The sequence below is a fragment of the Pedococcus sp. P2_A3 genome (assembly GCF_056405035.1).
Genome location: NZ_JBFUCW010000028.1, coordinates 1 through 46,512, shown reverse-complemented (window position 1 = coordinate 46,512; position 46,512 = coordinate 1). Strand labels below are relative to the sequence as shown.

The window sequence follows — 46,512 nt, the reverse complement described above, 5'->3', positions numbered from 1 at the left end:
GCGCAGCCCTCGCCCTCGGCGCAGCCCTCGCCCACGACGCAGCCCACGACGCAGCCCTCGACCTCGACGCAGCCCTCGACCTCGGCGCAGCCCTCGCCCACGACGCAGCCCACGACGCAGCCCTCAACCTCGGCGCAGCCCTCGACCCCGACCTCGACCGGGCTGGGGGCGTCGGCGGCATACGGCGTCTCGCCCCAGCCCGCGCGGACCCTGGTCGTCGTCGGCGACCTCCCGGAGCCCGACCAGTTCGAGCGGGCAGTCCAGTGGGCCACGGCCAGGGGGTGGCCGGTGCTGGCTGAACCGTTCGGCACCCACCCCCGAGGCGACGTCCTGCCGCACGGTCCGCTGGTCCTGTCCGATGCGTCATGGCTGGACGAGCACGCCCCCGCCCGGGTGATCGCGGTCGGACGACTGACCCTCTCGCGCCCGGTGGCAGCGCTCCTGCGGCGGCCCGGGGTCAGGGTCGAGGCCGTGGGCGCGCACGCCTGGATCGTGTCGCGCCCGCAGGTCCACACCGTCCACCCGGCCGCGGTCCTCGACGCGCCGGTGGGTCCAGAGGACGCCGTGGGCGCAGACGGCGACGGCGACTGGGCGCAGGTCTGGCGTGCCGCGGGCGAGCGGGTGGGCCGTGCCATGGCGCAGGAGTCACCGCCCTGGCCCAGCGGCGCGGCCGTGGCTGGCGCGGTGCTGGCAGGGGTGCCGGCCGGCGCCACGCTCTTCCTCGGCTCGTCGAACTCGGCCCGTGACGTCGACCTCGCGAGTCCTCGGTCCGAGCGGCTGCGGGTGGTGGCCAGCCGTGGCCTGGCGGGCATCGACGGCTGCGTGTCGACCGCGACCGGACTGGCCCTGGCGGACTCGACCCCGACCTACGCGCTGATGGGTGACCTGACCTTCCTCCACGACTCCAACGGGCTGCTCGTCGGGCCCCTGGAGCGGCGTCCCGACCTCACGGTCGTCGTGACCAACGACGACGGGGGTGGGATCTTCACGCTCCTCGAGCCGGGCGAGCCGCAGCGGGCGGCCGACTTCGAGCGGCTCTTCGGCACGCCGACCGGCACCGACCTGGGCGCGCTGTGCGCGGCCCACCACGTCCGGCACCAGCTGGTCGCGACCCGTGACGAGCTCGTGGCCGCCCTCGCGGAGCGGCCTTCCGGCCTGGCCGTCCTCGAGGTGCCGGTCGACCGCGGCACCCACCGAGGTCTCCACGCCCACCTGCGCGAGCGCGCCGCAGCCGCCCTCCGGTCCTGACCCTGCCGCGACCCGGAGTCTTTGAGCGATCCGACGGGTCCTGGTCCGCCGGATCGCTCAAAGACTCCGGGCTGGGGTGGTGCCTCAGGGGTGGCGGCGCAGCGGCATACCGCGGGCGAGGAGGTCCTCGCGCAGGTGGTCGGGACCGGTGAAGTGCACCGCGTCCAGACCGGTCTCGGCGGCGGCCACGACGTTGGCGGGGCTGTCGTCGATGAAGATGCAGTCGTCGAGCCCCGCGCGGTGGCTGACCCGCTCCTCGAGCACCTCGAAGATCTCGGGGTCGGGTTTGGCCACGCCCTCCTCGCCGGAGACGATGATGTCCTCGAAGAGGTCGAGGAAGTCGAACCGGTCGAGGGCCACCGGGAAGAGGTCGGCTGACCAGTTGGTCAGGGCGAACAGCGGCACCTCGGCCTCGTGYAGCTCCCGCAGGATCTCGACGCTCCCCGCGATCTCGCCGACGAGCGAGGTGCCGAAGTGCTCGCGGTAGGCGACGATCTCCTCGGCGTAGTGCGGGTGCGACTCGAGGGCGACTCGCTCGGCCTCGTCGAGACCGCGGCCGGCGTCGTTGGCGCGGTTCCACGCGGCGAAGTCGAAGTCGGGGTCCGCCACGAAGGCCCGTGCCCGTTCTGGACCGACCGCGACGGCGACGGCTTCGACCGGGTCCCAGGTGATGAGGACGTTCCCGAGGTCGAAGACCACCGCGTCAGCGGGACGCGGCCCAGGGCTCCCGGACACGCGTCAACCAGCCGTCAGGGCGTCGCGCATCGGCACGAGCTTCGCGTCGGACTCGGCGACCTCCGAGTCGGGGTCCGACCCGGCGACGATCCCGCACCCGGCGAACAGTCGCATCGCAGACGGGTCGGAGGGCTCGAAAGCCCCGCACCGCAACGCGATTCCCCACTCGCCGTCTCCGCTGGCGTCCATCCAGCCCACCGGCCCGGCATAGCGCCCACGGTCCATGTCCTCCAGCTCGCTGATCAGCTCGTCGGCCACGGCGGACGGAGTCCCGCACACGGCGGCGCTGGGGTGGAGCGAGGCGGCGAGCCCGAGCGACGTGGTCCGGTCGGCCAGCACCCCGGCGACGTCGGTGGCCAGGTGCATGACGTTGGACAGGTGCAGCACGAACGGCGCCTCGGGGACGTTGGTCGACGAGCAGTGCGGGCGGAGGGCGTCGGCCACCGAACRCACGGCGTACTCGTGCTCCTCGAGGTCCTTGCTCGACCGCGCGAGCGAGGCGGCCAGCGCGAGGTCGTGCTCGTCGTCGCCGGTGCGTCGGATGGTGCCGGCCAGGACGCGGGAGGTGACCAGGCCCTTCTCGAGCCGCACCAGCATCTCGGGGGTCGCGCCCACGAGGCCGTCGACGGCGAAGACCCACGTGGTGTCGTAGCGCTCGGCGAGCCGGGCGAGCAGCCAGCGCGGGTCGATCGGCGCCTCGGCGCTGACCTGCAGGTCACGGGCGAGCACCACCTTGTCGAGGCTGCCACCGGTGATCCGCTCGACCGCGCGCCCGACCGCCCCCGCCCACTCGGCCGGCGCGAGCGCTCCGTCGGCGAAGCGCACGCCTGCGGGCTCGCGCGGCTCGGACTGCTGGGGCACCACGGGCGTGGGCAGCTCCGCGCCGGTGCCGATGGTGGTCACCCACCACTGGCCGTCCCGCGACCCGACCACCACCTCCGGTACGACGAGGGTCGCCCCGGCAGGGGAGTCCGCGGCATACGAGATCGAGCCGAAGGCGACCGGCCCGGTCCCGGGGAGGTTGACGTCGTTGCGCACCACGGCGCGGTCGACGACGTCGCGCCACCACTCCTCGGCCCGCTCGAAGCGGTCGGGTCCGTGGGCGGTGAACTCCAGCGCCCGTCCCCACCCGACCAGGCCCTCACCACGGCGCACCCAGCTGAACAGCTCCGTGGGGTCGGCGCGGTCCGGCAGCAGGCCCAGCAGCGTGCCGGGGTCGTGCAGGGCCACGGTGCGGGCGACCACGGGCGAACCCTGCGGTCGGCCCGCCTGTTGGGGCGTGGGGAGGCTGGTCATGTCGGGGGAAAGCCTACGGCGCGACCCCCGGGCAGCCGCGGGAGGTGGCCGCGGGGTCGGATGGGAGGATGACGCCATGACCCGCGCCAGCCTCGACAAGGACCCCCGTGACGTCGCCGCGATGTTCGACGACGTGGCCGGGAAGTACGACCTGACGAACGACGTCCTGTCGCTGGGCCAGGACCGCCTCTGGCGGCGGGCTGTCCTCAAGGCGGTCGACGCGCAACGCGGCGAGACCGTGCTCGACATCGCCGCCGGCACCGGCACGAGCAGCGAGCCGTTCGCCGCCCACGGCGTCAACGTGGTGCCGGCCGACTTCTCGCTCGGGATGCTCCGGGTCGGCAACCGTCGTCGTCCCGACCTGGGGTTCACGGCGGCCGACGCGATGCGCTTGCCCTTCGCGGACAACAGCTTCGACGCCGTGACCATGTCGTTCGGCCTGCGCAACGTCGCGAGCGTCGAGCAGGCGCTCGGCGAGTTCCTCCGCGTCACCCGGCCGGGTGGACGGCTCGTGGTGTGCGAGTTCAGCCAGCCGGTCAACGGCGCCTTCCGCAAGGTCTACTCCGAGTACCTCATGCGCTCGCTGCCCCCGATCGCGCGCAAGGTCAGCAGCAACCCCGAGTCGTACGTCTACCTCGCCGAGTCGATCCAGGCGTGGCCGGCGCAGCGTGAGCTGGGGGAGCGGATCGCCGCCGCCGGGTGGGGTGAGGTGGGCTGGCGCAACCTGACGGGTGGCATCGTGGCCCTGCACCGGGCGACCAAACCCTGAGTCGTGTGGGCCAGCACGCGCCCGGCCGCGGGCTGGCACCCACGACCCGTCGCTGGGGTAAGGCTCGCCTTACTGGTGACCCGGCGGCCGGTCGGGAATAGACTCCCCCGAGGTAGTTCGTGAAGACGTTCACAAGCGTGTGAGGCAGGCGTGACAGACACCATCAGCGAGGCCACCGGAGCCCCCGGCGCCGGCGCACCCACGGAGACCGCCGACGTGATCGTCGTCGGTGCCGGTCCTGCGGGGTCGGCCACCGCGGCGTACCTCGCCATGGCGGGGCTGGACGTCATGGTCCTCGAGAAGACGGCCTTCCCCCGCGAGAAGGTCTGCGGCGACGGGCTCACCCCGCGCGCGGTCAAGGAGCTCATCACCCTCGGCATCCCCACGCCCGAGGAGGACGGCTGGATCAAGAACCACGGTCTGCGGATCATCGGCGGTGGCATGCGGCTGTCCCTGCCGTGGCCCGACCTCGCGAGCTTCCCGCCGTACGGCCTGGTGCGCACCCGCCAGGACTTCGACGACATCCTGGCCAAGCACGCGGTGAAGCACGGCGCGCGCCTGCGCGAGTCCACCAACGTGACCGGCCCGATCCTCGACGCCAAGGGCTCGATCGTCGGCGTCACCGCCAAGGCGGTGGACGACAAGGGCCGTTCGACCGGCCCCGAGCTCCGGTATGCCGCGCCGCTGGTCGTCGCCGCGGACGGCAACTCCTCGAGGCTGTCGCTGTCGATGGGCCGCGAGAAGCGTGAGGACCGCCCGATGGGCGTGGCCGTGCGCACCTACTACACGAGCCCCCGCCACGACGACGACTACCTCGAGTCCTGGCTCGAGCTGTGGTCCACCGACGACAACGGCAAGAAGGTCCTCCTGCCCGGTTACGGCTGGATCTTCGGTGTCGGCGACGGCACCTCCAACGTCGGCCTCGGCATCCTCAACACCTCCAGCGCCTTCGGCAAGACCGACTACAAGGACGTCATGCGTCGCTGGGTCGCGACGATGCCCGAGGACTGGACCTACAACGAGGAGACGATGGTCGGCCCGATCCGCGGGGCCGCCCTGCCGATGGGCTTCAACCGGCAGCCGCACTACGACAACGGCCTCCTCCTCGTCGGTGACGCGGGCGGCATGGTCAACCCGTTCAACGGCGAAGGCATCGCCTACGCCATGGAGTCCGGGCGCCTCGCCGCCGAGGTGATCGCGCAGGCGTTCGCCCGCGGCACCGACGCGCAGCGCGAGCGGGTCCTGCAGTCCTACCCGAAGGTCATGGCCGACGCCCTCGGTGGCTACTACACCTTGGGGCGCTACTTCGCGAAGATGATCGGCAACCCCGAGGTCATGCGGCTGGCGACCAAGTACGGCCTGCCAAGGACCACCTTGATGAAGTTCCTCCTGAAGGTGATGGCCAACCTCGCCGAGCCCCACGGTGGCGACGCGTCGGACCGCCTCATCACCGCGCTGTCGAAGATGGCGCCGGACGCATGACCCGGCGTGCATTCTGTGGCGGCGCCCCTAGGATTGGGCCGCACCGCCAGCATGTGACCGGCGACACACCTCACAACCGCAGCGACGACAGAAAGGGAGTGGCACGGCGATGAGCAACCCCTACGTCCCGTTGCTTTTCCTCTTGGCCATCGGTGGCGGGTTCGCCGTCTTCTCGGTCGGCGCCGCAGCGGTCTCCGGCCCCAAGCGCTACAACCGCGCCAAGCTCGACGCCTACGAGTGCGGCATCGAGCCCACGCCGCAGGCTGCGGGCGGTGGTCGCGTGCCGATCAAGTACTACCTGACCGCCATGCTCTTCATCATCTTCGACATCGAGTCGGTGTTCCTCTATCCCTTCGCGGTGGCCTTCAACCAGCTCGGCCTGTTCGCGCTCGTGGAGATGGTGCTGTTCATCCTGACCGTGTTCGTGGCCTACGCCTACGTGTGGCGCCGCGGCGGCCTCGAGTGGGACTGACGAGGGACTAGGAACCAAATGGGAATCGAAGAGAAGCTGCCTGCGGGCTTCCTGCTGACCACGGTCGAGCAGGTCGCCGGCTACATGCGCAAGAGCTCGGTCTGGCCGGCGACGTTCGGCCTCGCCTGCTGTGCCATCGAGATGATGGCCGTCGGCACGCCCGACTACGACATCGCCCGGTTCGGGATGGAGCGGTTCTCCGCGACCCCGCGCCAGGCCGACCTCATGATCGTGGCCGGTCGGGTCAGCCAGAAGATGGCGCCGGTCGTCCGTCAGGTGTACGACCAGATGCCCGAGCCCAAGTGGGTCATCTCGATGGGTGTCTGCGCCAGCTCCGGCGGCATGTTCAACAACTACGCGATCGTCCAGGGGGTCGACCACATCATCCCGGTCGACGTCTACCTGCCCGGCTGTCCGCCCCGTCCCGAGATGCTGCTCAACGCGATCATCACGCTGCACGAGCAGATCCAGAACTCCAAGCTGGGCGTCAACCGCGTCGCCGCCGCGCGCGCTGCCGAGGCCGCCGCCCTGGCCGCCACGCCCACGCACCAGATGACCGGACTGCTCGCCCAGGGTGCCGGCAGCGGCCACACCCACGCGCACGGCCACCTCCACGGCACCGATGTGGCCCACGGTGGTGTGGCATGAGCGAAGCGACCAACGGGGCAGCCGAAGCGAGCAACGGCGCAGCCGAAGCGACCAACGGGGCAGCCGACGAGACCAAGGACGCACCCGCCGAGGACCCGAAGAAGGCCACGGCCAACAGCAACATCGACGGCACCAAGACCGACGACGCCGCTGCCGACAAGGGCGACGGCCCCGAGCAGCCGGCACCGGTGGCCGCTGCGTCGACCGTCGGCGTGCAGCCCGGTGAGGTCGTCGACCGCGACACCGACGACCGGCTCCCAGCCGCCCCCGGCACCGCCCCCGACCCGGTGGTCGTGGGGGAGCGGCACGGCATGTTCGGCGCCGCCGACACCGGTGACACATCGGGTTATGGCGGCATCGTCAGCCCGATCCTGTTCCCCGGCGCGGCAGTCCGCCCCTACGGCGGTTACTTCGACGAGGTCGCCGACCAGCTCGAGCGCGGGCTCGTCGGCGGCTCCGCCTCCTACGCCGAGGCCGTCGAGCGCGTGGTGGTCGACCGTGGCGAGATGACGCTCTTCGTGCGTCGCGAGCACCTGCCCGCCGTGGCGCGGGCGCTGCGTGACAACCCGGCGCTGCGCTTCGAGATGTGCACCGGTGTCTCCGGCGTCCACTACCCGCACGAGGCCGGCCGCGAGCTCCATGCGGTCTACCACTTCCTGTCGATCACCCACGGCGGCCGTCGGGTCCGGGTCGAGGTCACCGCACCCGACTCCGACTCGCACATCCCGTCGATCGTCGAGATCTACCCGGCGAACGACTGGCACGAGCGCGAGACGTGGGACATGTTCGGCATCGAGTTCGACGGCCACCCGTCGCTCACCCGCATCCTCATGCCCGACGACTGGCCGGGCCACCCGCAGCGGAAGGACTACCCGCTCGGCGGCATCCCCGTCGAGTACAAGGGCGCCACCGTCCCACCGCCGGACCAGCGGAGGTCTTACAGCTGATGACGACCAACTCGACCACCACGGACATCTACGCCACGTCGGGCGCCGACTCGTCGGCCGCCGAGGGCGCCCACGTCTTCAACGCCACCGGCGGCGACTGGGACCAGCTCGTCGACGAGGCCGCCGCCCTCCACGAGGAGCGGATCGTCGTCAACATGGGTCCGCAGCACCCGTCGACGCACGGCGTGCTGCGACTGATCCTCGAGCTCGACGGCGAGACGGTGACCGAGACCCGCGCGGGCATCGGCTACCTCCACACCGGCATCGAGAAGAACATGGAGTTCCGCACCTGGACCCAGGGCGTGACCTTCTGCACGCGGATGGACTACCTCACGCCGTTCTTCAACGAGGCCGCCTTCTGCCTCTCGGTCGAGAAGCTGCTCGGCATCACCGACCAGATCCCCGAGCGCGCGAGCACGATCCGCGTGCTGATGATGGAGCTCAACCGGATCACCTCCCACCTCGTCGCCCTCGCGACCGGTGGCATGGAGATGGGCGCGACCACCGTCATGACGGTCGGCTTCCGTGAGCGCGAGCGCATCCTGGCGATCTTCGAGATGGTCACCGGCCTGCGCATGAACAACGCCTTCATCCGCCCCGGTGGTGTCGCCCAGGACCTGCCGCCCGGTGCGATCGACAAGGTCCGCGACACGATTCCGTTGGTGCGCAAGGGACTCGGCGAGCTCGAGCTCCTCCTCAACGAGAACCCCATCCTCAAGGGACGCACCGTCGACGTCGGCTACCTCGACCTGTCGGGCTGCATGGCGCTGGGCATCACCGGCCCCATGCTGCGCTCGACCGGCCTGCCCCACGACCTGCGCAAGCTCGACCCGTACTGCGGCTACGAGACCTACGACTTCGACGTCATCACCCGCACCGAGTCCGACGCCTACGCCCGCCTGCGCATCCGCATCGACGAGATGTACGAGTCGCTGAAGATCGCCGAGCAGTGCATCGACCGCCTGCAGGCCAACCCCGGCCCGGTCATGGTCGAGGACAAGAAGATCGCGTGGCCGGCGCAGCTCGCCATCGGTGGCGACGGCATGGGCAACAGCCTCGACCACATCCGCGAGATCATGGGCACCTCGATGGAGTCGCTGATCCACCACTTCAAGCTGGTCACCGAAGGCTTCCGGGTGCCTCCGGGCCAGGCGTATGCCGCGGTGGAGAGCCCCAAGGGCGAGCTCGGCTGCCACGCGGTGTCCGACGGCGGCACGCGCCCCTACCGCGCGCACTTCCGCGACCCGTCGTTCAACAACCTGCAGGCCACGGCCGTGATGTGCGAAGGCAGCCAGATCGCCGACGTCATCGTCGCGGTGGCTTCCATCGACCCTGTGATGGGGGGAGTCGACCGGTGAGCGGCGACAACTACGGAATTCAAACCGCGGCAGGGCACCTGACCGTCGCTGCGGAGTCCAAGGAGCCGTATGCCGCGGACGTCCTGGCGTCGTTGCACGAGGACGCCGCGCAGGTCGTCGCGAGGTACCCGCAGAAGCGGTCCGCGCTGCTGCCGCTGCTGCACCTCGTGCAGTCGGTGGACGGCTACGTCACCGGTCGCGGCATCGACTTCTGCGCCGAGGTCCTCGACCTGACGACCGCCGAGGTCTCCGGGGTCGCGACGTTCTACACGCAGTACAAGCGCCACCCCAACGGTGAGTACACCGTCGGCGTCTGCACCAACACGCTCTGCGCCATCATGGGCGGCGACCAGATCTGGGACGAGGTCTCCGAGCACCTGGGCATCGGCCACGACGAGACCACTCCTGACGGCAAGGTGACGCTCGAGCGCGTCGAGTGCAACGCCGCCTGCGACTTCGCCCCCGTCGTGATGGCCAACTGGGAGTTCTTCGACAACCAGACGCCCGACTCGACCAAGCAGCTCGTCGACGACCTGCGGGCGGGCAAGGACGTCCGTCCCAGCCGGGGCCCGTCGAAGGTGTGCACCTTCAAGCAGGTCTCGCGCGTGCTGGCCGGTTTCCACGACGGCCTGGCCGACGAGGGTGTCGGTGCCGGTCACGCGAGCCTGGAGGGCCTGCGCCTGGCCAACGACCGCGGGTGGACCGCCCCCGACGGCAAGGCCGGTGAGAAGGCCACGGCCGACCAGCAGCCCACGGCGACGTCCGACGAGAAGGCGGCTGGGCGGCATACCTCCACCGACAGCGCGGCCAACGCGCCCGGTGAGGCGGTCGACGACAAGCCGGCGACCCTCTTCGACGAGAAGGACGGCAAATGAGCACCACGCTGACCCCGATCCTCACGAAGTTCTGGGACGACCCCCAGTCGTGGACGCTCGAGACGTACGAGCGCCACGAGGGCTACCAGGCGCTGAAGAAGGCCCTGGCGATGGCCCCCGCCGACCTCGTGCAGATGACCAAGGACTCCGGCCTGCGCGGTCGTGGTGGGGCAGGCTTCCCGACCGGCATGAAGTGGGGCTTCCTGCCCCCGCCGGACGGCGGCCCCCGCTACCTCGTCGTCAACGCCGACGAGTCCGAGCCGGGCACCTGCAAGGACATCCCGCTGATGATGGCGGCGCCGCAGTTCCTCATCGAGGGCTGCGTCATCACCTCTTTCGCGATCGGGTGCAACCACGCGTTCATCTACCTGCGTGGTGAGGTCGTGCACGTCTACCGCCGCCTGTTGCGGGCGGTGGAGGAGGCGTATGCCGCGGGCCACCTCGGCAAGAACATCCACGGCTCGGGCTTCGACCTCGACATCACCGTGCACGCCGGCGCCGGCGCCTACATCTGTGGCGAGGAGACCGCGCTGCTCGACAGCCTCGAGGGCCGCCGCGGCCAACCGCGCCTCAAGCCGCCGTTCCCCGCGGTCGCCGGGCTCTACGCCCGCCCGACCGTCGTGAACAACGTCGAGTCGATCGCCTCGGTCCCGCCGATCCTGCTGCACGGTGCCGACTGGTTCTCCGGCATGGGCACCGAGAAGTCGCAGGGCTTCGGCATCTTCAGCCTCTCGGGTCACGTCAAGCGGCCCGGCCAGTACGAAGCGCCGCTCGGCATCACGCTGCGCGAGCTCCTCGACATGGCTGGCGGCATGCGCGACCCCAACAAGAAGCTCAAGTTCTGGACCCCGGGTGGCTCGTCCACGCCGCTGTTCACCGACGCGCACCTCGACACCCCGCTCGACTTCGAGTCGGTCGCGGCCGCGGGCTCGATGCTCGGCACCCGGGCGCTGCAGATCTTCGACGAGACCACCTGTGTCGTGCGCGCCGTCGACCGCTGGACCGACTTCTACAAGCACGAGTCCTGCGGCAAGTGCACGCCGTGTCGCGAGGGCACCTGGTGGTTGAAGCAGATCCTCGGCCGGCTCGAGCACGGCCAGGGGTCCGAGGAGGACCTCGAGAAGCTCCTCGACATCTGTGACAACATCCTGGGCCGCAGCTTCTGCGCGCTCGGGGACGGTGCGACCAGCCCGATCACCAGCAGCATCCAGTACTTCCGACAGGAGTTCCTGGACCACCTGACCCATGGCGGCTGCCCGTTCGACGCCCGGGAGTCGACGCTCTTCCACAAGGATCGCGTGACCGCATGACTGTGACCCAGGCCAAGAACGACGCAGGCCAGAAGGACGCCCAGGCGCCCGTCGACCTGGTGACCCTCACCATCGACGGCGTGCCCGTGGCCGTCCCCAAGAACACGCTGGTGATCCGCGCCGCCGAAGAGGTCGGCGTGCAGATCCCGCGGTTCTGCGACCACCCGCTGCTCGAGCCGGTCGGCGCCTGCCGCCAGTGCCTCGTGGACATCGCGATGCCCGGCCCCGACGGGCAGCTGCGGCCGATGCCGAAGCCGCAGGCCTCCTGCACCATCACCGTCTCGGAGGGCATGGAGGTCAAGACGCAGGAGACCTCCAAGGTCGCCGACAAGGCGCAGCAGGGTGTGATGGAGCTGCTGCTCATCAACCACCCCCTCGACTGCCCCGTCTGCGACAAGGGTGGCGAGTGCCCCCTCCAGAACCAGGCCATGAGCAACGGTCGGGCCAAGTCGCGCTTCGAGGACATCAAGCGCACCTACCCCAAGCCGATCAACATCTCCTCGCAGGTGCTGCTCGACCGTGAGCGCTGCGTGCTGTGTGCCCGGTGCACCCGGTTCTCCGACCAGATCGCCGGTGACCCGTTCATCGCTCTGGTCGAGCGTGGCGCCCTCCAGCAGGTCGGCATCTACGAGCAGCAGCCGTTCGAGTCCTACTTCTCCGGCAACACCGTGCAGATCTGCCCGGTGGGCGCGCTCACCGGTGCGGCCTACCGCTTCCGCAGCCGCCCGTTCGACCTCAGGTCGACCCAGAGCGTCTGCGAGCACTGCGCGTCGGGCTGCTCGATCCGCACCGACCACCGCCGCGGCGCCGTGCTGCGGCGGATGGCCGTCAACGACCCGGTGGTCAACGAGGAGTGGAACTGCGACAAGGGCCGCTGGGCCTTCCAGTACGCCTCCACCGGTGACCGGTTCGAGTTCCCGATGGTGCGCGACGAGCAGGGCGAGCTCCAGGTCGCCTCGTGGCCCGAGGCCCTGGAGGTCGCGGCCCGCGGCCTCACGGCGGCCAAGGGCGTCGGCGTCCTCACCGGCGGGCGGGTGTCCGTCGAGGACGCCTACGCCTACGGCAAGTTCGCCCGTGCGGTGCTGGCCACCAACGACATCGACTTCCGCGCGCGCCCGCACTCCGCCGAGGAGGCCGACTTCCTGGCGGCTGCCGTGGTCGCCACCGGTCCTTCGGTCGACGGGGCACAGGGTGGCGCAGTCACCTATGCCGACCTCGAGAAGGCCGCGACCGTCGTCCTCGTGGGCTTCGAGCCCGAGGAGGAGAGCCCGATCGTCTTCCTGCGGCTGCGCAAGTCCGCGCGTCGCGGCAAGACGGCCGTGTATGCCGTGGCGCCCTTCGCGACGCGCGGCCTCACCAAGCTGAACGGCACACTCATCCCGTCCGCCCCCGGCACCGAGGCCGAGGTGCTCCGCGCCCTCGCCGACGGCGTCACGGGTGACGGTGCGGCCGCCAGGGCCGCGCAGGCGCTGGAGACCCCGGGGGCCATCGTGCTCGTGGGTGAGCGCCTCGCCACCGTGCCCGGCGCGCTGTCCGCAGCCGCTGCCCTCGCCGCGTCGGCCGGAGCCCGGGTCGCCTGGGTGCCGCGTCGCGCTGGTGAGCGGGGGGCCCTCGAGGCCGGCGCACTGTCGTCGATGCTGCCCGGCGGCCGTCCGGTCGCCGACGCTGCCGCGCGCCAGCAGGTCGCCGAGGCCTGGGATGTCGTGGGCCTGCCGGACGTGCCGGGCCGCGACGGTGCCGGCATCATCCGGGCGGCCACGACCGGGTCGGTCAACGCCCTGGTCGTCGGTGGCGTGGACGCCGCCGACCTCGCCGACCCTCGCGCCGAGGAGGCTCTCGCCAAGACCTTCGTCGTGTCGCTGGACTTCCGTCCCTCGTCGGTGACGGCGGTCGCCGACGTCGTGCTGCCGGTGGCCCCGCACGCCGAGAAGGGTGGCACCTTCGTCGACTGGGAGGGGCGTCCGCGCGCCTTCGAGGCGGCCCTCGACACGGCGGCGCTGTCCGACTACCGCGTCCTCGACATGCTGGCCAACGAGATGGGCGCCTTCCTCGGCACCCGCACGCTGGCCGAGATCCGTCGCGAGATGACCGCCCTCGGGCCGTGGGCCGGCGAGCGTCCTGCCGCCCCCGCGGTCCCCGTGGCCGAGCTCCCGAGTGCCGGTGACGGCCAGCTGGTGCTGGCCACCTGGCACCACCTGCTCGACCGGGGCTCGCTCCAGGACGGTGAGCCGTTCCTGGCCGGCACCGCGGCCAAGGCCCGCGCACGGGTGTCCGCCGCCACGGCCGAGGCCTTCGGCCTCGTCGACGGCGACACCGTCACGGTCGCGAACACCCGTGGCTCGGTGTCCGCCCGCGTGGCCGTCACCGAGGGCATGGTCGACCACGTCGTCTGGCTCCCGACCAACTCCGACGGCTCCACCGTCCGCGCCTCGCTGGGGGCGGTCTCCGGTGACGTCGTGACGGTCACGAAGGGAGGCGCCCAGTGAGCGCCCTGACGTATGCCGCGCAGGCCGTCACCGGCATACCGCACCTCGGTGCGGGGCTGGGGGCGCAGGCGCCGTTCGCCGACAACCCGAGCACGGACTTCACCGACACCCCGTGGTGGCTGCACCTCGTCAAGGCGCTGTTCGTCTTCGTCTTCCTGCTCGTCAACACGCTCATCGTGATCTGGTTCGAGCGTCGCGTCATCGGTCGGATGCAGCAGCGTCCCGGCCCCAACCGCACCGGCCCGTTCGGCCTCCTGCAGACCCTCGCCGACGGCATCAAGCTGGCGCTCAAGGAGGACCTCACGCCGAAGAACGCCGACAAGGTGGTCTTCGCGCTGGCGCCCGCCATCGCCGGTGCCATGGCGTTCGTGTCGTTCGCGATCATCCCGCTCGGGCCGACCGTCTCGATGTTCGGCCACCGGACGCCGTTGCAGCTCACCGACCTCCCCGTCGCCGTCCTGCTCGTGCTCGCGGTCGCCGGCGTCGGTGTCTACGGCATCGTCCTGGCCGGGTGGTCCTCGGGTTCGACCTACCCACTGCTCGGCGGGCTGCGCTCGACCGCCCAGGTGATCTCCTACGAGATCGCCATGGGTCTGTCGCTGGTCGCGGTGTTCCTCTACTCAGGGTCGATGTCGACCTCGCAGATCGTGGGCGCCCAGAAGGACCTCTGGTACGTCCTGCCGCTGATCCCGAGCTTCCTCGTCTACGTCGTGACCATGGTGGGCGAGACCAACCGCCTGCCCTTCGACCTCGCCGAGGGCGAGGGTGAGCTGACCGGTGGGTTCCACACGGAGTACTCCTCGTTGAAGTTCGCGATGTTCTTCCTCGGTGAGTACGTCAACATGTTCACCGTCTCGGCCCTGGCCACCACCATGTTCCTCGGTGGCTGGATGGCCCCTCCCGGGATCGCGCACATCAACGACGGCATGTTCAACCACGGCTGGTGGGGCCTGCTCTGGTTCGTCATCAAGCTCTGGCTGTTCATGTTCTTCTTCGTGTGGCTGCGTGGCTCGCTGCCGCGCGTCCGCTACGACCAGTTCATGCGCTTCGGCTGGAAGTTCCTCATTCCCGCCACGCTCACCTGGGTGGTCATCGCGGCGTTCATGAAGGCGAGCCAGCTCGGCTTCATCCAAGGACCCAAGATCACCGTCCGCGGACGCGACTACCCGGTCCTCAGCATCGTCTTCATCGTCGTGCTCGCCGCTGCCGTGTTGATCGGGACGTGGATGCGCGACACCCGCAAGAACGACAAGGCCGCGATCCGCAGCATGCCCCCGCCGGAGGAGATCGACCCGTTCGCCGGCGGCTACCCGGTGCCACCGCTGCCCGGCCAACGGCTCAAAGAGCCTTCCCTGGCGATCAGTGCCACCGACACCGCAACGGACAAGGAGCCCACTCGTGGCTGACGACCAGAAGAAGCCCGGCTTCTTCGCCGACCTGTTCGCTCCCGTCGGCGGGTTCGGCGTCACCTTCGCCACCATGTTCCGCAAGCTGGAGACCGAGGAGTACCCCGAGGAGAAGCGGCCCACCCAGCCGCGCTTCCACGGGCGGCACCAGCTCAACCGGCACCCCGACGGACTCGAGAAGTGCGTCGGCTGCGAGCTCTGCGCGTGGGCCTGCCCGGCCGACGCCATCCTCGTCGAGGGGGCGTCCAACGACGACTCCGAGGGCGGCACCGGCCGGTTCTCGCCCGGTGAGCGCTACGGCCGCGTCTACCAGATCAACTACCTGCGCTGCATCTTCTGCGGGCTGTGCATCGAGGCCTGCCCGACGCGCGCCCTCACGATGACGAACTTCTACGAGCTGGCCGACAACAACCGCGCCGACCTCATCTTCACCAAGGAGCAGCTGCTCGCGCCGCTGTCGGAGGGGATGCTGCCCGCGCCGCACCCGATGGTCGACGGCCTCGAGGAGCGTGACTACTACCAGGGCAAGGTGGCCCGGGCCACGCCCGAGCAGGAGGCCTGGGTGAAGGAGCACGACGCCCAGCCCGAGGACGGTCTGGCACCCAGTGGCGACCCCGTCGAAGGAGTGGACACCGTGACCACGCGACAGGCCGGCCGCGATACGACCGAGGCGGTGCGCCGATGACCGGCACGGGTGAGCAGGTCATGTTCTGGATCCTCGCGCCGATCAGCGTGCTCGGTGCGCTCGGCCTGATCTTCGCCAAGAAGGCGGTGCACGCCGCCCTGGGCATGGCCCTGGTGATGATCAACCTGGGGATCTTCTACATCGCGCAGGAAGCCGACTTCCTCGGCATCATCCAGATCTTCGTCTACACCGGCGCGGTCATGATGCTGTTCCTCTTCGTCCTCATGCTCGTCGGTGTCGACTCGTCCGACTCGCTGGTCGAGACGCTCAAGGGCCAGAAGTGGGCCAGCGCGCTGCTCGCCCTCGGCCTGGCCGCGCTGCTGTTCACCGCGATCGGCCGCGCTCAGTTCGGCCCGATGAAGGGGCTGAGCGGCGTCAACGCGAGCACCGGCAACGTCTCCGGAGTCGCCAACCTCATCTTCGGCAAGTACGTCTGGACCTTCGAGATCACCTCGGCGCTGCTCATCACCGCCGCGCTCGGCGCGATGGTGCTGGCGCACCGCGAGCGGATCGGCGTCCGGCCGAGCCAGCGCGCCTGGTCCGAGCGGCGGGTCCTCGAGAACCGCAACGTGGCCGGCCTGCCGGCCCCCGGTGTCTACGCCCGCAGCAACGCGGTCGACACCCCGGCCCTGCTGCCCGACGGCACCCCGAGCGAGCTGTCCGTCTCGCGGGTGCTCACCGCCCGTGAGCAGAACGTCGCGCCGAATCGCCACATCGAGTCCGAGCACGACATCGAGCACGAGATCGAGGAGGGGTCGCAGCGATGAACCTCGTCAACTACATCTACCTCGCGACCCTGCTGTTCGCGATCGGTGGGGCGACCGTCCTCATGCGCCGCAACGCCATCATCGTGTTCATGGGTGTCGAGCTGATGCTCAACGCGACCAACCTGATGTTCGTGACGTTCTCCCGGATGCGCGGCAACCTCGACGGCCAGGTGATCGCCCTGTTCGTCATGGTGGTCGCCGCGGCCGAGGTCGTCGTGGGACTGGCCATCATCATGGCCATCTTCCGTGCCCGCCGGTCGGCCTCGGTCGACGACGCCAACCTGCTGAAGCTGTAGAAGGAGCCACCAGGTGACTTCCCTCGCCCACCTCGCCACCGCCGCCACCACGTCGGGAACCGCGGCCACCGCGGCCACCGGCGTCACGGCATACGCGTGGCTGCTCGTGGCTCTGCCGCTGCTCGGTGCCGCCGTGCTGCTGCTCGGCGGACGCGCCACCGACAAGTGGGGGCCGCTGTTCGCCACCGCCATGTCGTGGGCCGCCTTCGTCGTCGGCTTCGTCGTCTGGATGGCCATGCTCGGCCGCGGCGGCGAGGACCGCGCCGCCCACCTGCACCTGTTCAACTGGGTGCCTGCCGGGTCGTTCAACCTCGACGCCGGGATGCTCGTCGACCAGCTGTCGGTGACGTTCGTGCTGCTGGTGACCTTCGTGGGGTCGCTCATCCACGTCTACTCGATCGGCTACATGGAGCACGACCCCGACAAGCGGCGGTTCTTCGCGTACCTCAACCTGTTCGTCGCGGCGATGCTCCTGCTGGTGCTGGCCGACTCCTACCTGCTGCTGTACGTCGGCTGGGAGGGGGTCGGTCTCGCGTCCTACCTGCTCATCGGGTTCTGGAACCACAACCCCGCCTACGCCACCGCCGCCAACAAGGCGTTCGTCGTCAACCGGGTCGGTGACTTCGGCCTGTCCGTCGGCATCATGATCATGTTCGCGGCGTTCGGCACGGTCACCTTCGCCGGCGTCCAGCAGGCTGCCGAGGGCGGTGCGGGCGAGGGTGTGCTGACCGCCATCGGCCTGATGCTCCTGCTCGGCGCCTGCGGCAAGTCGGCGCAGTTCCCGCTGCAGAGCTGGCTCGGCGACGCCATGGCCGGCCCGACCCCGGTGTCTGCGCTCATCCACGCGGCGACCATGGTCACCGCCGGCGTCTACCTCGTGGTGCGGAGCAGCTTCGTCTTCGACCACGCGCCCAACGCCCAGCTGTGCGTCGTCATCGTCGGTGCCATCACGCTGGTCTTCGGGGCGATCGTCGGCTGTGCCAAGGACGACATCAAGAAGGCGCTGGCCGCCTCGACGATGTCGCAGATCGGCTACATGATGCTCGCGGCCGGGCTCGGCCCGGTCGGCTACGCCTTCGCGATCTTCCACCTGCTGACCCACGGTTTCTTCAAGGCCGGGATGTTCCTCGGTGCCGGGTCGGTGATGCACGGCATGGACGACCAGGTCGACATGCGTCGCTTCGGTGGGCTGTCGGGTGCCATGAAGATCACCTGGATCACCTTCGGCCTGGGCTGGCTGGCGATCCTCGGCGTCCCGCCGTTCTCCGGCTTCTGGTCCAAGGACAAGATCATCGAGGCCGCCTTCATCGGTGAGGGCTGGCGCCCCTGGGTCTTCGGCGGTGCGGCGCTGATCGGCGCCGGCATCACGGCCTTCTACATGTCGCGCCTGTTCTTCATGACCTTCCACGGCAAGAAGCGCTGGACCGAGGACGTGCACCCGCACGAGTCACCGCGCACCATGACCATCCCGATGATGGTGCTGGCAGTCGGCTCCGGTCTGCTTGGCCTCGTGCTGTCCATCGGTGGCACCTTCACGCACTGGCTGGAGCCGGTCGTCGGTGGCCACGAGGAGGGCGAGACCCCGGTGCTGCCGGTGTGGCTGCTCATGACGCTGACGCTGCTGCTGGTCGYCGGCGGTGTCTTGCTCGCGTGGATGCGCTACTGGCGCGACGAGGTGCCGCAGGTGCAGCCCACGGGCTCGCTGGCCACCCGCGCCGCACGCCGTGACCTCTACCAGGACGACGTCAACGAGGGAGTCTTCATGCGGCCAGGTCTCCACCTGACCCGAGCACTGGTGTTCGCCGACAACCGTGGCGTCGACGGCGCGGTCGGCGGCCTCGCCGCCCTCGTCGGTGGCACGTCGAGCCGACTGCGTCGCCTCCAGAACGGCTTCGCCCGCTCGTACGCCCTGACGATGCTCGCCGGCGTCGTCGCGATCCTCGGTGCCATGTGGGTGATCCAGTGATGACGAACTTCCCCTGGCTGACCGTGATCGGGGTCATCCCGCTCGTCGGTGCCGCCGTCGTCGCGGGCCTGCCGGCCGGCCTGACCGACCGCGCCAAGCACGTCGCCCTCGGGTTCTCGCTGGTGACGCTCGTCTTCGGCATCGCCGCGGCCCTGCAGTTCGAGAACTCGTCCGGGCAGCAGTTCCAGCTCACCGAGCAGCACGAGTGGATCCCGCAGTTCGGGGTCTCCTACGCGCTGGGTGTCGACGGCATCGCGCTCGTCATGATCCTCATGGCCCTCGCGCTCACGCCGGTCTGCATCCTCGCCGCGTGGCGTGACGTCCCCGAGGGCGGCCCGCGCGAGAAGTACTACTTCGCGCTGATGCTCGTGCTGGTCACGTTCATGGTGGGCGTGTTCGCGGCCACCGACGTGTTCCTGTTCTACGTCTTCTTCGAGGCCATGCTCATCCCGGTCTACTTCCTGATCGGCTCCTTCGGCGGACCGCGCAGGCAGTATGCCGCGGTGAAGTTCCTGCTCTTCTCGCTCGCGGGTGGGCTGGTCATGCTCGTCGGCGTGATCGCGCTCTACCACTACGGCCCCGGCGGGAACGACGGCTTCCTCGTCGCCAAGCTGACCGGGCTCGACCTGGGTGCGACGCCCGAGCGGCTGATGTTCGTCGCGTTCTTCTTCGCCTTCGCGGTGAAGGCGCCGATGTGGCCCGTGCACACCTGGCTCCCCGACGCCGCCACCGAGGCGCGTCCGGCGACTGCGGTGCTGCTCGTCGGCGTGCTCGACAAGGTCGGCACCTACGGGATGATCCGGTTCTGCCTCCAGCTCTTCCCGGAGGCCTCGAAGTGGGCCACGCCGGTGGTGCTGGTGCTCGCCGTCATCTCGATCCTCTACGGCGCGCTGCTCGCCATCGGCCAGACCGACATCATGCGCCTGATCGCCTACACCTCGGTGAGCCACTTCGGCTTCATCGTGCTCGGCATCTTCGCCCTGACGAGGACCGGCGGTGCGGGCTCGACCCTCTACATGCTCAACCACGGCTTCTCGACAGCGGCGCTGTTCCTCATCGGGGCCATGCTCGTCGCGCGGCGGGGGAGCAAGCGCATCCCCGACTTCGGGGGCTGGCAACGGGTGACCCCCGGGCTGGCCGGCGTGTTCCTCGTGGCGGGTCTGTCAGGTCTGGCGCTGCCCGGACTCAGCTCGTTCATCTCCGAGATCATGGTCCTGGTGGGCACGTTCCAGCGCTACCCGGCGGCGGCGGTCATCGCCACGGCCGGCATCGTCCTGGCCGCCCTCTACATCCTGCTGATGTACAAGCGGATGATGACCGGGCCCAAGCCCGAGCTGACGACCCCGGTGCGCGACATCACGCGGCGCGAGAAGCTCGTCGTCGCCCCGCTGATCGCGGCGTTCCTGGTGCTCGGGTTCTACCCCAAGCCCGCCCTGGACATGCTCAACCCGGCCGTGGCCAAGACGTTGCAGTACGTCGGCGTCACCGACCCGGCCCCCACCTCCGCTGCTGACGGGAGCACGAAGTAATGCCCGCCATGACGGTTCTGTCCCCGCCGGCGCTCGCCACCGCGTTCAAGGCAGCCGACGTCGACTACGGCGCGATCGCCCCGATGCTGATCGTCATCGCTGGTGCGCTCATCGGCGTGCTGGTCGAGGCGTTCGCGCCGCGTCGCGTGCGGCACAGCATCCAGGTCGCGCTCGCACTGGTGTCGCTCGTCGCCGCATTCGTGGTCCTCGTGACGGTCTCCGCCGACGAAGGGCACCGTGGCGGGACGCTCGCCCAGGCCGTCATCATCGACGGCCCGGCCCTCTTCCTGCAGGGCGCGATCCTGCTGATGGCCGCGCTCGGCGTGCTGACCATGGCCGAGAAGTTCGGCGGACAGGGTGCGGACGCCTTCACCCCCATGGGTGCTGCGGTCCCCGGTTCGCCGCACGAGGCGGCCGCGCTGCGGGCCGGAATGGCGACCAGCGAGGTCTTCCCGCTGACGCTGTTCTCGGTGGTGGGCATGCTGCTGTTCCCCGCTGCCGGTGACCTGCTGACGATGTTCGTGGCGCTCGAGGTGCTGTCGCTGCCGCTCTACCTGCTGTGCGGGCTCGCCCGTCGTCGTCGCCTGCTCTCGCAGGAGGCGTCGCTCAAGTACTTCCTGCTCGGGGCGTTCAGCTCGGCGTTCTTCCTGTTCGGCGCGGCCCTGCTCTACGGCTACGCGGGTTCGCTCTACATCGCCGACATCGCGACGGCCATCAAGACGGCCAGCGGCGCCCTCGAGGGCCTACTGCTCCCCGGCGTGGTGATGGTGCTCGTCGGCCTGCTGTTCAAGGTCGGTGCGGTGCCCTTCCACTCCTGGACGCCTGACGTCTACCAGGGCGCTCCCACCCCGGTGACCGGGTTCATGGCCGCCTGCACGAAGGTCGCCGCGTTCGGTGCGATCCTGCGCGTCGTCTACGTCGGCGTCGAGGCCAACCGCTGGGACTGGCGTGGTGGCGTCATCGCCGTCGCGGCCCTGACCATGGTGGTCGGCGCGGTCCTGTCGGTCACCCAGACCGACGTCAAGCGCCTGCTGGCCTACTCGTCCATCGCGCACGCCGGGTTCATCCTCGTCGCGGTGCTCTCGTTCGACCGCACCGGCGTCTCAGGCACGATGTTCTACCTCGTCGCCTACGGCTTCACGACGATCGCCGGCTTCGCCGTGGTGTCGCTCGTGCGCCAGGGCGGGTCCGAGGCCTCCCACCTGTCCCAGTGGGCCGGGTTGGGGCGCAACCACCCTGTCGTGGCGGGCGTCTTCGCCTTCCTGCTGCTCGCCTTCGCGGGCATCCCGCTGACGTCCGGCTTCGCCGCGAAGTATGCCGCGTTCGCGCCGGCGATCTCGTTCGGCGGCCGCTCGGGGGTGGCCCTGGTCATCATCGGCGTGCTCTGCAGCGTCATCACGGCGTTCGTCTACGTCCGCCTGCTGGTGCTCATGTACTTCACCGACCCGCCCGCCGGTGAGGTCGTCGTGGCCGAGACGGCGTCGCCGTTCACCACGATCGCCATCACCATCGGCACGCTGGTGACGCTGGTCCTCGGCATCCTCCCGACCCAGGTCCTCGACCTGGCGGAGCGGTCGTCACAGTTCCTCGTCAAGTGACGCGCCTGGCGCGATGACCCAGGTACCCCAGGTGAGCACGACTCCGCCGGTCCTCGCCCTGCCTGACGTCTCGGACGAGCTCTCCGACCGTCTGCAGGAAGGCCTCGAAGCGGTCGACGCCCTGCTGCGGCGGGAGGTCGACCACGACGACGCGTTCATCGCCGAGGCCAACACCCACCTCATCGCGGCTGGCGGCAAGCGCTTCCGGCCGCTGCTGACCCTGTTGGCCTCCGAGCTGGGCACGGGCGTCAACAGCGACGTCGTGGCGGCGGCCGCGGGGGTCGAGCTGACCCACGTCGCGTCGCTGTGCCACGACGACGTCATGGACGAGGCCGACGTGCGGCGTGGGGCGCCCAGCGCCAACGCGAAGTACGGCAACTCCACCGCGATCCTGGTCGGCGACATGCTCTTCGGCACGGCATCGTCGATCATCGCCGACCTCGGGGCCGAGGCCGTGAAGATCCAGGCGGAGACGTTCGTGCGCCTCTGCGCCGGGCAGATCCGCGACGACCGGCCGAGCCCGAGCGGGGAGGACCCGGTCGACTACTACCTCCAGGTGCTGGCCGACAAGACCGGCGTGCTGATCGCGACGGCGGCCCGCTATGGCGCGATGTTCTCCGGCTGCGACGCCGCGACGGTGGACATCATGCGCGAGTACGGCGAACGGCTCGGCATGGCGTTCCAGCTCGCCGACGACCTCATCGATGTCTCCTCCGACGCCGACGACCTCGGCAAGACCCCGGGCACCGACCTGCGGGAGGGCAAGCGCACCCTGCCCGTGCTCTATGCCCTGGCCTCCACCGACCCTGCGGACGCACGCCTGCGCGAGCTCCTGCAGGGCGAGCTGCGCGATCAGGCGCTCCTCGACGAGGCGTTGCGACTGCTGCGGGGCCACCCGGCCATGGAACGCGCCCGCGAGCACACCTCGACGGTCGCCACCGCAGCCCAGGACGTGCTCGACCCGCTTCCCGACAGCGAGGCCAAGACGGCGCTGCGTGCCCTGGCGACGAGCGTCGTCACTCGCGTCGGCTGACCGACCCTCCCGCACTTCTGGCCACGCACGCCGGGTGTGGGGGCCTCCTGAGGCCCGGCAGGCGGCATACGTGGCCAGAAGTCGTGGACCGGTCAGGCGCGGCGGATCTGGATGACCGCCGGGCGGGGCTGGCCGCCGCCGAGGTACGGGAACTGGCTCATCGGGGCGGCGGGGGAGGCGCCGGTCGTCTCGCCGGGGTGCTGGACCGCGGCGAGCACCGTCTGCTGGTCCCAGGTGACGAGGGGGCCGCAGCACTCGGCGTAGGCGGGCACCGACAGGAACTGCTGCAGGTGGCCCCGGTGCGGCCCCGACAGCGGGAAGAGGTACATGCCGTCGCAGGCGCCGAGGGCGTTGCCGTCCGTGGCGATCCACATGTTGCCGTCGGCGTCGAAGGCGATGTTGTCGGGGCAGGAGATCGGCGAGACCTCGGAGCGGTCGTAGCCGTTGAAGTAGGTCGTCGGGTCGGTCGGGTCTCCCGCGATGAGGACGATCTTCCACGTGAAGCTCGTCGCCGTGTCGTCGCCCTGCGCGGGCGTGATCTCGATGATGTGCCCGTGCTTGTTGTTGGCGCGCGGGTTCGCCTCGTCGATCTGCGACGGCTGGCGGTTGGTGTTGTTGGTGCACACGACGTAGGTGCGGCCGTTGACGAGGTTGGGCTCGACGTCCTCCGGTCGGTCCATCTTGGTGGGGCCGACCTTGTCGGCGGCCAGGCGCGTCCAGATCAGCACCTCCTCGACGGTGAACCCGGGCACCCGGCTCGCGTTGTCGACCACCAGCGGAAGCCACTGCCCGGAGCCGTCGCTGATGCCGTCCTCGAACCCGTCGCCGGTGAACTTCGCGACGTAGAGGTCGCCCGACGACAGCAGCGTCAGGTTGTGCGCTCGCGCCTTGGCGGAGCTGCCGGGACGGAAGCGGCCGTGCGAGACGAACTTGTAGAGGTAGTCGAACCGCTCGTCGTCGCCGAGGTAGGCGACGACGCGCCCGTCGGTGGCCACGGTGACGTTCGCACCCTCGTGCTTGAGCCTGCCGAGCGCCGTGTGCTTGACCGGGGTCGAGGACGGGTCGGAGGGGTCCAGCTCGACGATCCAGCCGAACCTGTTGACCTCATTGGGTTCCTGCGTCGCGTCGAAGCGGCTGGCGACGCGCTCCCACCCCCGGCCCTTGGACCCGGTGAGGCCGTAGCGCTTGTAGGCGTCGGCCTGGTCGGCAGGCGCGGTGGCGGCCGAGAAGTAGCCGTTGAAGTTCTCCTCGCCCGACAGGACGGTGCCCCACGGGGTGAGGCCGCCCGAGCAGTTGCCGAAGGTGCCGAGCACGCGCGTGCCGGAGGGGTCGGCGCTGGTGCGCAGCAGCCGGTGACCCGCAGCGGGTCCGTCGATCGCGAAGGGGGTCGTGGCCGTGACCCGGCGGTTCGCGGGGGCGCCCTGGACGTAGCTCCACGGGGCGGTCGCGTCCTTGCGTCGGAGCTCGACGACCGACATTCCGTGGGCGGCCATCGTGACCCGGATCTGCTCGGGGGTGAGCGACGCCGAGCCGGTGTAGCCGCGGAACATCAGCTCGTCGTTGGTGTACTCGTTGTTGCACACCAGCGTCGCGTGCCGCTCGTCGCGGCCCCGGACGAGCGTCGTGTAGTCGTTGTTGTAGCCGAACTGACCCTCCTGCGCCGCCGGGGTCTGGTGCTCGAAGTCGAAGGCGGGTGCGTCGGCGAGGATCGGGTCGCCCCACGCGATGATCGTCGACCACTCGAACCCGTCGGGGATCACGACCTTGTCGGTGCCCGCGGGCTGGGGCGTGATGGGCGTGAAGCCGAAGGGCGACCGGTTGCCGCCGGGGCTGGCCGGTGCGGCCGGCGTCGCAGGCGCGGCGGCGGCGGACTGCACCCCGGTCAGGGTGCCGAGGCCGACGACGGCTGCGACCAGGCCGCTCCCCTTGAGGACGGCGCGCCGGGACGCCCCGGCCGCGACCAGGTCGCCGAAGGAGCCGTGGCCGGTCTCGTTCGGGATCGGCTTGCTGCATGCGTCGTCGCACTTGAAGTGACAGGTCATCGCACTCCGACCGCCTTGGTGGACGGTGAGGAGGGGCAGGGTGGTGCGCTCGGGCGAGGCTGTGGTCATTGAACTTCCTCCAGGTCTGGGGCCGCGCGTGCGGAGGCGCGGTCAGCCTCCAACCTAGGAAGTGCAGGTCGTCCTGACAGCGCCCCTCAGGTGAACGTCGGGTGACTTCCGGCCAACAGGAGGTATGGCGTGGGTAGGGTCGGGCGGGTGACCCTCCTCTGGGACGCGGCGACCAGCGCCGTGCAACCTCCGCTCGCGGTCGTCGACCTCGATGCCTTCGACGCCAACGCCGCCGACCTCGTGCGTCGAGCCTCGGGCAAGCCGATCCGGGTGGCCTCCAAGTCCGTCCGGTGCCGCACCCTCCTGGCGCGAGCCCTGTCCCAGCCCGGCTTCGCCGGCGTGATGGCGTATGCCGTGCCGGAGGCCCGCTGGCTCGTCGCCAACGGTGTCGAGGACGTCTACGTCGCCTACCCGAGCGTCGACCGGGCCGCGTTGACGGCGCTGGCCCTCGACGCCGTGGAGTCGGCCCGGGTGACGCTCACCATCGACTCGCCCGAGCACGTCGACTTCCTCGCCCGGCTCGACCGGCCGCACGGGTTGCGCGTGGCCCTCGACATCGATGCCTCCCTGCGGGTGGGGCCCCTGCACCTCGGTGTCCGGCGGTCGCCGCTGCGGTCCCCGGCGGATGCGGTGGCGCTCGCGCGGGCTGCCGAGGCGGCGGGGCTGTCGGTCGTTGGCCTGATGTTCTACGACGCCCAGATCGCGGGACTGCCCGACTCGTCACCCGCGGTGCGGCTGATGAAGAAGCGCTCGGCCGAGTCGCTGGCAGAGCGTCGCGGGCAGGTCGCCGGGGCGGTGCGTGCGGTCGCCGAGCTGGAGTTCGTGAACGGTGGCGGCACCGGCTCGCTGCACGTGACCGGCCCCGACCCTGCGGTGACCGAGCTGGCGGCCGGCTCAGGCCTCTACGGGCCCACGCTGTTCGACGGCTACGACGACTTCACCCCGCGTCCGGCGGCAGCCTTCGCGCTCCCCGTCGTGCGACACCCCGGCCCCGGCTTCGTCACGGCGTTCGGCGGCGGGTACGTCGCGTCCGGCCCACCCGGCTGGTCGCGGGTGCCGGCTCCCTTCGGCCGGGGGGGCGTCAAGCTGGTCCGGTCGGAGGGCGTGGGTGAGGTGCAGACTCCCCTGCAGGGCAAGGGAGTCCGCGACCTGGGGCTGGGCGACAAGGTGTGGTTCCGCCACGCCAAGGCGGGGGAGATGTGCGAGCGGTTCGACACCCTGCACCTGGTCAGCGGCGACCGCTTGGTCGACACGGTCCCGACCTACCGGGGTGAGGGGAAGAACTTCGGATGACGACGTGGACCAACTGGGCCGGCAACCAGACGAGCCATCCCGTGGAGGTCGCCAGCCCGCGGCGTCCCGACGAGGTCTCGGCGGCGATCCTGCGAGCGGGGGCTCGCGGCATACCGGTCAAGGCGGTGGGCGCGGGGCACTCCTTCACGGCGGTCGCGGCCACCGACGGGCTCCAGCTGCGCCTCGACGAGCTGACCGGCATCACCCACGTCGACCGCGAACGCGGTCGGGTGCGAGTGCTCGCCGGCACCCCGCTGCACGTGCTGAACCCCGCCCTGCAGGCCCTCGGCCTCGCGCTGCCCAACCTCGGCGACATCGACCKGCAGTCGCTGGCCGGCGCGATCTCGACCGGCACCCACGGCACGGGCCTGCGCCTGCAGGGCATCGCCGGCGCCGTCTGCGGCCTGGTGCTCGCCCTGGCAGACGGGACCCTCCTGGAGTGCTCTGCCGAGGTCGAGCCGCGGGTCTTCCAGGCGGCGCGCGTGGGACTCGGCGCGCTGGGCGTCATCACCGAGGTGGAGCTGCAGTGTGTGCCGGCTTTCCGGTTGCACGCCAAGGAGTTCAGCGCAGACCTGCACGCCGTGCTCGAGCGGGTGCAGGAGGACGTGGAGGCGCACGACCACGTCGACATGCACTGGTTCCCGCTCACCGACCGGGTGCTCGTCAAGCACAACGACCGCGTGGACGGCGACCACCGCGGCGAGCCGCTGCCGCGCTGGCGTGCACTGCTCGACGACGAGCTGCTGTCCAACCGGCTGTTCGAGGTGACCAACCGGGCCGCGACCGCCGTTCCTGCGATCGTGCCACGGCTCAACGCCGTCAGCGCGCGACTGCTGGGAGCGCGCGAGTACACCGACGACTCGTGGCGGGTCTTCGTCGCCGAGCGCAAGGTCCGCTTCCGCGAGAGCGAGTATGCCGTGCCGCGGGCTGCGGTCGGCGACGTCGTGATGGAGGTGCGCAGCTGGCTGGTGCAACACCGCGCGCCCCTGACCTTCCCGCTGGAGATCCGGTTCACCGGTGCGGACGACATCTGGCTGTCCACCGCCCACGAGCGGGAGAACGCGTACATCGCGATCCACCAGTACCACCGGATGGACGACTACGGCGCCTTCGCGGCGTTCGAGGCGATCGTGGCCGAGCACTCCGGGCGCCCGCACTGGGGGAAGCTGCACACCCTCGGTGCCGAGCAGCTGCGCGAGCTCTACCCACGGTTCGACGACTTCCTCGAGGTGCGACACCAGCTCGACCCGGGGCGTCGGTTCGCCAACCACTACCTCGACCACGTCCTGGGGCGGTGACCGCGCGGCATACCAGGGATCGAAACGGGGCAAGGGCGACTAAGGGGAAACCCCGAGGTGGGCGTCTCGGGGCGCGCGTAGCGTTGCCCCATGACGGGCCACCGCGTCCTCCTCGTCGACGACCACGCCCAGTTCCGGGCGTCGGCGAGTGCGTGGCTGAGTCGTGAGGGCTTCACCGTGGTCGGCGCTGTCGCGAGCAGTGCCGAGGCGCTCGACCAGGCCCGTGAGCTCGACCCGGAACTGGTGCTGCTCGACCTCAACCTGCCCGACTCCGAGGACGGCCTGAAGCTCGCGGAGGACCTCGCTGGGGCCAACCCCCACAGCACCCTCATCATCATCTCGAGCGACGCGGATGCCGCCTCCGACCCGCGGGTCGTGGCAGCGCCAGTGGCGGGGTTCATCGCCAAGCAGGACCTCGCATGCGACGCGATCACGGCCTTGCTGCGCTGACCGCACCGCTCGTCGTGAGCGGGGCGGCGGGCCTGGTCGCCGTGGCGGGGTGGCTGGCCCCGGGAGCCGCCGCCGCACCACAGCCGCTCCTTGGTGACCGCTTCGCGGGGTGGGCCCTGCTCGCCGCCGGAGTGGGGGCTGCGTGGCGTGGCCGGATGCGGGTGGGGCTGGCGCTGCTGGTTGCCGGGGTCGGGTGGGTCGTCGTCGGCCTCGCGGGACTGCTTCCCACGCCCCTCGAGGCGCCCGTCCTGCGCCTCGGGCTCCTGCCCGGTGCCCTCGTCGTCCTGGCCGCTCTCCTCGGGCTGTGGACCCCACCCGGGGCCACGGGTGCGAGCGCACCCTCGCCCCCCGGCTGGGCGCGGTGGGGGCTGGGGCTGGTGGTGCTGCCGGCCTGCGTGGGGGCCCTGGGCTACGGCCGATGGGCGTATGCCGCCACCGGGGCGACGGGGGTCGCCTACGTCGTGGTCGTGCTCCGTCACCGCGCGCTGGTGGCTCGGGCTGGTCGCGAGGCGCTCCAGGGGACCGGGGTCATCGCGGCGGGGGTCGCTGGTGCGCTTGCCCTGGCGGGCCTGGTGACGGCAGGGGTCGGTGGTGCGGCCGCGACGACCGCCAGCTCCCTGCTCGAGGGGGTGCTGGGGCTCGGAGCGCTCGTCGTGGCCGCCGGCCCGGGGCCGAGGGAGTGGCGTCCGGGGCGCGAGGCAGAAGCACCACGGGGTCTGGAGGAGGCCCTGGCGAGGACGCTGGGGTGGAACCAGGTCCAGGTGGCCTTCCCGCTGGCCGGTTCCTTCGTCGACTCCGGGGGGTCGGCGACGACACCTCCCGCCGAGGGCGAGGACGTGGTGGACCAGGACGGTCGGCTGGTGGCGGTGCTCGCCCCCGGACTCGGCCGGGACCCGGGAGTCGCGGAGTCGGTGCGCGAGGTGCTGCGGCTCGCCCGACGGGGCGCCCTCCTGCAGGCAGAGCTCAGGGACCGTGCTGACGAGCTCGCGGCCTCGAGGGAGCGGTTGGTCCGCGCGGCCGAGGCGGAACGTGAGCGGTTCCTGGCCAGCCTCGCTCGGGGGCCGGTGGCGCGGATGGACCAGGTGGTCACGGCCCTGGAGTCGTGTGGGAGCGCTCGACCCGGGGTCCCGGGAGCCGTGGCCGGGCTGTCGGCACGAGCTCTCAGTGCGCGCGACGAGCTGTTGCAGGTCGCGCACGGCGTCGATCCGGTGGGCGCCACCAGCCTGCGGGACGCGCTGGCGGGGCTGGTCGCGCGGAGCGGTACGGGCGCGCGGCTGGACTGCCAGCTGCCCGAGGGATGGCGGCCGCGACCCTCCGTCTCGCGAGCGGCGTGGTTCACCTGCGCCGAAGGGCTGGCGAACGCCACCAAGCACGCCCCGGGTGCCGAGGTCGTCATCAGCGTCCGGCTCAGCGCGGGCGAGCTCCGGCTGGTGGTCCGCGACGACGGCCCCGGTGGCGTCGACGTGACGGGTCACGGGCTGGGCGGCCTGGTGGAGCGGGCGACCGCCCTGGGTGGCACGCTGACCGCACGGTCGCGAGCCACTGGTGGCGCAGAGCTCGAGCTGAGGCTCCCGGTGACCTCGCCGGGGCCGCGGCCGCGTGCGCGCGACTGGCAGTCCGACGACGGGCACCCGGCTGACGCGGTGTCGCCGCTCGCTGACGAGAGGACGTCCGGGAGTAGGGGCGGGACCACCGGGTCAGGCGTGCAGGCCGGTGTCGTCGCGCTGATCGGCCTGTGTCTCGCGCTGGTGCTGGCGGCCTGTGCCGGACCGCCCTCCCGCAGCGGGCGGGCCGCCGACCCGGTGCTGTTGCGGACCATGTACGGCAACGGACCCGGCGGCATCGGCGCCGATGTGCTCGAGGAACTCGTCCGGGCCTCGGGGGGCACCTCGGTGGTGCTCGGCGCGGCGACCCAGCTGCCGACGGCCAGCCAGTCGGAGGACGAGGAAGGCGACACGCTGGCCGCGCTGCGGTCGGGACGGGCGGACCTCAGCGTGATCCGGGCCGACCGTCTGGTCGGGGCCGGCGTGGTGTCGTTGACCCCGCTCCAGCTGCCGCTCCTCATCGAGGCCCCCGAACACGCGGCCCGCGTGGCCGCCGACCCGGTGGCGGCGGCCCTGATGGCAGACCTCGACCGGGCCGGCCTCGTCGGCCTGGCCTTGGTGCCCGGCGGCGCACGACACCCGTTCACCTACGGCGCCAAGGCGTTCGAGACCCCGACGGACTACCGGGGAGAGGTCGTGAACACCCGCGTCGGGCCGGGGGTGGCGGCAATCGTCGCTGCTCTGGGGGCGACGTCCGACCACAGTGTGGGGGAGGCCCGGACCCGGAAGGTGGAGCGGCACGAGGTCGCAGCGATCGAGACGTCGTTCCAGCAGCTGGGTGCCGTGACGCTCCCCGCGGTGGCCGCGTCCAACCTCACGCTCTACACCAAGTTCGACGTGGTGGTCATGCGCCGCAGCGCGCATGCTGCCCTCTCCGTCGAGCAGCGGCGACGGCTCGACGCGATCGTGCGCGACGGCATACGGGCTGGGGTGGCGCGACGCGACACGGAGTCCCGGGGCCTGCAGCGCTGGTGCTCGTCGCCGTCCGCGGCGTCGGTGCAGCTGACACCGGCCCAGCTCGCGGCGTTCGGTGACGCGTTGGCTCCCGTCGTCGCGGCGGCCCGCCGGGAGCCCGAGGTCGCTGGACTCTTCGACCGTGTCGCGGCCCTGAGGGGGTCGGAACCCCCGCCCGCTGGAGCGACCTGCGACAACCTGCACGCGGCCCCCACAGACGTGTACTCCCTTGCGCCGCAAGGGCCGCAGACCGTTCTCGACGGCACCTGGCGGGTCGACGCCGACCTGGCGAAACTCCGGGCGGCCGGGGTGTCGGACGCGGATGCGGTCAGCAACGCCGGCGTGTGGACCTTCGTGGTGAGGGGCGGTGAGGTGGCAGTCGACCCACCGCGCGGTGCGGACTGCACGGCGCTGTTCGTCACCGCCGGTGACAGGGTGACCCTGCGCTTCGGCGTGGACGGCAACACCGAGTGCTGGGGCCTGATGGCCGGCACGTTCCACCGCGAGGGCGATGTCGTGTCGTTCACGTGGCAGGCCGAGAGGTACTACGACGTCGCGCTGGACCGGGCGTTCTTCGCCGGGGGGATGCACCGTGTCGCCCCCTAGTGCACTCGCCCGCGTGTCGTCCCGGGGCAGCCGGACTGGCCTGCTGGCCGTGGCGTTCCTGGCGGTGCTGGTCGTCGCGGGCTGCGCGGGCCCACCGTCCCGGGTCGGGGCGACGCCCGACCGCGTGGTGTTGCGCACGTTCACCGTCGGGGCCCCGGGCAGCCCCGCCGACCTGGTGCGCGAGCTCGTCCTCGCCACGGCGGCCGCGCCGGTGAGTGTCCGAGGGAACGTCGCGGCGGGGGCCTCCGCCGACGACGACGCCGTGGTCCTGAAGGCGCTGCGCGACGGCGTCGTCGACGTGGCCGTGGTGCGGGCCGACGCCCTCGTCGCGGCCGGGGCGCACTCGCTGTCGCCCCTGCAGCTGCCCCTGGTCCACTCCCGGGAGGCGGCCGAGGGTATCGCGAGGTCCCCGGTCGCCGGAGCGCTCATGGCTGATCTCACTCAGGCGGGTCTCGTCGGGATGGCGTTGGCGCCCAACGGTTTGCGCCATCCGGTCGGGTTCGGTTCCGGCCCGTTGCTCGCCCCCTCGGACTACGTCGGTTTGACCGTCAACACCCGTCCGGGCCCGGGCGTGGAGGCGATCGTCCAGGCGCTCGGCGCACGGGCGGACCACTCGTTCGGGGAGGAACGCTCCCGGCAGGTGTGGGGTGGCGCCCTGCGCGCCATCGACGTGTCGTCGCAGCTCGTGGGTGCCCTCGACGGTCCCGCCGTGATCACCTCGAACGTCACCTTGTACGTGCGGTTCGACGTCGTGGTCCTGCGCCGCGCCGCGTATGCCGCACTGACGGCCGCGCAGCGCGGGTTCCTCACGGCCGCAGTCCAGTCCGCGGTCGCACGCACTGGCAGTGTCGCCGAGAGCGAGGAGCAGGTGTTGCGTCGGTGGTGTGACGGAGGTCGTCCCGTCTGGCAGGCGAGTCCCCAGCAGGTGGCGGCGTTCCAGAAGGCGCTCGAGCCGCTCGTGCAGCGGGCCGAGGCCGACCCGACGCTGCGACCGCTCGTCGAGTCGGTGGCCGCGATCGACGCGCGCTCCGCGCCGGAGCCCGGACTGACCTGCCGACCGGAGGTGGGACCTCGCGGGTTCGCGCCCCAGGGCGACCAGCGCGTGCTCGATGGCGTCTGGCGTCTCGAGCTGCGGGCGCAGGCACTGCTCGACGCACGGCTGCCGATCGACCAGAACGTCGGCGTCTGGACCTTCACCATCCGGCGCGGACTGGCGACGGTCAAGCAGCCCAGTGGTCCGGACTGCCTCAGCCAGTTCACCTTCGACGGTGACCGGGTGGCGTTGGACTGGTCGGTCGACGGCAGCGGCAACTGCGAAGGCTTCCTCGTCGGCACCTACCACCGGTCCGGGGACACCGTCCACGTCAGCTGGCAGGGCGACCCGTCGAACGCCGACACCCGCTTCGACGCGGCCATGTGGTCTGGCGGCCTGCACAGGATCGGCGATGGCTGACTTCGCGGTGAGCGTGGGGCTGGGTGTGGCCGTCGTGGTGGCCGTCGCCCTCGGCCTGGTGGTCGGTCGACAGCGGCGCCGGTATGCCGCCCTCGTCCTGGGTGGCGTGGCCCTGGTGACGCTGTCGGCGGCCGACGACCCGACGTCGGTCCTGCAGGCGCGCGACCTCGGCATCGCGGTCGGCCCGATGGCGTGCCTCCTGGGCGCGACCGCCGTGCTCCTGCCGCGTCGCGGCGCGTGGCTCGCCCTGCTCGGGGCGGTGCTCGCCGGACCGGTTCGCGCGCTGGTGTACGACCCCTTCCTGCAGCTGCGGTGTGTCGACTGCCGCCCGAGCGGGCTCGTCCTCGCCGCGCACCCCGGCCTGGCCGCGTGGCTGGCGGCGGTGGGACCGGTGCTGGGCCTCGTGGCGCTGGCGGCCCAGGCGGTGCGGACGGGCGTCGCCGGGGGTTCGGTGCTCGTCGCTGCCGGCCTGGTCATCGCCCTCGTCAACGTCGAGCTCGGCGGCGCGCTCGCCCTCGTGGCAGCCACCGTGGTGGTCGCCGTCGAGGACTACCGCGCCGCGGTCGCCCAGCGCCGGCTGAGGGGTCTGGTCGAGACCCTCCGCTCGGGGCGTCCCTTCGCAGACGTGCTTCGTGAGGCCTCCGGCGATGCCGACGTCGACGTGTCCTACTGGGTGCCTGACGACGGGGGGTGGGTCACGCCCGCGGGCGTGGCGCGGCGGCCACCGCCACCGGGGGCCACGCGGCTGCGTTGGGCAGGGGCCGTCACGGCCGCCGTGGAACAGGGGTCGCGCGAGCCCCTCCCCGACCTCGAGCGGGCGCTCGACGTCCCCGCCCGACTCACCCTCGACAACGAGCGGCTCTCCGCCGCACTGGCCGCGAGGGTGCGCCAGGTCTCGACGTCCCGCTCCCTGGTGGTCGACCTGGCGGACCGCGAGCGTCGCCGCATCGAGCGTGACCTCCACGACGGCGTGCAACAACAGCTGCTCGCCCTCGGCCTCGACCTGCGGGGTGCGCTGGCCGACCTGCCCCCGGGCCATCCCGACGCGCCGGTCCTCGAGAGCTGTCTCGGTCAGGCGAGGCAGGCCCTCGAGGACCTCCGCGAGCTGTCCCACGGGCTCTACCCGCCACTGCTCGCGACCAGTGGGCTCGGGCCCGCCCTGCGCAGCCTGGCCCGCCGCGCGTCCGTCCCGCTGGCGGTCGGCGCCGTGCCCGACCGGCGCCTCCCGGCCCCGGTCGAACGAGCCGCGTATGCCGTCGTGTCCGACTCCGTCTCGCGCGGCGAGTCCGCGGGGGTCACCGTCGAGGTCGAGGTCACCGCCGAGGTCGCCGCCGAGGTCGTGGACGATGCGCCCGGAGGGCCGGCCGAGGTGACGCTGCGCGTCGCAGGGGGTCCCCCGGACCTGGCCGGGGTGCTCCCCGACATGGTGGAGGCGCTCGGCGGACGAGTGGGCCATTCTGAGGGAGTGCTGACCGTGGTGCTGCCGTGCGCGTCGTAGTCGTCGAGGACCAGCTGCTGACCCGTGCGGGCATCGTCCGCACCCTCGACCGGGCGGGCGTGGAGGTCGTCGCCGAGGTGGGTGACCTCGACCGGCTGATGGCGGTGGTGGCGCTGGACCGTCCCGACGTCGCCGTGCTGGACGTCCGCCTGCCGCCGACCTTCTCCGACGAGGGGCTCCGGGCTGCTGCCGCGATCCGTGCCCAGTTCCCGGCCACGGGCGTGCTCGTCCTGAGCCAGCACGTCGAGGTGGACTTCGTCCTGCCCCTGCTGGAGGGCTCCTCCGGTGGGGTCGGTTACCTGCTCAAGGACCGGGTGCTCGAGGCGAGCACGCTCGTCGACGCGCTCGAGCGGATCGCCGCGGGCGAGTGCGTCGTCGACCCCTCGATCGTCGCGGAGCTGCTGCCGGAGGTCCCTGCGCACGGGCCGGATGGGCTCACCGAACGTGAGCGCGAGGTCCTCGGCCTGATCGCCGAGGGCCTGACGAACGCCGGCATCGCCCAGCGCCTCGACATCAGCGCGCGCACCGTCGAGGTGCACGCCCAGCACGTGTTCACGAAGCTGGGCCTGCCGGACGACCACTACGTGAACCGCCGCGTGCTGTCGGCGCTCGCCTGGCTCGGCTCGGCCTGACGTACCAGTACGTCACCTCCCGCGAGCTGGTCGATGGTGGCACCGGCCACCACCACGTGCCCGGCTGACCGGCGTCAGGGCAGGACCGGCTCCGGCTGCGGGTCAGGGCGGCCCCGTCGCGGCAGGTTGCGCAGGGAGTCGAAGCTCAACACGGCCAACGCCACCCACACGATGCCGAAACCGACCCACCGGGTGCGCGACATGTGTTCGTCGAGCAGCAGCACGCCACAGAGGAGCTGGAGCACCGGCGTGATGAACTGCAGGAGGCCGATGGTGACCAGCGGCACCCGTCGCGCCGCCGCCGCGAAGAGCAGCAGCGGGGTGGCCGTGGCGATCCCGGCCGCCACGAGCAAGGTCGTGTGCCAGCCGCCCTCGGTGGTGAAGGTGGTGTCTCCCCGGCTGGTGAGGACCGCGAGCATGATGATCGCGATGGGCGCCAGCACGGCCGTCTCGGCGGCCAGCGAGTGCATCGCCTCCAACGTGGCGCCGACCTTCTTCTTGACCAGGCCGTAGAGGCCGAACGACATGGCCAGGCTGAGGGCCACGACCGGGACGGACCCCGCGGCGAGGCTGAGGTAGACGCCGGCGACCGCGCCGATGCCCACGGCCACCCACTGCAGCGGACGCAGCCGCTCACGGAGCACGACCACCCCGAGCGCGACCGTCACGATGGGGTTGAGGAAGTAGCCGAGCGCCGCCTCGGTGGTGCGTCCCCCGAGCACCGCCGCGACATAGATGACCCAGTTGGCCGCGATGAGCAGTGCCGCGGCGGTGACGCCGAGGCCCAGGCGCGGGCGCTGCCAGAGCTGCCGCGCCCAGGCGAGGTCGCGGCGCACCACGAGCACTAGCGCGCACAGCAGCAGGGTCCACAGGATCCGGTGCGACAGGATCTCCCACGCGCCAGCCGGCTTCAGCGCGGCGAAGTAGAGCGGGAAGGCACCCCAGATCGCATACGCGATGAACCCGTATGCCGCGCCGCGCCGCCCCTCGTCCGGCGGCACCTCAGCGGGTGGTGCCGGACGAGGGGCGAGCCGGTGGAGTCGTCACGCCACGGTCCAGGTGTCGCGCCCGCGGATGAGGGCGTCGAGGTCGGCATCGGTGGGTCGCCCGCCGGCGGTGTCGATGGCGGCGTCGACCTGGGCGCGCACGAGGTCGTCGTAGGTCGGGCGCGAGACGTTGCGGAAGATGCCCATCGGCACGTGGGTCATCTGGGGGGAGTCCAGCCGCGACAGGGCGAAGGCCTGGGTCGGGTCCGTGGCGCCGGCGTCGTGGACGACCACGTCGCGGCCCTCGGCCTCGGCCCGTGGCACGAACTCCATCGTGCCGCCCTCACCGCGCACCAGCACCTGCCGGTCGTCCTCCGGACCGACCGCCACCGGCTCGCCGTCGGTGAGGTGGACGATCCTGGCCTCCTGCTCGGAGCGGTCCTTGATGAGGTCGAACGCTCCGTCGTTGAAGATCGGGCAGTTCTGGTAGATCTCGACCAGCGACGTGCCACGGTGCTCGGCGGCCGCTCGGAGGATCTCGGTGAGGTGCTTGCGGTCGGTGTCGGTCGTCCGCGCCACGAAGGACGCCTCGGCCCCCAGCGCCAGCGAGACCGGGTTGAAGGGGTGGTCGACCGAACCCATGGGGGTCGACTTGGTGACCTTGCCGACCTCCGACGTGGGCGAGTACTGGCCCTTGGTGAGGCCGTAGATCTGGTTGTTGAACAACAGGATCGTGAGGTTCACGTTGCGGCGCAGCGCGTGGATGAGGTGGTTGCCACCGATCGAGAGGGCGTCGCCGTCGCCGGTGACGACCCAGACCGACAGGTCGGGCCGGCTGGTGGCCAGGCCGGTGGCGATCGCCGGGGCGCGCCCGTGGATCGAGTGCATGCCGTAGGTGTCGAGGTAGTACGGGAAGCGCGACGAGCAGCCGATCCCCGAGACGAAGACGGTGTTCTCGCGCTTGAGGCCGAGCTCGGGCAGGAAGCCCTGCACGGCGGCCAGGATGGCGTAGTCGCCGCAGCCGGGGCACCAGCGCACCTCCTGGTCGGAGGTGAACTCCTTCTTGGTCTGGCGCGGGGCGTCCTCGGCGAGGTGCGGGACCCCGGCGGTGCCGCCGGGAGGGGCGCTGCCCGGCATACCCAGGTCGGTGGTCATGCTCGTCCTCCCTTGGCGACCACGGGGTCGGTGGCCGGGTCTGTGGCCGGGTCGGTGGCCGGGTCGCCGTCGCCGGAGGCGAGCGACACGATGGCGTCGGCGAGCTCCACCGTGGTGAACGGCAGGCCGCGCACCTGGGTGAAGGAGTGCACGTCGACGAGGAACTTGGCCCGCAGCAGCAGCGCGAGCTGGCCCATGTTCATCTCGGGCACCAGCACCCGGTCGTAGCGCCGCAGCACCTCGCCGGTGTTGGCCGGGAACGGGTTGAGGTGGCGCAGGTGGGCCCTGGCGACCTTGGCACCGGTGTTGCGCACGCTGCGGGTCGCTGCGGCGATGGGGCCGTAGGTCGACCCCCAGCCGAGCACCAGCACGGTGGCCTCGCCGCTGGGGTCGTCCACCTCCAGGTCGCCGATGGTGTCGGCGATCCGCTCGACCTTGGCAGCCCGCAGCCGGGTCATCAGGTCGTGGTTGTCGGGGTCGTAGGAGATGTTGCCGGTGATGTTCGCCTTCTCGATGCCGCCGATGCGGTGCTCGAGGCCGGGGGTGCCGGGGACCGCCCACGGGCGCGCGAGGGTCGTCTCGTCGCGCAGGAACGGGTGGAAGACGGGCTCGCCCTTGGCGTCGGTGTCGTTGGGCTCGGTGGCGAACTTGACGGTGAGGTCGGGCAGCTCCGCCACTGACGGGATCGACCACGGCTCCGACCCGTTGGCGAGGTAGCCGTCGGAGAGCAGGAACACCGGCGTGCGGTAGGTGGTGGCGATGCGCACTGCCTCGAGGGCGGCGTCGAAGCAGTCGGCGGGCGACTGCGGCGCCACGATCGGCACCGGCGACTCGCCGTTGCGCCCGAACATCGCCTGCAGCAGGTCGGACTGCTCGGTCTTGGTGGGCAGGCCCGTCGAGGGGCCGCCGCGCTGCACGTCGACGATCACCAGGGGGAGCTCGAGCGAGACTCCGAGGCCGATCGTCTCGGACTTCAGCGCGACGCCCGGCCCGGACGTGGTGGTCACGCCGATGGCTCCGCCGAAGGACGCGCCGAGGGCCGCGCCGATGCCGGCGATCTCGTCCTCGGCCTGCAGCGTCGTCACGCCGTAGCGCTTGAGCCCCGAGAGCGTGTGGAGGATGTCGGAGGCCGGGGTGATCGGGTACGAGCCGAGCACCAGCGGGATGCCCGCCCGGTGTGACGCCGTGACGAGGCCGAGGGCGAGCGCGGCGTTGCCGGTGATGTTGCGGTAGGTGCCAGGGGCCATCTTGGCCGGCGCGATCTCGTAGGAGACCGCGAAGTCCTCGGTGGTCTCGCCGTAGTTGAGGCCGGCCTTGAGCGCCGTGAGGTTGGCGGCCAGGATGTCGGGCTTGGACCCGAACTTCTTCTCCAGGAACGACTCGGTGCCGGTCGTCGGGCGGTGGTACATCCACGACAGCAGGCCGAGCGCGAACATGTTCTTGGCGCGCTCCTTGTCCTTGCGMGACAAGGTGTCGAACGCGGCGAGGGCCTCCACGGTGATCGAGGTGAGCGCGACGGGGTGGACGTGCCACGACTCGAGGGTGCCGTCCTCGAGGGGGTTCGCGTCGTAGCCCACCTTCGCGAGGTTGCGCTTCGAGAACTCGTCGGTGTTGGCGATGATCGTCGCGCCTCGAGGCAGGTCGCGCAGGTTGGCCTTGAGCGCGGCGGGGTTCATCGCCACCAGCACGTCGGGGGCGTCGCCCGGCGTCAGCACGTCGTGGTCGGCGAAGTGCAGCTGGAAGCTGGACACCCCCGGGAGGGTGCCCTGGGGTGCCCGGATCTCGGCGGGGAAGTTGGGCAGCGTCGACAGGTCGTTGCCGAGCGCAGCCGTCTCGGAGGTGAAGCGGTCGCCGGTCAGCTGCATGCCGTCGCCGGAGTCGCCGGCGAAGCGGATGACGACACGGTCGAGCTTCTGGACGATCTTGCTCATGCGGTCCTGACGGTCGTGGACGAACAGTTCACGAGGACTGTCGCCCTGGAGCGCCGGTGGCGCTGAGCCCCGCGCACGGCTGAGCGCAGCCTGCCCGTCCATCGTACGTCGCCGTGGGTGAGGTAAACCTGACTACCCTGCTTTTGAGACACCCACCATGGCGTGATGGAGCTCGACCCCGCACGAGCACGGTGGCCGGGCGAGGCCCCGGTCCTCAGGCCGTGACGGTGATCTCGTGGATCTCGTCGTAGGGGTGGCCGGCTCGCTCGTGGATGCGCTGGATGGCGTCCTTGTCCGGGCCCTCCGAGAGACAGAAGACGTGACCGGTCACCGGGTCGCCCCACGCACTCTTGAAGTCCACCGACTCCTCGTCCTGAATGGCGAGGTCGGCCCGGTGCGCCTCGAGCAGCGCCTCGGCGGTGACGCCCGGCATGTTGGTGTGCACGTCCATGAACTGGGCCATGGCTACCCCTTTCCCTGAGATGGTCATCTCACTGAGATGGTCACGCCACGCTACGCCGCGGCTCGACCGCCGGGGTCCGTCAAAATGGTGGTAACCCGGCCATCCAGTCGGCCCAGACCGCAGGCAGGCCGGAGGTGTGCGCCTCGTCGAGCAGCTCCCGGGCGACGCTGCCCGGTTCGTTGAGCCGGTATGCCGCGTGGCCGGCCAGCGCCTCGGGCAGCCATCCGAGCGCGGTGATGGTGTCGACGACGCGGGCCGTCCCGAGGGCCCCGGGCCCCAGCCCCGCCCGCACCTCGAGGTGCTCCACGAGGGCCGGCCGCCCGGCATACGTCAGGGTGGTGTGGCAGTCGAGGCGACCGCCGTCCTGGCCGCTGCGGCCGAGGGAGACACGGTCGCGCAGCAGCAGGCGCCCGCCGTCGGCGACCTCCGCCCTCAGGTGCCGCGTGACCGACGAGCCGTCGGCGACGACGAGGGGTTCGCCCGCCCAGGTGAGGGTGGCGCGGTCGTGCACGCGCAGGGAGACGTCGACCACGCAGCCGAGCCCTCGACCGTGGTAGGCGACGGTGCCGGCGACGTCGCGCAGGTCGAGCCGCAGCCCCGGCCCCACCTCCACGGCGAGCCGCAGGGTGTCGCCACCGAGGAGCGTCGCGGTGGTTGCGAGCAGGGCGACCTCGGCGCCACCGCCGTCGTGCCGGACCACCCGCGGGGCGACCAGGCCCGCGGCCAGCACCAGCCGGCTGGTGCTCTCGCCGGGCCACAGCTCGACCCGGGCGGTGCGGACCTCAGTGTGCGTGGACATCCCCGCCCCCGTCGTGGGCGTGGAGGCTGTCGTGGTCGTGGTCGTGGTCGTGGTCGGCGTGGGAGTGCGAGGCCATCGGTCCGGGGTCGACGGGCACGTGGTGGCCGCTGCGGTGGGCACCGACCATCTCGAGCACCCAGGCGCGCAGCTGGGCGACCGAGTCGGGGTCGGTGCGCGACAGGCCGATGACGGGTCGGCCGTCGCGGGCTTCCCGACCCTGCTCCTGCATGAGGTCGGAGTCGACTCCCACGTGCGGGGCGAGGTCGGTCTTGTTGACGACGAGCAGGTCGGCGCGGGAGATGCCCGGTCCGCCCTTGCGGACCACGTCGCCGCCGCCGGCCACGTCGAGGACGAACACCTGGGCGTCCACCAACGCCGGGGAGAAGGTCGCCGTGAGGTTGTCACCGCCCGACTCGACGAGCACCAGGTCGAGGGGCGCGAAGTCGGCTTCGAGGTCTTCCACGGCGAGCAGGTTGGCGGTCACGTCGTCGCGGATCGCGGTGTGCGGGCAGGCGCCCGTCTCCACGGCCCGGATCCGGTCGGGGTCGAGGACCCCGGCGGCGCGGAGCATCCGGGCGTCCTCGTCGGTGTAGATGTCATTGGTGACCACCCCGAGGCGCAGCTCGTCGCCGAGCTCGCGGCAGACCATGGCGATGAGCGACGACTTGCCGGTGCCGACCGGACCGGCGACGCCGAGCCGGAACGAGCGTGTGGTGGCGGGCGTGGGGTCAGGCACTGAACAGCCTCCGTGGGTGGGTGGGGTGGGCGTGCTGCCACTGCTCGAGCAGCGGAGCCGACGGAGCGGGTATGCCGTCCGGCTCGGTCAGGTGGGCCACGGCCACCACGACCTGCTCGATCTCCGGGCCGGCGTGCAGCAGCCACTCGGTGGTCTCGACCGGGTCGAGCGGACAGAGCTTGAGGGCCGCGGCGCAGAGGGACTGGACGTCGTCGTAGGCCACGAGGCGGGCGGTGCGCGCCCCGTCCAGCCCGGCGGCGGCGGCCATCGCGCCGACGGCGACGGGGCGGGCGGGTGCGGGGATCGGGGCGAGGGCCGACGCGGCTGCACTGCCGGGCCAGAGCCGCTGGGCCAGCCGCCGCTGCCCACGCCCCACCGCGACCGAGGCCGCCCGCACCACCTCGCTGGGGGTGCGCGCCGCCCAGGCGAGCTGGACGTCGTCGAGGGGGAGGCCGGCCAGGGTGAGGTGCCGAGCGACCACTGCGGTCGCGGCGTCGACCACGACGACGGTCCGCAGCCGGGTGGACACCAGGGCTGGCACGTCGCGCGGCTCGAGCCCGCCGAGGAGGGCCGGCTCCAGACCCGAGGACTGGGTGTGGCTCCCGACCGGCAGTCGTCCGTCGGCCAGCAGCATGGAGGCGAACTCGGGGTGCGGGAGCATGGTCGGCCTCGTGTCAGGTCTCAGGTCAGAACAACGAATAACGTTGCGCGAGTGGGAGCTCGATGGCCGGTGAAGGTTCGACTGGCTCACCGTCGATGCGGATCTCAAACGACTCGGGATCGACCTCGATCGCCGGCAGGGCGTCGTTGTTCACCATGTCGGCCTTGGTCACGTCGCGGGTCGGGCGCACCCCGACAAGGGTGCGCCGGAGGCCCAGACGGTCCGCGAGCCCGTCGTCGAGCGCGATCGGCGCGACGAAGGTCAGGGCGTGGTCGGCGCCGGCGCCACCCTCACCGACGAGCGCGGGGCGCATGAGCACCGGCTGCGGGGTGGGGATCGACGCGTTCGGGTCGCCGATCGCGGCATACACGATGGCGCCTCCCTTGATCACGACGTCGGGGCGCCACCCGAAGAACTTCGGGTCCCACAGCACGAGGTCGGCGAGCTTGCCCGGTTCGACCGAGCCCACCTCGTGGTCGATGCCGTGGGCGATGGCGGGGTTGATCGTGTACTTGGCGACGTAGCGGCGGGCCCGCTCGTTGTCAGCCGGCAGGGTGCCGCCGAGCGCACCGAGCCGGGCCTTCATCACGTGGGCGACCTGCCAGGTGCGGGTGACCACCTCGCCGATGCGGCCCATCGCCTGGGCGTCGCTGCTCGTCATCGAGAGGGCGCCGAGGTCATGGAGGAGGTCCTCGGCCGCGATCGTCGTCGCCCGGATCCGGCTCTCGGCGAACGCGAGGTCCTCGGGCACCGCCGGGTTGAGGTGGTGGCAGACCATCAGCATGTCGAGGTGCTCGGCCACGGTGTTGACGGTGTGGGGGAGGGTTGGGTTCGTCGAGCCGGGCAGCACGTTGGCCTGGCCGGCGATGGTGATGATGTCGGGGGCGTGGCCGCCGCCGGCGCCCTCGGTGTGGAAGGCGTGGATGCTGCGGCCGCCGATCGCCCGCAGGGTCGAGTCGACGAACCCCGCCTCGTTGAGGCTGTCGCTGTGCAGGGCGACCTGGAGCCCGAACTCCCCTGCCGCGCGCAGGGCTGCGTCGATCGCGGCCGGGGTGCTGCCCCAGTCCTCGTGCACCTTGTATGCCGCCGCGCCGGCGAGCGCCTGCTCGCGCAACCCTTCGGCGCTGACGGTGTTGCCCTTGCCCATGAGCAGGAGGTTCACGGGGAGGTGGTCGAGCCCGCGAAGGACCGACTGGAGGTGCCAGGGGCCGGGGGTGACGGTGGTCGCCTTGGACCCCTCGGACGGGCCGGTGCCGCCACCGCCGAGGGTGGTCATGCCGGCGGCGAGGGCCTCGTGGACCTGGCTGGTCGAGAGGAAGTGCACGTGCAGGTCGACCCCACCCGCCGTCAGGATGCGCCCCTCCCCGGAGATGACGTCGGTGCCGGGGCCGATCTCGAGGTCGGCGTGGACGCCGTCGGCGACGTCGGGGTTGCCGCTGCGGCCGAGGGCCACGATCCGGCCGGCGCGGATGCCCACGTCGGCGCGCACGACGCCCCAGTGGTCGAGCACGATCGCGTTGGTGACCACGGTGTCGAGGGCGCCGTCCGCGCTGGTGCGGGTGCCCTGGGCCATCGACTCGCGGATCGACTTGCCGCCGCCGAAGACGGCCTCCTCGCCGCCGAAGGTGAGGTCGTCCTCGACCTCGATCCACAGGTCGGTGTCGCCGAGCCGCACCTGGTCACCGGTCGTGGGGCCGTAGATCGCGGCGTAGCGCTCGCGGTCGAGGTCAGCCATCGAGGTCGCCTTCCGTCGTGCGTCCCGTCGTCGCCGACAGCTGGAGGCCGGGGATCCGGCGCCGTCCCCGGAACGCCACGGCGTCGACCTCGCGGCTCACACCCGGCTCGAACCGCACCGACGTGCCGCTCGGGATGTCGAGTCGGAAGCCGTGGGCGGCCGTGCGGTCGAAGTCGAGGGCGGTGTTGCTGTCGGGCAGGTGCAGGTGGGAGCCGATCTGCACCGGGCGGTCACCGGTGTTGACGATGACGAGGGTGAGCCGCTCGGCGTCGGTGCGGTCGGCGTTGATCCTGACGGTGCCGGGCCTGACCCTGATCGCGCCGGGGCCGGAGCTGTTGCTGCTCAACGGGTTCAGTCCTCTCAGGCGATCGGGTGGTGGAGGGTGACGAGCTTGCGGCCGTCGGGGAAGGTCGCCTCGACCTGCACGTCGGCGATCATCTCGGGCACGCCGTCCATGACCTGGTCGCGGGTGAGGACGGTCCGGCCTTGCTCCATCAGGTCGGCCACCAGCGCGCCCTCCCTGGCTCGCTCGATCACCCAGGTGGACAGGAGGGCGACCGACTCGGGGTGGTTGAGACGCACCCCACGCGACAGGCGGTCCCGGGCGACCATGCCGGCAACCGACAGCAAGAGCTTCTCGGTGTCCGCGGGGGACAGGTGCATCGCGGCCTCCTCGGCGTGCTCGGGCAAGGGTCAGTAGACCAAGGCAGTGTTTCGCGCGGATTTCCTGACCGCCAGCGCTAGCGTCGAGAGGTGACCATGGCTGCCGTCCCATCGCCGCAGGCAGACCGGTCCCCGCGCGTCGTCGTCCTTCCGAGCCCGCTGCTCGGGCCGCTCGCCTACCAGCCCTTGGTCTCGTCGCTGGTGGGCCGGGAGGTGCCCGCCACCGTTGCTCCGCTGCCGTCAGGCGCGGTGACGCCTGCCCGGGTGCTCGAGTCCTTCACCGCGGCGGTCCGTGACCACGCAGCGACCCACCTCGTGGCGCACAGCAACGCCGGCTACTACGCGCCGACCCTCGCCGCGACGCTCGGCTTGCCCGTCGTCTACCTGGACGCGGCGCTGCCGCCTCCCGGGGTCGCCGAGACCCTCCTCGCGCCCGCGTCGTTCGCCGAGTTCATCCGGACGCTCCCGCTGACGGACGGCCTGCTCCCGCCCTGGCCGTCGTGGTGGGAGCGGTCCGACGTCGCGACCCTCTTCTCCGACGACGACTGGCTCGACCGCGTGACCCGTACGGCGCCCCGGCTGGCGCCCGCCTACTTCACGACGCCGCTCCCGGTGCCGTCCGGCTGGGAGGCGCGGCCCGCGGCATACCTCGGCTTCGGCGACACGTATGCCGAGGAGCTCACCTTCGCGGAGGACGCCGGCTGGGTGGTCTGCCGCGAGGCCGGGCACCACCTGGCCCACCTCGCCGAACCCGACCGCGTCGCGGACCTCCTCCTCGACCTCGTGGATCGCCTCGCTACATCCGGCTGAAGCGGTGCACGGCGCACGGCCGCCCCAGCGCGTGGCCCCGTCAGTCGAAGACGTGCCAACAGATGGCGTTGCGGCGCTCCTGGTCCTCCACCACGAGCGCTCGGACCTCCTCGGGGAGCTGGTCGCGCTGCCAGTCGCGTTCACGTCGTCTCGCGCCGAGATCGTCAGGGTTGGCTGCCTGAGTCGCCTTGATTGCGTAGGCAGCCGCCCCGAGGTCGTGCTCCGCCACGTGTCCCACACAGGCGGCCTGGCCCGCGGCGTAGGCGGCAAACCGAGCGGCGCCGCGCAGGTGTCGTGCTGCCCCCATGGCGTGTCCGCCGAGGGACCTGGCGCGAATCATCGGCATCTCCCCGCGGGCCCACGCCCGCGCCGCGTCGATCGCCTCCCGCGGGCGACCATCCGACGGCGCCACCTGCTCGAAGAGGGGGAGCACGTGCTCGGCGCAGGTGGCGGCCCACTGGGCCAAGAGCTGGTGATCCGCATCCGTGAGGGTTCCCCCACGGCGCACCGTGACCAACCGTGGGTCGCGCACTGCGGGAAGGATCACCTGCCCAGCCTGCCAGCCCACGAACCGGTAGCCGCGGTGGCCAGCGCAGACGCGGCCTGACGGACGACCCCAGGCAGGGGGTCGACGGCGTGGTGGTCGCGGACCGGGCCAGAGGCTCAGCGATCATGAACCTCATGGAGGACCAGCAGACGCCGAGGTCGGCCGATGATGCGAAGGTCGTCACGCTCTGCGGCTCGACCAGGTTCGAGGCTGAGTTCGCCGAAGTGAATCGGCGGCTCACGCTGGACGGTTGCGTCGTGATCAGCCTCGGGATGTTCGGCCTCCCCGACCGGCCGGCCGACGACCGGTCTGCGGACAGGTCGGACTTGATGGAGCGGCTCAGCGCCCTGCACTTCCAGAAGATCCGCATGGCCGACGAGGTGTACGTCGTGGATCCGGACGGCTACGTGGGTGAGTCAACCCGACGCGAGATTGCGTATGCCGAGTCGCTCGGGAAGCCGGTGCGGTACCTCAGTCGCGAGCCTTGAGGTGCGGGCCTTCGGGAAAGTCGGGGGATAGAGGATGAGGTCACCCGCCCCCGAACGAGGACAGACCGAGCAACAACCAGTCGCCGGGCGACAGTGAGCCCGTAGAGCATCGATCGAGTCCCCAGCCCCAGCAGAAGAAGCCCGTAGGGAAGACTCCAGATCTCACCGGCCTTGGTCCTCCCCACGCCGGCTCCGTCCTTGCGTCGGGCGATCAAGAGCCCAACTACGACGTTGACTGTGATGCCGGACGTCACGCCGGTCAGGCGCAGCACCATCGCGATCAAGAGTGCGTCCAAGGAAGGCGCATCGCTGGTGGCCGCTATGAGCCCGTCCAGGGCCCAAATCGCGGCTGCAATCACGCCCGTCGCCAGGGCGACCCATGGCCCCGCCAGCCGCTCCATGGGCTTAGTCCCCTCCCGGCCGGACGCTGAGCCTACACACGATGTTCCATCCGCAAGAGCGGATCGCGGCATGAGCGTGCGGCGGATCGGGACACGACAAGCACTAGCTGCGCCTGGACTGTCTTTCCGCTCAAATCCGTTCAACGCGGTCGGCCTGTGGTCCTCGATCGCTCTGCCGCACCTGGTACCGGACCCGATCGCCCTGGTACAGCGCCTCGGCGCCCCTGAGGACCGACACGTGCACGAACAGGTCCGCGCCTCCCGCGTCCGGGGTGATGAACCCGAACCCCCGCTCCGCGTCGTAGCGCGCAACCACTCCCTCGCCGCCGCGC

General features: G+C 71.4%; 43 protein-coding genes. 27 read left to right on the top strand and 16 right to left on the bottom strand.

The genetic code is table 11. The features are described 5' to 3' along the window. Positions 1-272 (bottom strand): hypothetical protein (locus tag AC1DX8_RS18740; RefSeq protein WP_477631467.1); only part of this gene is annotated, 272 nt, incomplete at its 3' end. Between the two features lie 16 nt (positions 273-288). Here AC1DX8_RS18740 and AC1DX8_RS18735 point away from each other — a divergent pair. Next, positions 289-1,248 (top strand): thiamine pyrophosphate-dependent enzyme, encoded by a 960-nt coding sequence (locus AC1DX8_RS18735; RefSeq protein WP_477631466.1) that lies wholly within the window; start codon positions 289-291, stop codon positions 1,246-1,248. Between the two features lie 84 nt (positions 1,249-1,332). On the opposite strand, the gene AC1DX8_RS18730 is transcribed toward AC1DX8_RS18735, so the two are convergent. Both AC1DX8_RS18730 and AC1DX8_RS18725 read right to left on the bottom strand, forming a co-directional pair. Then, complete coding sequence (locus tag AC1DX8_RS18730; RefSeq protein WP_477631465.1) at positions 1,333-1,983, bottom strand: HAD family hydrolase; 651 nt, start codon at positions 1,981-1,983, stop codon at positions 1,333-1,335. A 3-nt stretch (positions 1,984-1,986) separates the two neighbouring features. Next, entirely contained in the window at positions 1,987-3,279 is a 1,293-nt protein-coding gene (locus AC1DX8_RS18725; protein WP_477631464.1) for an isochorismate synthase, read from the bottom strand. Positions 3,280-3,355: 76 nt separating this feature from the next. Between AC1DX8_RS18725 and AC1DX8_RS18720 the strand changes: the two genes are divergently transcribed. From AC1DX8_RS18720 to AC1DX8_RS18640, 17 genes are all read left to right on the top strand, one after another. Beyond that, complete coding sequence (locus AC1DX8_RS18720) at positions 3,356-4,048, top strand: demethylmenaquinone methyltransferase (protein WP_477631463.1); 693 nt, start codon at positions 3,356-3,358, stop codon at positions 4,046-4,048. A 150-nt stretch (positions 4,049-4,198) separates the two neighbouring features. After that, a complete protein-coding gene (locus AC1DX8_RS18715; protein ID WP_477631462.1) occupies positions 4,199-5,530 on the top strand; it encodes a geranylgeranyl reductase family protein in 1,332 nt (443 codons plus the stop codon). Between the two features lie 109 nt (positions 5,531-5,639). Further along, entirely contained in the window at positions 5,640-6,002 is a 363-nt protein-coding gene (locus AC1DX8_RS18710; protein WP_056924312.1) for an NADH-quinone oxidoreductase subunit A, read from the top strand. A gap of 18 nt (positions 6,003-6,020) precedes the next feature. After that, positions 6,021-6,650 carry a NuoB/complex I 20 kDa subunit family protein gene (locus tag AC1DX8_RS18705; RefSeq protein ID WP_477631461.1) on the top strand — a complete coding sequence of 210 codons (630 nt, stop codon included), beginning with the start codon at positions 6,021-6,023 and terminating at the stop codon, positions 6,648-6,650. After that, positions 6,647-7,597, top strand: coding sequence for an NADH-quinone oxidoreductase subunit C (locus AC1DX8_RS18700; protein WP_477631460.1), 951 nt, complete (start codon positions 6,647-6,649; stop codon positions 7,595-7,597). Before AC1DX8_RS18705 ends, AC1DX8_RS18700 begins: the two co-directional genes overlap by 4 nt. Further along, positions 7,597-8,955, top strand: a complete 1,359-nt coding sequence (locus AC1DX8_RS18695) for an NADH-quinone oxidoreductase subunit D (RefSeq protein WP_477631459.1) — start codon at positions 7,597-7,599, stop codon at positions 8,953-8,955. The genes AC1DX8_RS18700 and AC1DX8_RS18695 overlap by 1 nt, the downstream gene beginning before the upstream one ends. A gap of 38 nt (positions 8,956-8,993) precedes the next feature. Beyond that, positions 8,994-9,830 (top strand): NADH-quinone oxidoreductase subunit NuoE, encoded by an 837-nt coding sequence (nuoE, locus tag AC1DX8_RS18690; protein WP_477631469.1) that lies wholly within the window; start codon positions 8,994-8,996, stop codon positions 9,828-9,830. Next, positions 9,827-11,140 (top strand): NADH-quinone oxidoreductase subunit NuoF, encoded by a 1,314-nt coding sequence (nuoF, locus tag AC1DX8_RS18685; RefSeq protein ID WP_477631458.1) that lies wholly within the window; start codon positions 9,827-9,829, stop codon positions 11,138-11,140. The genes nuoE and nuoF overlap by 4 nt, the downstream gene beginning before the upstream one ends. After that, positions 11,137-13,626, top strand: a complete 2,490-nt coding sequence (locus tag AC1DX8_RS18680; RefSeq protein ID WP_477631457.1) for an NADH-quinone oxidoreductase subunit G — start codon at positions 11,137-11,139, stop codon at positions 13,624-13,626. The genes nuoF and AC1DX8_RS18680 overlap by 4 nt, the downstream gene beginning before the upstream one ends. 35 nt (positions 13,627-13,661) lie before the next feature. Next, positions 13,662-15,032, top strand: a complete 1,371-nt coding sequence (gene nuoH, locus AC1DX8_RS18675) for an NADH-quinone oxidoreductase subunit NuoH (protein ID WP_477631468.1) — start codon at positions 13,662-13,664, stop codon at positions 15,030-15,032. Beyond that, positions 15,025-15,717: an NADH-quinone oxidoreductase subunit NuoI gene (nuoI, locus tag AC1DX8_RS18670; protein WP_477631456.1), complete on the top strand. Its 693-nt coding sequence runs from the start codon at positions 15,025-15,027 to the stop codon at positions 15,715-15,717. Before nuoH ends, nuoI begins: the two co-directional genes overlap by 8 nt. After that, the gene (locus AC1DX8_RS18665) at positions 15,714-16,484 is read left to right on the top strand and encodes an NADH-quinone oxidoreductase subunit J (protein WP_477631455.1); all 771 of its coding nucleotides are present in this window, start codon (positions 15,714-15,716) and stop codon (positions 16,482-16,484) included. The genes nuoI and AC1DX8_RS18665 overlap by 4 nt, the downstream gene beginning before the upstream one ends. Beyond that, positions 16,481-16,780 carry an NADH-quinone oxidoreductase subunit NuoK gene (gene nuoK, locus AC1DX8_RS18660; protein WP_477631454.1) on the top strand — a complete coding sequence of 100 codons (300 nt, stop codon included), beginning with the start codon at positions 16,481-16,483 and terminating at the stop codon, positions 16,778-16,780. The genes AC1DX8_RS18665 and nuoK overlap by 4 nt, the downstream gene beginning before the upstream one ends. Before the next feature lie 13 nt (positions 16,781-16,793). Further along, positions 16,794-18,746, top strand: a complete 1,953-nt coding sequence (gene nuoL / locus AC1DX8_RS18655; protein ID WP_477631453.1) for an NADH-quinone oxidoreductase subunit L — start codon at positions 16,794-16,796, stop codon at positions 18,744-18,746. After that, positions 18,746-20,275 (top strand): NADH-quinone oxidoreductase subunit M, encoded by a 1,530-nt coding sequence (locus AC1DX8_RS18650; protein ID WP_477631452.1) that lies wholly within the window; start codon positions 18,746-18,748, stop codon positions 20,273-20,275. The genes nuoL and AC1DX8_RS18650 overlap by 1 nt, the downstream gene beginning before the upstream one ends. Before the next feature lie 8 nt (positions 20,276-20,283). Further along, positions 20,284-21,873, top strand: coding sequence for an NADH-quinone oxidoreductase subunit NuoN (nuoN, locus tag AC1DX8_RS18645; RefSeq protein ID WP_477631451.1), 1,590 nt, complete (start codon positions 20,284-20,286; stop codon positions 21,871-21,873). 13 nt (positions 21,874-21,886) lie between these two features. Continuing rightward, positions 21,887-22,906, top strand: coding sequence for a polyprenyl synthetase family protein (locus tag AC1DX8_RS18640; protein ID WP_477631450.1), 1,020 nt, complete (start codon positions 21,887-21,889; stop codon positions 22,904-22,906). Positions 22,907-22,998: 92 nt separating this feature from the next. Here the strand turns inward: AC1DX8_RS18640 and AC1DX8_RS18635 are convergent, their stop codons facing one another. Further along, positions 22,999-25,017 (bottom strand): PhoX family protein, encoded by a 2,019-nt coding sequence (locus tag AC1DX8_RS18635; protein ID WP_477631449.1) that lies wholly within the window; start codon positions 25,015-25,017, stop codon positions 22,999-23,001. Positions 25,018-25,164: 147 nt separating this feature from the next. Between AC1DX8_RS18635 and AC1DX8_RS18630 the strand changes: the two genes are divergently transcribed. The 7 genes from AC1DX8_RS18630 to AC1DX8_RS18600 all read left to right on the top strand — a co-directional run bounded on the left by AC1DX8_RS18630 (position 25,165) and on the right by AC1DX8_RS18600 (position 34,805). Continuing rightward, a complete protein-coding gene (locus AC1DX8_RS18630; protein WP_477631448.1) occupies positions 25,165-26,310 on the top strand; it encodes an amino acid deaminase/aldolase in 1,146 nt (381 codons plus the stop codon). After that, positions 26,307-27,608: a D-arabinono-1,4-lactone oxidase gene (locus tag AC1DX8_RS18625; protein ID WP_477631447.1), complete on the top strand. Its 1,302-nt coding sequence runs from the start codon at positions 26,307-26,309 to the stop codon at positions 27,606-27,608. Before AC1DX8_RS18630 ends, AC1DX8_RS18625 begins: the two co-directional genes overlap by 4 nt. Positions 27,609-27,698: 90 nt before the next feature. After that, on the top strand, positions 27,699-28,058 hold the full coding sequence (locus AC1DX8_RS18620; RefSeq protein ID WP_477631446.1) for a response regulator: 360 nt from the start codon (positions 27,699-27,701) through the stop codon (positions 28,056-28,058). Further along, positions 28,028-31,222, top strand: a complete 3,195-nt coding sequence (locus AC1DX8_RS18615; RefSeq protein ID WP_477631445.1) for a hypothetical protein — start codon at positions 28,028-28,030, stop codon at positions 31,220-31,222. Before AC1DX8_RS18620 ends, AC1DX8_RS18615 begins: the two co-directional genes overlap by 31 nt. Before the next feature lie 13 nt (positions 31,223-31,235). Further along, positions 31,236-32,675: a hypothetical protein gene (locus AC1DX8_RS18610; protein ID WP_477631444.1), complete on the top strand. Its 1,440-nt coding sequence runs from the start codon at positions 31,236-31,238 to the stop codon at positions 32,673-32,675. Next, positions 32,668-34,173, top strand: coding sequence for a sensor histidine kinase (locus tag AC1DX8_RS18605; protein WP_477631443.1), 1,506 nt, complete (start codon positions 32,668-32,670; stop codon positions 34,171-34,173). Before AC1DX8_RS18610 ends, AC1DX8_RS18605 begins: the two co-directional genes overlap by 8 nt. Then, positions 34,161-34,805: a response regulator transcription factor gene (locus AC1DX8_RS18600; protein ID WP_477631442.1), complete on the top strand. Its 645-nt coding sequence runs from the start codon at positions 34,161-34,163 to the stop codon at positions 34,803-34,805. Before AC1DX8_RS18605 ends, AC1DX8_RS18600 begins: the two co-directional genes overlap by 13 nt. Positions 34,806-34,879: 74 nt before the next feature. On the opposite strand, the gene rarD is transcribed toward AC1DX8_RS18600, so the two are convergent. From rarD to AC1DX8_RS18550, 10 genes are all read right to left on the bottom strand, one after another. Beyond that, the gene (gene rarD / locus AC1DX8_RS18595; RefSeq protein WP_477631441.1) at positions 34,880-35,806 is read right to left on the bottom strand and encodes an EamA family transporter RarD; all 927 of its coding nucleotides are present in this window, start codon (positions 35,804-35,806) and stop codon (positions 34,880-34,882) included. Between the two features lie 42 nt (positions 35,807-35,848). Next, complete coding sequence (locus tag AC1DX8_RS18590; protein ID WP_477631440.1) at positions 35,849-36,946, bottom strand: 2-oxoacid:ferredoxin oxidoreductase subunit beta; 1,098 nt, start codon at positions 36,944-36,946, stop codon at positions 35,849-35,851. Beyond that, entirely contained in the window at positions 36,943-38,877 is a 1,935-nt protein-coding gene (locus AC1DX8_RS18585) for a 2-oxoacid:acceptor oxidoreductase subunit alpha (RefSeq protein ID WP_477631439.1), read from the bottom strand. The genes AC1DX8_RS18590 and AC1DX8_RS18585 overlap by 4 nt, the downstream gene beginning before the upstream one ends. A 214-nt stretch (positions 38,878-39,091) precedes the next feature. Beyond that, positions 39,092-39,340, bottom strand: a complete 249-nt coding sequence (locus tag AC1DX8_RS18580) for an SCO4226 family nickel-binding protein (RefSeq protein WP_091790202.1) — start codon at positions 39,338-39,340, stop codon at positions 39,092-39,094. A 79-nt stretch (positions 39,341-39,419) separates the two neighbouring features. Next, positions 39,420-40,139 (bottom strand): urease accessory protein UreD, encoded by a 720-nt coding sequence (locus tag AC1DX8_RS18575; RefSeq protein ID WP_477631438.1) that lies wholly within the window; start codon positions 40,137-40,139, stop codon positions 39,420-39,422. After that, positions 40,123-40,875, bottom strand: coding sequence for an urease accessory protein UreG (gene ureG, locus AC1DX8_RS18570; protein ID WP_477631437.1), 753 nt, complete (start codon positions 40,873-40,875; stop codon positions 40,123-40,125). The genes AC1DX8_RS18575 and ureG overlap by 17 nt, the downstream gene beginning before the upstream one ends. Next, the gene (locus AC1DX8_RS18565) at positions 40,868-41,536 is read right to left on the bottom strand and encodes an urease accessory protein UreF (RefSeq protein WP_477631436.1); all 669 of its coding nucleotides are present in this window, start codon (positions 41,534-41,536) and stop codon (positions 40,868-40,870) included. Before AC1DX8_RS18565 ends, ureG begins: the two co-directional genes overlap by 8 nt. 25 nt (positions 41,537-41,561) lie before the next feature. Further along, positions 41,562-43,271, bottom strand: coding sequence for an urease subunit alpha (locus AC1DX8_RS18560; protein ID WP_477631435.1), 1,710 nt, complete (start codon positions 43,269-43,271; stop codon positions 41,562-41,564). Continuing rightward, entirely contained in the window at positions 43,264-43,617 is a 354-nt protein-coding gene (ureB, locus tag AC1DX8_RS18555; RefSeq protein ID WP_477631434.1) for an urease subunit beta, read from the bottom strand. The genes AC1DX8_RS18560 and ureB overlap by 8 nt, the downstream gene beginning before the upstream one ends. A 14-nt stretch (positions 43,618-43,631) precedes the next feature. Then, positions 43,632-43,934 (bottom strand): urease subunit gamma, encoded by a 303-nt coding sequence (locus AC1DX8_RS18550; RefSeq protein WP_477631433.1) that lies wholly within the window; start codon positions 43,932-43,934, stop codon positions 43,632-43,634. A gap of 96 nt (positions 43,935-44,030) precedes the next feature. On the opposite strand from AC1DX8_RS18550, the gene AC1DX8_RS18545 reads away from it, so the two are divergent. Continuing rightward, positions 44,031-44,744, top strand: coding sequence for a hypothetical protein (locus AC1DX8_RS18545; RefSeq protein WP_477631432.1), 714 nt, complete (start codon positions 44,031-44,033; stop codon positions 44,742-44,744). A gap of 40 nt (positions 44,745-44,784) precedes the next feature. Here the strand turns inward: AC1DX8_RS18545 and AC1DX8_RS18540 are convergent, their stop codons facing one another. After that, positions 44,785-45,291: a putative immunity protein gene (locus tag AC1DX8_RS18540; RefSeq protein WP_477631431.1), complete on the bottom strand. Its 507-nt coding sequence runs from the start codon at positions 45,289-45,291 to the stop codon at positions 44,785-44,787. A gap of 125 nt (positions 45,292-45,416) precedes the next feature. Between AC1DX8_RS18540 and AC1DX8_RS18535 the strand changes: the two genes are divergently transcribed. Next, positions 45,417-45,779, top strand: coding sequence for a hypothetical protein (locus tag AC1DX8_RS18535; RefSeq protein ID WP_477631430.1), 363 nt, complete (start codon positions 45,417-45,419; stop codon positions 45,777-45,779). A 531-nt stretch (positions 45,780-46,310) separates the two neighbouring features. On the opposite strand, the gene AC1DX8_RS18530 is transcribed toward AC1DX8_RS18535, so the two are convergent. Beyond that, the coding region (locus AC1DX8_RS18530; protein ID WP_477631429.1) for a cold-shock protein at positions 46,311-46,512 on the bottom strand (202 nt) is incomplete at its 5' end.

Excerpts from the sequence above, each read along its gene's own strand:
- AC1DX8_RS18720 (WP_477631463.1), top strand. The coding sequence starts at position 3,356 with ATGACCCGCGCCAGCCTCGACAAGGACCCCCGTGACGTCGCCGCGATG.
- AC1DX8_RS18710 (WP_056924312.1), top strand. The coding sequence starts at position 5,640 with ATGAGCAACCCCTACGTCCCGTTGCTTTTCCTCTTGGCCATCGGTGGC.
- AC1DX8_RS18705 (WP_477631461.1), top strand. The coding sequence starts at position 6,021 with ATGGGAATCGAAGAGAAGCTGCCTGCGGGCTTCCTGCTGACCACGGTC.
- AC1DX8_RS18700 (WP_477631460.1), top strand. The coding sequence starts at position 6,647 with ATGAGCGAAGCGACCAACGGGGCAGCCGAAGCGAGCAACGGCGCAGCC.
- AC1DX8_RS18695 (WP_477631459.1), top strand. The coding sequence starts at position 7,597 with ATGACGACCAACTCGACCACCACGGACATCTACGCCACGTCGGGCGCC.
- nuoF (WP_477631458.1), top strand. The coding sequence starts at position 9,827 with ATGAGCACCACGCTGACCCCGATCCTCACGAAGTTCTGGGACGACCCC.
- AC1DX8_RS18680 (WP_477631457.1), top strand. The coding sequence starts at position 11,137 with ATGACTGTGACCCAGGCCAAGAACGACGCAGGCCAGAAGGACGCCCAG.
- AC1DX8_RS18665 (WP_477631455.1), top strand. The coding sequence starts at position 15,714 with ATGACCGGCACGGGTGAGCAGGTCATGTTCTGGATCCTCGCGCCGATC.
- nuoK (WP_477631454.1), top strand. The coding sequence starts at position 16,481 with ATGAACCTCGTCAACTACATCTACCTCGCGACCCTGCTGTTCGCGATC.
- AC1DX8_RS18650 (WP_477631452.1), top strand. The coding sequence starts at position 18,746 with ATGACGAACTTCCCCTGGCTGACCGTGATCGGGGTCATCCCGCTCGTC.
- nuoN (WP_477631451.1), top strand. The coding sequence starts at position 20,284 with ATGACGGTTCTGTCCCCGCCGGCGCTCGCCACCGCGTTCAAGGCAGCC.
- AC1DX8_RS18640 (WP_477631450.1), top strand. The coding sequence starts at position 21,887 with ATGACCCAGGTACCCCAGGTGAGCACGACTCCGCCGGTCCTCGCCCTG.
- AC1DX8_RS18635 (WP_477631449.1), bottom strand. The coding sequence starts at position 25,017 with ATGACCACAGCCTCGCCCGAGCGCACCACCCTGCCCCTCCTCACCGTC.
- AC1DX8_RS18620 (WP_477631446.1), top strand. The coding sequence starts at position 27,699 with ATGACGGGCCACCGCGTCCTCCTCGTCGACGACCACGCCCAGTTCCGG.
- AC1DX8_RS18615 (WP_477631445.1), top strand. The coding sequence starts at position 28,028 with ATGCGACGCGATCACGGCCTTGCTGCGCTGACCGCACCGCTCGTCGTG.
- AC1DX8_RS18605 (WP_477631443.1), top strand. The coding sequence starts at position 32,668 with ATGGCTGACTTCGCGGTGAGCGTGGGGCTGGGTGTGGCCGTCGTGGTG.
- AC1DX8_RS18590 (WP_477631440.1), bottom strand. The coding sequence starts at position 36,946 with ATGACCACCGACCTGGGTATGCCGGGCAGCGCCCCTCCCGGCGGCACC.
- AC1DX8_RS18580 (WP_091790202.1), bottom strand. The coding sequence starts at position 39,340 with ATGGCCCAGTTCATGGACGTGCACACCAACATGCCGGGCGTCACCGCC.
- AC1DX8_RS18575 (WP_477631438.1), bottom strand. The coding sequence starts at position 40,139 with ATGTCCACGCACACTGAGGTCCGCACCGCCCGGGTCGAGCTGTGGCCC.
- AC1DX8_RS18565 (WP_477631436.1), bottom strand. The coding sequence starts at position 41,536 with ATGCTCCCGCACCCCGAGTTCGCCTCCATGCTGCTGGCCGACGGACGA.
- AC1DX8_RS18560 (WP_477631435.1), bottom strand. The coding sequence starts at position 43,271 with ATGGCTGACCTCGACCGCGAGCGCTACGCCGCGATCTACGGCCCCACG.
- AC1DX8_RS18550 (WP_477631433.1), bottom strand. The coding sequence starts at position 43,934 with ATGCACCTGTCCCCCGCGGACACCGAGAAGCTCTTGCTGTCGGTTGCC.
- AC1DX8_RS18545 (WP_477631432.1), top strand. The coding sequence starts at position 44,031 with ATGGCTGCCGTCCCATCGCCGCAGGCAGACCGGTCCCCGCGCGTCGTC.
- AC1DX8_RS18535 (WP_477631430.1), top strand. The coding sequence starts at position 45,417 with ATGAACCTCATGGAGGACCAGCAGACGCCGAGGTCGGCCGATGATGCG.